Raw genomic sequence first — 55764 nt, forward strand, 5'->3', positions numbered from 1 at the left:
ATCGCACAATTCGAGCGCATCGAGCAGCTGAACAAGTCGCGGCCGCAAGCGCTGGCAGAACATCGCAGCGATATCATCCAGGCCGTGTCGGCCTGGGCGGAAAAGCAGTTCCTGCCGCAGTTCTATGATGTGCAGCAATCAGCCTACCGCAGCACGGAATACACCCTGAAGCCGGGCGCGGCGCCCGATGCGCAGGCGCGGCAAGCGATCGATCTGCTGCTGTATGGCGCCGTGATGATATTGCGCCACGAACCGAGCTACGCAAAATCCAGGGGCCTCGAATTCCTGGAAAGCGCGCGCGAACTGGGCAGCGAACGGGCCGTGCGCATGCTCAAGGAAGGCAGCGGCACCTTCCCCGACGGCGATATCCACGTAAAAAATGCGCTGCTGGAATGCCGCGCCAACGATGTGTTTGCCACGATCAACATCACCATCGCCCGGGAAGAGGAAAGCGCGTATGGGCAGGCGCTAGCCTTCATCACGCATTTGCTGCAAAACGGTTTTCCGAAAAGCTACCAGATCAAGCTCAAATCCAGGGCCAAGGCCTACCTGCCGGTCAAGGGACTGGCGAAATCCGATACGCACCGCTTCTTTGCCAACTCCCTCGCCTGGCCCGCCCTGCAGCCGCAGCTGGAAGCGTATGCGCGCGCAGCCATCGAACAATTCGAATTCTATGCCGACACGGAAGGCGAAAAGAATTGCATGCCCGGCAGCTATGCCGTTTTTGGGCTGGGCTTGCTCGACTCTCGCTATTTCCCGCTGGTACAGCACTACATGGCCAATGTCGATGAGGAACACCAGTCCGTGCAAGATCAGTTCACGGCAGCCTTCGCCGAACAACATGGCGTGACGCCCGCCTCCGTTCCCGTGCTGGCGGCGTGCCTGCGCGCGTGCACGGATAACGCAAAGGTAAAAATCCAGGCGAAACTGGAGGATGTGGAGAAACTGGAGCTGTTCTGCCAGCAACTGCAAGGGCTGGAAGGCTATCTGGTGGAGCACATGCTGTATCCCGTCTGGGGCAAGCTGGAAAAGCTGGCGGCCCAGGCGCGCAAGGCGCAAGGCCGGCGCAAGGAGCTGCTGCTTGCCTTGCTTGAAGCGGCCAGCAAGACGGCCGCCTGAGGTGGACAACGTTGCGTGCGCAACGTTATGACTTTCACCATATATAATGCGGGCGCCGAAATTGCCACAAGGCATCTTTTGGCACCTGACATTGAATCGTGGAGAAAATACATGCACCAAACACAACAAACATCGCGCATCGCCGTGCTCGCGACCGCCTTTGCCGCCACCATGGCGCTGGCCCAGCCCGCCATCGCCGCCGACGCCGCGGAACTGGCGCCAGTCGACGTGGCCGACCTGTACATCAAGACCATCATCAACCAGGATGAAGCCAGCGTCGCCAAGCTCAACGCCTACCTGCGCCCCACGCGCCTGGCCGGCCAACAGAGCGCCGAATACGCGTCGTACAGCGACTTGAAGGCAGCGGACGCCAAATTCCCAACGGAAACGGGCAAGCTGATCGCCGACCTGTTCCCCGCCGCCATGCGCGCGGCAGTGACGCCGGCAGCCGAACTGCTGGCCGCCAATGTCATCGCCGCCAAGAAGGGCGCCGCCTGCCAGGCCACCAAGGCGGACCCTGTGACGGTGGAAAACGGCATACAGACGGCCGCCGTCAGCTTCGAATGCCAGGTCGTCAAGGTACCGCTGGCATGGGCACCTGCCGCCCAGCAACTGGCGAAGAGCGGCTGCAAGGTCGAGCAATGCAAGGCTGGCCTGCAAAAGATCGCAGCAACCTACACCAGCTCGTCGAAACAGGCGTGGCGCGCCGTATTTGCCGTCAGCCGCGAAAAGAACTCGGAAGCCTGGCGCAACGATTTCGCGCGTGAAACCTTCGATGAAATCTGGGAATATCTGTAATCCTTCACGGATTGATAAACTGCCGATGGATAAGCCCAAACTGACTCCAGTCGCCCAGCCCGCAGGCCTGGCATTGCTGCACCTGCTCGCCCCGGAGCATGTGGAGGTCACGCTGGGCGCGCAAGTGCTGGCGCTGGATTTACCCGCCCTGCACGGCAAGCAATTGCTGGCGCTGCTGCGCCGGCTGCGTGCCGCGCAATCCAACCAGCAGGATTATGCTGGCGCCAGCGTCGAGCAAGCCGAACAGCTGTTTGGCGCCGCCATCGCCGCCGTCAAGACGGAGCTGGCCACGCGCCCGCACATCCCCAACAAGCTGGAAGCGAAGGCCTTGCGCCAGGCGGCGGCAAAAAAGCGTTAATCGAGGCGCAAGCCGGCCGCCAGCACTGCCATTCCGTGCGCGCTGACACGCCGCCCCCCTTCTATAATGGGAAGCTCTCTTGTTTCCGCTATTGAAAGACGCCCATGCCCACACGATTTTCCCGCCACGTATTGAACTGCGCTATTCTTGCTTTCTCAGGCTTGGCCGCCATGCAGGCGGCCCAGGCCCAACCTCAGCCGACAGGCCCCATCGACGCGCGCGCCGTGTGGCAGGAACGCTCGCTGTCGGCTTGCCGCAGCGAACAATCGACCACCGCGCCCGACGTGTGCCTGCTGCGCACCATGCAGCGCTCCGGTGCCCGCCCGCAAGCCATCGCCGCCGCCAGGATGCTGGTGAAAGCGAACAATGCCGGCTTCATTTCCGCCTGGCGTCCGCTGGGCAAGGCGGCCCTGGCCACCGTCACCTATCCGTTTCGCGCCAACACGAATGAAGGCACCTTGTTGATCGGTAGCGATGGCGCAGCCATCGATGTCGACGAGAACTCCGTGCGCGAGGAAGACCGCGCCACACCGGCCTGGCGTGCGTTTGCCGCCGCCCATCCAGACTCTGTGCCGTTTGCGCCCGCCGACTTCGTCGGCAGCACGGCCACCAGCGATGGCGGCCAGAGCGTGCTGTTTTCCACGCCCCTGATCACCTGCCACGCCTGCGCCGAGGATGGCGCCCTGCTGGTCGCCTACACGATCGACAAGGCGGGAATCGTGCGCGAGCGCAAGCTATTGACGATCAAGTAATGCTGCACCAAAGATAAGATAGAATTGCTTGATGGCATGTCTATACGAGTACATGCCATCGATCCAAACTTACTTATTACAGGAAAACATGCGCCGCTCTTGCCTTGCTCTGCACCTCACCGCCGCCCTGCTGCTGTCCAGCCCCTTCCACCTCGCCAATGCCGCGCCCGCCGCTACCGCTTCCTCCAGCGCGGCCACCCCGCTCGTCATCGGCGAAAGTTTCAGCATCGATTCAACGGCGCTGCAGGAAAAACGTCACATCAATGTCTACATGGCGCGCGCCTGGGATACGCCGCCCGACGCACCGCTGCCCGTGCTGTACATGCCGGACGGCGGCGTGGCGGAAGATTTCCTGCACGTGGCCGGCTTGCTGCAAGTGTCGGTAGCGAATGGCACCATGCGCCCCTTCATGCTGGTCGGCATGCAAAACACGCAACGCCGGCGCGATTTGACGGGCCCGACCGGGAATGCGGAAGACCGCAAGATCGCCCCCGTCGTGGGCGGCTCGCAAGCCTACCGGACCTTCATCCGCGATGAGCTGATGCCGGAAATCAAGCGCCGCTACCGCACGACGGGGGAAACGGCCATCGTCGGCGAATCGCTGGGGGGCCTGTTCGTGGTGGAAACGTATCTGCTGGAACCGCAGCTGTTCGACCACTACCTGGCCTTCGACCCCAGCCTGTGGTGGGATCGTGGCGCCCTGCCGCGCCAGGCGGCAGCCCTGCTGGCGAAAGGCACGCCAGGCAAGCACAGCCTCTACATGGCGTCCAGCAGCGAAGCGGGCATCGCCATCGAAGTGCAGCGCCTGGCCGACGTGCTGCAAAAACAGGCGCCGCCTGGCTTGCAATGGCACCTGGAAAAGATGCCGGAAGAAACACATGGCACGATCTATCACCCGGCAGCCCTGAAAGCGTTTCGCAGCGTCTTCAAGCCGGCCACGCCGCCGCAATAAGGGGGACGGCTACGGCGCCGGCAGCGCCTGCCCCATCTGCTCGCGTAGCCAGCGCAGCAAGGTGGTGCGGCGCGCATCGCCATCGAATGGCAGCGGCGACAGCAGGCAATAGGCGCTGCCGTCGCGCCGGAATCCGAAGGGCGCGACCAGGCGTCCGCTGTCGAGGTCTTCGCGCGCCATGAAGACAGAGCCGATGGCCACGCCGAGGCCGGCGCAAGCCGCTTGCAGGCTCAGATAGAAGTGCTCGTAAGTCTGGCTGTCGCCCTGGCCGCCGCCGTCAGCGTCGGCGTCCTTGACGGCGGCGCGCCAGTGGGCCCAGGCAGCCGGGCGCGACGCCGTGTGCAGCAGGCGCTGCGCGGACAGGTCCAGCTGGCCTTGCCCCAGCAGGGCCGGCGCGCACACGGGCGCAATCCATTCATCGCACACCTTTTCCGCATGCAAGCCCGCATCCCACAGAAAATCGTTGCGACGCAGCGCCACGTCCACCGCGTCGCGCTGGAACGCCACCGGCCCGCCCGAGGCGAACAGGTGCAGCGGCACCTCGGGATGCCGCTGGTAAAAGTCGCCGAGGCGCGGTATCAGCCACTTCATCGCGATCGTCGGCTCGCACGACACCACCAGCGGCCCCTGGCGCACCGGCTGGCGCACGGCTTCGAGGGCAGCGTCGAGCCGCTCGAATGCTTGCTGGACGGCATCGCGCAGCTGCGCGCCCGCAGGCAGGAGGAACACGCCGCGGTTGCGGCGTTCGAACAGGGGCGTGCCCAGCGACGTTTCCAGCAGGCGGATTTGCCGGCTGACGGCCCCGTGCGTGACGTGCAGCTCCGCGGCCGCCTGGACGAAACTGCCCAGCCTGGCCGCAGCCTCGAAGAACCGCAAGGTGCCGAGCGCCGCCTGCCTAGTCATGATCTGTCACTTTTTCTCACACATATCCGCAAGATATCATCGTTTTTCATGGAAGGCCATTATAGTGATAATTTGTCTTCCGGCAGCCCGCATGCACGCCGCGCCCTCGCCGCACAGGCGAGAAATAGTCACCGATGGCCGTGCGGGCGCCACCACTGTCCAAGGAAGACACATGATTGCATTGCTTGCCGTTGCCCTGATTACCCTGCTCGCATCCATCGTCCCCGGCCCCGATTTCGCGATGGTCACGCGCAACAGCTATCTGCATGGCCGCCGTGCCGGCCTGCTGGCCGCGCTTGGCATCGCGCTGGTCGTGCAAGTGCACGTGTTCTATACGATGTTTGGCGTAGCGCTGCTCATCGCCGGTTCGCCTGCGCTATTTACGGCGATCAAGCTGGCTGGCGCCCTCTACCTGGCCGTGATCGGCTGGAAAACCTGGGCCAACCGCGCCGGACTCGTCATCGACCTGCATGGCGGCGCCAGCGTGCCACGGCGTCAAATCTTGCTCAACGGCTTTCTGACCAATGCCCTGAACCCGAAAACGACCCTGTTTGTCATCAGCACCTATACCCAGGTGGTGCAGCCCGGCACGTCATTGACAGTCCAGTTCGGCTACGGGCTGTGCATGTCCGCCATCCACCTGGCCTGGTTCGCCCTGGTGGCCGTCTTTTTCTCGCAAGCGCGCTTTCGCATGCGCATGGTCAGCCACCAGCGGACCATCGACCGGCTGATCAGCGCGGTCCTGATGGCGCTGGGCGTCGCGCTCGCCTGCGCCAACATGGACAAACTGTAATCTGGCGCGGGACGTGCCCGCCACATCTGGCGGGTAAAATCGGCGGCCCTGCTTTTCCCGCCCGAGTCAGATACCCATGAGCTTTTTGCAATTATTGATCCTTTCCATCGTCCAGGGCTTCGCCGAGCTGCTGCCCGTCTCCAGCTCCGCCCACGTCATCATGGCGGAAAAATGGATGGGGCTGGACCCGACGTCGCCGGAGCTGACCATGCTGCTGGTGATGCTGCATACGGGCACCATGTTCGCCGTCATCGTGTATTTCTGGCAATCCTGGCGCGCCACCTACTTCAGTTCGGCCACTGCCTTCCGCAGCAACGTCCTGCTGCTGGCGGCCGCCACGGCCCTGACGGGCATCGTCGGCTTTGGCTTGCTGAAAGGCATTACGCACGTCATGAGCAAGGATGCGCCCGGCTTTGAAATCGAACACCTGTTCGGCAACGCGAAACTGATGGCCGCCGCGCTGGCCGCAGCCGGCGTGCTGATCATCGCCTCGTCGCGCCTGCAAGCGCGCCAGCATGGCACCTTGTCCATCGGCAAGGCGATGGCGATCGGCGCCGTGCAGGGCCTGTGCCTGCCTTTCCGCGGCTTTTCCCGCTCGGGCGCCACCATTTCCGCCGGCATCGCCATGGGCGTGCCGCAGCGCCGCGCCGAGGAATTCAGCTTTGCCCTGGCCGTCGTGCTGACGCCGGCCGTGCTGGCCAAGGAAGGCTGGCGCTTTTACCAGGCAGTGGCAAATGGCAGCCTGGACCATCTGCAACACGGCAACAGCCTGCTGCACCTGCTCGGCCCCAGCCTGCTGGGCATGCTGCTGTCCTTCCTGGCCGGCTTGCTGGCCTTGCGCTGGCTGTCGCGCTGGCTGGAACAGGGCCGCTGGCATTTCTTTGGCGCGTATTGCCTGCTGGCCTCCTTGGTGGTGCTGTACGTAGGGTAAAATCGCCGGGTTTCCAGCTATACACATCCCAGCCAGTTTTACTGAAAGCCAACGATGAATTTCGCCGCCACCGCCGCCCTCTCGCTTGCCATGTCCACCGATGCCTTCGCGGCGGCCGTGGGCAAAGGCGCCGCCCTGCACAAGCCGCAATGGCGCGAGGCGCTGCGCACGGGCCTGATCTTTGGCGTCATCGAAGCCATCACGCCCATCATCGGCTGGGCCCTGGGCAGCGTGGCCGCGCCGTACGTGGAAGCATGGGACCACTGGATCGCCTTCAGCCTGCTGGGTATCATCGGCTTGCTGATGATACGCAATGCCCTCAGCGATAGCGATGAGGAAGAAGCGCCAGCGCAGTCACACTCGTTCTGGGTGCTGGCCGTCACCGGCCTGGCCACCAGCATCGACGCCATGGTGGTGGGTGCGGGCTTGGCCTTGCTGGGCGCCAACATCGTCGTGACGGCCGCCGCCATCGGTTTTTCCACCTTCGTCATGGTGACGCTGGGCGTGATGCTGGGCCGCGTGCTGGGCACGGTGGCGGGCCGGCGCGCCGAACTGGTGGGCGGCCTGGTGCTGATCGTCATCGGCTGCGTGATCCTGTACGAGCATATCGGCCATCCGGCAGCCTGAACCCCGGCACGCCGGCCCCGCCTTCCTTCTCGATAGCCGCGGACGGCCTGCCTGGCGGGCGCGCCGCGCACTGTTGCTGGCGTATGATCACGGGAATCAACTTGGCTACTACAGCCTGAAAGCAGCGATGATGCAATCGACTAAGCAATTCAAGGAAGGCGATACCGTACGCGTCAAATGTGGCGGTCCGGCAATGACGGTACTGTGCGTCGATGGCGATTACTTCACGGGCGAAGAAAACCGTACGGCTGTCTTTTGCGTGTACGAAAAAGACCAGTTCCTGTTCGAGCAAGCCTATCCCGAGTGTGCGCTCGACATCCTCCGCGACGCCTGACGGCAAGCGGCGCAGCCGGCGCCCCGCTTTGTGCTACATTCAATGTTCTGCATTCCTGTCTAGCAAGGTGACCATCATGGAAACTCTTGAGCTACTTTTTGCCTCGCTGGTGCGCGAAACGGCCGAATCGATACGCGACCACCACGTCCCTTTTGCCATCAAACACGACGAGCGCGCCTATTTCGAGTGGATGGATGGGCATCCGATCAATGGCTATATCCAGGAAGCGTATCGGGAGATCGAGGAAACAGCCCAGCAGATCCGCGCCATTCGCGCTGGATGATGACGCTTGCGGCAAACGTCGATACGGTCGTTAAGCTATGCAGTGAACGTATTGACTTAGATCAAACACTCAGCTGTTCCAATCGAATTGATAGCCCAAAGCCGGGACAATCAGGTCTGGAGGCGGGAGACATGGATCAGGAACAAAAACACCAGATCAGGGGCTATGAATTTCATGTGGCGGGGGCGCTGGAGAAGGATGGGCGTTACCGGGGCATGATTTTGATTAGCAAGCGCGGCGATACGCAGCAGGTATACGCCAAGCCCGTGCTGATCGAGACGCCAAGCAGTTTCAAGTCCGTGCATGCGGCCTTGATCGAGGCATCGGCGTATGCCCAGGAACTCATCTATAACGGCGCCATCAAGGCACTGCTGCCGGCCGATGCGCCGCTCGCCGAAAAACAGGCGCCGCAGCCGCCGGATTTCGTCGGCAATTGACGCTGGCAAGCCGATCCGGGCACCTTGGGGACGCGTATAATGACGCGCTTTCCCGGATAAAAACTCAACACCATGGAATTTGTGAATTTACCGCTGGTCTTCCTGGTCGGCTGCGCGCTGATCGCTTTGCTGGCCAAGAAGAATGGCTACTCGTGGTACCTGTTTTTCTTCGCGATTGCCGTGCCCGCGCCCCTGTTGCTGCTGGCCTTGCCCCATGTGCTGGGCGTGGAAACCGCTTCGCTGACCGCCGTACGGCTGGGTACCGTCCTGTTCTTCCCCGTGGCCGGCTTGCTGCTGGCCCTGCGGAGGAAGAGCTGACTGGCAAGTTGCCTCAGCCTGCCTGCACGCCATCGGCCAGGCGCCAGCCGACGGACAGCGCCAGTTGCTGCGCCTCTTTTTCGTTGCTGCAATCGTCGTAATCGCAGGTGTCCGCATACGCGCCGCATGCCTGGTTCTGGCTGACATACGAGCCGACCCAGCGGCCATCGCGGCGTTGGCTGGCCGTGGCGCTGATAATAAAACCTTTGTGGGTAGTGGGATTTTCAAACGACATAGTTCCTCCGGTGCAAGAAGCGTCAGGAAGCTGACTGGTCTCCACTGTGCGCCACCTGCCGCCCGCAGTCTGTACGTTTGACCACACACAGAAAGCACGCGCGCGCCTGCCTCGCGGCGCCGGGCGATCGGGTATGATTTGAGCATGTGTGGACGACTCGATCAAAATGACACGGCGCCCGTGCTGGCGTCATCCTTCGGCTGGACGGACGCGGTGTTCGACAGCGAGGCCGAGCCGCACCTGAACGTGTCGCCCGGCACTTACCGGCCCGTGCTGCATATCCAGGATGGCGTCCACAGGGTCGATGACGTCTTCTGGGGCTACCGCCCCGCCTGGGCCGCGCAAGCCGTGCCCGCCCCCGGCAAAAAAAAAATCCCCATCGCCATCAATGCCCGCCTGGAAAAACTCGCTGGCGCCTACTGGAAGCCCTTGCTGCGCGCGGGACGCGGTATCGTCAGCGTTTCCGGCTGGTATGAATGGACGGGAGAGAAAGGCAGCAAGCAACCGTGGCACATCCACCGCAAGGACCGCGCTCCCCTGTTCCTGCTGGCGCTGGCCCAGTTCGGGCCGTACAAGCATAACCGCGAGGAAGCCGGCTTCGTGCTGGTGACGGCCGACAGCATGGGCGGCATGGTCGATATCCACGACCGCCGCCCCGTCGCCGTCAGCCTGGAAGACGCGCACCGCTGGCTCGACCCCGCCCTGACGCCGGAGCAGGCGCTGCACTTGGCGCGCACCTGCATGCTGGATGTAGAACTGTTCGAATGGCATGCCGTCGATAATCCGCTGGTGCCGTCTGCCAAACCCAAGCCGCCACCACCGGCTGCGGCGCAGAGCGCGTTTGACTGGGGAACGGATTAAGGCAATCGCGCCAGCCGTCGCCACAGCGCTTCCATCGGCCCCTGGCGAAAATGCCGCAGCCAGTAACGGCTCAGCAGCACCTGCCCCGCCATGATCAACACCGCCAGGCCCAGCATCTCGGCCGGGCGCAGTGTCGCACCCCAGCCCAGGCCCGGCCCTTGCAGCAGCCAGGTGCCGATCAAGGATTGCAACAGGTAATTGCTCAGCGCCATGCGGCCCACGGGCGCCAGCCATGCACCCAGCCAGCGCAGCATGAAAGGACCGGACAGCATCAGCGCGGCCACATAGCCGGCCGCCAGCACGGGGCCGCCGGCAAACAGGCCCACTTCGAACAGGGCCGTGTCAAACACGGTTTGATACGGGTCGGCCACTTGCCACGCGACGGCGCCCGCCGCCAGCAGGTTGAACGGCAAGCCCACGCCCAGCCCCACGGCGCGCACCCGGCGCCACAGGCGCTGGTGGCGCTGCGGCTGCGTCAGCCAGCCACAACGCACGGACAAGATGCCCAGCAGGAACAACACGATGATATGCGGCAGCATGACGGCGGCGTACAGCAAGGAGACGAGGAAATCGTTGGCGCGCAGCCTGGCGACGGCCCACGCACCGCCTTGCGTGTAGATGGCGTAACGCTCCGCAAAACTGTGCAGGTCGCGCGCGATGTCCGGTGCGCCGCCCTGCTGGCCCACGGGAATGAGCAGGCACATGAACAGTAAAAAGCCGGCCGCCACCAGCCAGGCGCGGTTGCGCACGCGGCTGAGCCTGGCTGATGCCAGGGGCAGGATCAGCATGCCGGCGACGGCATACGAGGTCAGCACGTCGCCACTCCAGATGAGGAAACCGTGCAGCAGGCCGAATGCCAGCAGCCAGCGCAGCCGGCGCCGATAAGCCGCTCGCGCCTGCTCCCAGCTACCCAGCTGGCGTTGCAGGGAACGTGTCTGCAAGGCAAAGCCAGCGCCAAACAAAAAGGCGAAGATGGGATAGAACTTGAATTGCGCCAGCGCCGCCACCAAAAAAATGACGAGCTGGTCCAGCACGGGCGGCTGCGCCGGCAAGGTGCCGTAGCGCAAGGAAATCGTGCCCCAGGCAAAGCCCCATATATTCACCAGCAAGATGCCGAACACGGCAAGGCCGCGCAGCACATCGAGCTGCAGCAACCTGCCGGGCTTGGCGGACATGGAGTTCAGGGGCGCGCCAGGGTGGGGTAATCGGTCACCCGCAGGCTGAAGCCGGACGCATCCGATTGCAGGCTCGCCTGGCCGCCGAACGGCAAGGTGACCCGGCGGCGGATGTGGCCAAACTCGAGCCCCGTCAGCACGGGTACGGGCAGGCGCTGGCGCACGTAAGCCAGCATGGCGTCGAAATCGTAGCCGTTATCCATGGGACTGAGTTTATACGCGGAAAAATCGCCGAGCACCACGGCTTGCTGGCGGCCAATCACGCCCGCGTGCAGCAGTTGCAGCAGCATGCGTTCGACCCGGTACGGGTGTTCGTTGACGTCTTCCAGGAACAGGATGCCGCCGTCGATTTCCGGGAAATATGGCGTACCGAGCAGATGCACGAGCATGGCCAGGTTGCCGCCCCACAGCTTGCCTTTCAGCTCGACCTGCGGATTGCCTATTGCCGTGCCCGTGACCGTATGCGTGGGGCCGGCCAGGCACGACCACAGCTGATCGAGCGTAAATTGCTCGGGCTCGTCGCGGATGAAATCGTCGCAGATCATGGGGCCGGCAAAGCTGGCGCGGCCCGTCTTCGCCATCAAGCCCATGTGGAAGGCCGTAAAATCGCTGTAGCCGACAAACAGCTTGCCGCTGTCCGCCATGAGGCCGAAATCGATGTCGGGCAGGATGCGGCTGATGCCGTAGCTGCCGCGCAAGGCGATCACCACCTGCACGGCAGGGTCGGCCGCGGCGGCATGGAGCTGCGCCAGGCGGCCCGCATCCGTGCCGCCGAAGCGCTGGAATCTATGTTCGTGATCGTAGTAATTGTGGACGGTGGCGCCTTGCGCCTGCAAGCGGGCGATACCGCGTGCCAAGGCCGCCTCGTCGGGCGCATAACCGCCCGGCGCGACGATGGCGATGCCAATCTCAGGTGTCTTCAAAATATGCCCGGCTAGTCAAGGGGTGGGCGCGCCTGGCTCAAGCTGGCTGGGAGCGCATCTGGGGCGCCATCTTACCTTGCAGATGCACATCGATCAAGGCGAGCAGGCGCTCGATCAGCTGGGGCGGCATGTCGTGCCCCATGCCTTCGATGACTTCCAGCCGGGCGCCCGGGATCAGCGCCGCCGTATCGATGCCGCAGGCGACGGGGATCAGGGGATCGGCCGCGCCATGGATCACCAGCGCCGGACAGCTGATGCTCGGCAACAAGGCCGTGCGCTCGCCCGAGGCGGCGATGGCCACCATTTGCCGCGCCACGCCTTCCGGGCAACTGCCCCGCTGCAGCGCCGCCTCGATGCGCTGGTACAGCAGTTTTTCCGAGACGGGATAGGCGGGACTGCCGATGACGCGCACGGTGGCGGCCATGTGCGCCATCAGTTCGGCGCGGCTGGCGTTGCGTTTCGGGCGTTGCAATAGAGCGTTGCGCGCGGCCCGCGTGGGGCCGGGCAAGCCGCGCCGGCCGCTGCTCGACATGATGGACGTCAAACTGAGCACCTGCTGCGGCGCGCGCGCCGCCATCACTTGCGCGATCATGCCGCCCATCGACACGCCGATCACATGCGCCTGGGCAATGCGCAGGGCCGCCAGCAAGCCCAGCGCATCTTCCGCCATGTCATTGAGGGTGTAGGAAGTTTTCAGGGGCCAGCCGACCAGGTTTTTCACGTAGGCCAGCGGCAGATAGGGTTTGCCCGCCAGCGCCATCTTGCTCGACAGGCCGCTGTCGCGGTTGTCGAAACGCAAGACGCGAAACCCTTGCTCGACGATGCCTTCGACGAAGTCCGCCGGCCAGGCAATCAATTGCATGCCCAGGCCCATGACCAGCAGCACGCACGGATCGTTGGGGTCGCCGTGGCTCTCATAAGCTATGTTGAGGCCGTTCGCCATGATGGTTGCCATGATTGCCTCTCTTCCAGGAACCAGCACGCAGGCACGATCGCTGCGGCCTTGCAATCAGCATACCACTATTGTGCTTCAGACATGAGACCGGCACGCGGCACTCAGCTGAAGTGTTGCCACGCCGGTACGGCGCGCGGCAACGGTGACGAATCAACGGTGCTGCTTACTTGGCTTTAGGCAAGGAATCGGCCAGGTCGACCCAGCTTTGCGGCTGCGGTTTGCCCCGTTCGCGCACGCCGAAGAAGGAGACCACTTGCGTGCCGTCCTTGTCGAAGAACTCGACGGAGGTGACGCCGCCGCGCTTGACGACCCAGCCGCTGCGCAGGGCCGTGTCGCGGATGTGCAGGTTGAAGTCCGGGTCCAGCACGTTGAAGAAGCCGCCGGCGGCCATGGTTTTCTCGATCTTGCCGCTGTAGATCTGCGTCAAGCCTTCGTTGCCCAGGAACACCATGATGGCGACCTTGTCCTTTGCCGCGTTTTCCAGCAGGGTACGCAGTGCTTCGGGCGTCACGCGCTCGACCACGCCGGCCGGCGCCAGGCGCAGGGCCTGTTCGCGCGACAGGTGGAATTCACGCATGATTTGCGCAAACTGGTGCACGTCCGTCATGTCTTTCCAGGCCAGCTGGAATTCCTTGACATCGATCTCGGCATCCGGCTTTTCCGCCGCTTTCGGCGCCACGGCCAGCACGTTCAGCTCCGCGCTTTGCTGCGGCAGGCGGAACGTCGCCACCAATTTATCGTAGACGGCCACGCCCGGCTCGTTGCGCAGGTAGATCTTGTGCACGGCCGTGCCGTTGGCGTCAAAAAACTGCAGGCTGCGCGTCGGCTTGCCATCGCGGCCCGCCTGTTCCACGGCAAATGCGTATTTCCAGTTTTCAAAGTGGAAACGCAGGTCGATCTGGCCGCCCAGGTAGCCGCCGGCGATATTGCGCTGGCGCGCTTCCGTTTCCGGATCCTGCTTGGCGTCGGCCTGTTCCGACTTGTCGCCCGCCTGCTTGAATTTGCTGGCAACGCCCGTCGTTTCGATGACGCCATTTTCATTGCGCGTGATCGCTTGCACGATGCCCAGGTCCAGCGCGGCGCGCATGATTTCACGCGGCTGGTTGCCGTCGGCCTGCAGGCGCGTGACGCCCTTGCCGATGTTGGTTGCCAGCAATTGCGCTTCGGATATACCCAGCGCGCGCGCCGCGTCGCGGATCTGCAGCTTCGGCTGCTCCGTGCGCAAGGTGGACCAGCGTTCCGCCAAAGTGGCTGGGGCCGCGTATGCGTTTGCGATCAGCAGGCTGCCTAGCAGGGATAGAACGAGTTTGGATAACTTCATAGAGAGACCATTCAATCAAACATGGAAAAAAAGAGGGGCAAGCACCCCTCCCCGGTAAAAATCAATAGTTGATGCTGAGGCTGGCGGCGACGTTGCGGCCCGGCTTGGCGTAGCGCTCGATCTCCGCGCGGCTGGCCACCGTGGTGCCGGCGGACAGGCTGCGCGCAGCGGCGTAATCCCAGTACTTGCGGTCCGTCAAGTTGTACACACCGAAGATGATCTTGGCGTTCTTGTGCACGTTCCAGTACGTCGACAGGTCGAAGATGGTGTACGACGGCACCTTGAAACGCGGCGCCGTCGTGCCCATCAACAGGTCGTTCGGCGCCTGTTTCTCGCCGGCATGCAAGGCCGTCAGTTCCAGGCCGAACAGCTGGTTCGCATGGTCGTAGCCGAAGGTCAGCGCCGTCTTGGGCGGCGCCACCGAAGCCAGGCCGCCGCTCTGGCCCGTCTGGGTATTGAAGGAGCGGCCCTTGGCCACGCCCGTGGCCAGGTCGACGCGGTAGCCCTGCATGGCAGGCGACCAGGCACCCAGCTCCGCGCGCAAGCTCAGCTCGCCACCCCAGGTGCGGGCATCGCCGATGTTTTCCGGACGGAACAGACCCTGCACGATGGTGGGGAAATTGACCGGATCGTCTTCCTGCGCCACATACTCGATCATGTTCTTGTATTCCGTCTGGTAGACGGAGGCGTGCATGCTCAAGCCCTTGACGATGTCGCCCTTCAAGCCCAGCTCGTATGCCTGACTGGTTTCCTTGCGCAGATTCGCATTGCCCAGCACGGCATAACCGGTGCCCGTGCCCGTGTAGCTGAAGGAATCATAGGTGCCCGTGCGCTCGGCCGCCGTCGGCAGGCGTGTGCCGCGCGTCACGGTGGCATAGGCATTCATCTGCGGCAGCACTTCCACGGACAGGCTCAGGCTCGGCGTGAAATAGGTATCGCTTTCCTTGCGCACTTCCTTGGCGGCATTGGGCACGGCGATCACATAGTTTTGCAGGTTTTTCGGTTCCAGCTTGCGGTAGTCGGCGCGCAGGCCCGGCGTCAGCACGGCTTTCTTGCCGCCCAGGTTAAAACTGAGGTCGTCGCGCACGTACAGGGCCAGCTTGGTGGCATCCATGTCGGCCATGCGGTTCTTGCGCGTGATCTGGTGCACGCCCGTGGCGATGATGGTGCGGTCTTCCACCCATGGACGGCGCGATTTGCTCTGCTCCAGCTGCACGCCGTACAGCAGCGCATTGTCGGCATTGACTTGCTTGAACGCTTCCGACGTCAGGCCGATGCTGTCATTCTTGAAGCTGGTATCGATGGTCCGCTGCGACGGGCTGCCGAAGGTGTAGCGGCCTTGCGTCTGGTCATCGATTTTCGCATTCTGCAGATACACCTTCGACGTCAGGCGGTCGAACAGGGCGTAGTCCTTCAGCGCCACGTCGTGGCCCAGGCTGACGCGCGTGCGCTTGGTGGTGGAGTCCTGCTGCACGCCCGTCGGATAATACGTGCTGACCTTGTTGCGCAGATCGCGCTTGTTCTTGCGCTCGAACATGTCGACCGTCAAGTCCAGCTTTTGTTCGCCCGGCAAGGCCCACACCAGCTTGGACAGCAAGGCGTTCGAATGCCAGTCGTCCGGATTGACGGGGGCGCTGCCGCGGCTGTCCGTCTGCTCGCCATCGCGGTGCACATACACGGCCAGGCCTTGCAGATTGGCGCCGATCTTGGCGGCACCCGTCAAGGTGTGCGCATTGCTGCGGTCCGCCGTGGCGCGGCCGTATTTATACGCCACATAATGGTCCACGCCTGCGCCCAGGTAATCCTCGGGCGACTTGGTGATGAACGCCACGCTGCCACCCAGGCCAGGATTGGCGCCGCTGGCGGCCGTCGTGCCCGAATCGATGCGCACCTCGCGGAAAGTTTCAGGATCGAAATAGTCACGCCCCGTGCCGAAGGCGTTCAAGGTGGTGCCGTCCGGCTTCGGTGCCGCATCCGGCAGGGAAATGCCATCCACGTCCAGGCTGACCCGGTTGCCTTCCATGCCGCGGATGTTGTAGCCCGTGTTGCCCGAACCATCCCACACGCTGCCGGCGCCCGATGCCGCCATTGGCGTGCTGATCAGCGGCTGGTAGCGCACGATGCCGGCCATGTCCGTCACGTTGCGGCGCTCCAGGTCGTCGCTGCGGATCACCGTCTTGGTGCCGGCGCGGCGCTCATAGTCTTGCTTGGCATTGACGACGATTTCCGGGAAGACAGGCAGCTTGGCCGGTTCCTGCGCGGCCGTGCCCGCGTTGATGGCGGCCGTTTGGGCCACGGCAGGCAGCAGCGGCGCTGCAAACAGGCCCAGCAAGGCGGCGTGCAGCACCAGGTTGTGGCGGCGGGCAGGCAGGTGGACTGGGGATACAACGGGCGCAGCGAAGCGCTGCAGAGGCACAGTAGTCATGATGATCCGGTCTAAGAGTAAAGGCTGGCTCTTGAACCCGGATCGATAACGATGCGCAAGGGAAGTTTGCTGGCGAAAACAATACTGTAACACGAATCATTCTCATTTGAGAATGGTGAAGTGGTCTAGACAGATGTTATTTCGCAACAGTTATAAAAATGCCAGCCTCGGTGGCTGGCAAGGAGGGCTGGCTGGGCAAGGCCGTGGCGGCCCTGCCCTGTCAGGGCTGGCGTCAGGCCTGCGGATTGGCCAGCTTGCGCGCTTCCGCCTGCGCGCGGCGGCGCTCGGCAAAGAAGCGCTTGAGGAAAGCGCCGCACTCGTCGGCCAGCACGCCGCCTTCGATGGCCGTCTGGTGGTTCAACGCAGGCTGCTCGAACAGGTTCAGCACGGAACCGCAGGCGCCCGTCTTCGGATCGCCCGCGCCATACACCACGCGCGCCAGGCGCGCATGCAGCATGGCACCCGAGCACATCACGCACGGCTCCAGGGTCACGTACAGTTGGCAGCCGGGCAAGCGGTAGTTGCCCAGCTTGTCGGCGGCCGCGCGCAAGGCCATCACTTCCGCGTGCGCCGTGGGGTCGTGGCGGCCGATAGGCTGGTTGTAGCCCACGGCGATGACTTCCCCATCCTTGACGACGACGGCGCCGACGGGCACTTCGCCCAGGTCCCACGCGTTCTGGGCCTGCTCGAGGGCCAGCCGCATATAGCGCGCATCCTGCGCGCTAGCGTGCGTTTCAGTCATCGGTCACTTCTGCCCAGCAATTCGGCGTTTCATGCAGCACCAGTTTATGCAGGTGCAAGCCCGTGCCGAAATGGTCGGTAAACGCCGCCTTCAGTATCTCGAAAGCGATGCGCGCCAGGTTTTCCACGGTCGGGATGCGGTCGATGACGACGGTTTTATGGTCGGGCAGGCTGGCCAGGAAGTCGCGTACGGCCGTGTCTTTTTCATAGACGAGGAAGGCATGGTCCCAGACATCGACCAGGTGCTGCTTGGCCAGGGTTTTCACGTCGGAAAAGTCCATGATCATGCCATTGTCGGAATTGCCTTCCGCTTCGATGACCTGGCCGACCAGGGTGATTTCCACCGTGTAGCGGTGGCCATGCAGGTTGCGGCACTGGCTTTTGTGGTCGGGAATGCGGTGGCCCGCGTCGAATTCGAGCTTGCGTGTGATAGTCAGCATATTATTTGATTAAGGTATTTGCAGGAGTTTATGGGTTTGCAGGCTCAGCTTCCACTTCGGGTTGCTTTTGCACGTCTCGATGGCCAGCTTCATGTTGTGCGCGGCCAGGGGGCCGTCCATCGCTTGCACGAAGAAGTTCTCGAAGTCCAGTTGTTCGTAGGCGGCCAGGTCTTGCTGGAACTGGGGAATGACCACCTTGATTTCATTACCCTTGTGCACCACCAGGGTGGAGCCCATCTTCGGGCTGACGCAGATCCAGTCCACGCCGGCCGGCACGGGCAAGGTGCCGTTGGTTTCGATGGCGATGGTAAAGCCCACCGCATGCATGGCGTCGATCAGCGCCGTGTCCAGTTGCAGCAGCGGTTCGCCGCCCGTAAACACCACGTATTTGCTCGGCGCGTAGCTGGCCGGCCACAGGCTGTCGATCAGCGCGGCCAGTTCCTGCGGCGTCTTGAACTTGCCGCCCAGCTCGCCATCGGTGCCGACGAAATCCGTGTCGCAGAACTGGCACACGGCCGTGGCGCGGTCGCTTTCGCGGCCCGTCCACAGGTTGCAGCCGGAAAAGCGGCAAAACACGGCTGGACGGCCCGCATGCGCGCCTTCGCCCTGCAGGGTGTAAAAAATCTCTTTGATGCTATAAGTCACTGTATTTCCTAAGAGCTGGCTGGCGTCATCGCGCAGGGCGAACGCATCGAGGCCGGCGCACTGCGCCGTCACTGCAAAAGCCGATTGACAACCCTCTATTATATGCCGCCACGACACTTCCCGTGCAAATGCCGTGCCTGCCACCTGCCGCCGCGGCATCCAGGGGGCAAGAAAGCCACACAGGCAGGCATAACGACGTAGCTTTTGCGTTTAGACAATATAAATAGCCCCAAGTTAATATATTTTCTGTAAGAGCATTGCCTGATGGAAAACATTTTTGGGGAGCATGGACATGCTGCAACGCTGGATACGTCCGCCGTACCGCCTGAGCATTCTGGCCTGCCTGGCGGCCGCTGCACTCGCTTCCCTGCACGCCGGCCATGCCGCCGAGCCGATGCTGCAGACTGGCGCAGCGTCCCCTTCGATGCTGGCCTGCGCCGTCCTGCTCGGTGCGCTGGCGCTGCTGCTGTGGCGCCTGCGCCGCCTGGCGCTGCGCCTGCAGGCGCTGGAACAGCTGCGCGCAGAAGCCGAGCAGGCGCGCCTGGCGGGCGAGCAGAACAAGGCGCGCGAACAGGAGCGCCTGCGCATCGGGCGCGACATCCACGACGACCTGGGCCAGCATCTGCTGACCCTGAAAATTGACCTGGCCATGCTGCAGACCAGCATGCATGACGCGGCGCCCTTGCTGGCGCGCCAACTGGCCATGATGGCGCGCAATGTCGACCTGAGCATCGCGGCGCTGCGCTGCGTCATCCACGACCTGCGCCCGCCCGCCCTCGACGCGGGCCTGCAAGCGGCGTGCGACGGCTTGCTGGCGGACTTCAAGCGCACCACGGGCATCGATTGTAGCTGCGATTACCGGCTCGACGCCGCCGCCGGCAGCGCGCATGGCGCCCTGCTCTACCACGCGCTGCAGGAAGCGCTGGCGAACATCGCCCGCCATGCGCGCGCCACGCATGTCCAGCTATGCCTGCAGCAAACGGGCGCCACCCTGGCATGCCGCATCAGCGATGACGGCGTCGGGCTGTCGGGCTCGCCACCGCGCCTCGGTTGCGGCCTGTCCGGCATGCATGAGCGCGTGGCCGCCGCCGGCGGCAGCCTGCACATCGAAAGCCACAGCGGCGCCGGCACCACCTTGCGCGTGTCGCTGCCCCTGCCAGGCGGCCACGATGAGGCGACGCTCCATCGCTGAAAATATTGCTCAATATCAATACTATCGACTCTCCACACTGCATCATGGCCAGCGAGCCAGCCCCATTCACCCCGAGAAGGATGCTTACATGCCGGATAGCCATGCACATGCCAGCGCATCGCCCTGCGATGCAGCCCAGGGTTTCGCCGTCAAGATGATGGAATTGCTGGTGGTGCCCACCTTTGTCCTCGACGCGCATGGCCAGGTGATGATCTGGAACCGCGCCTGCGAGCAGTTGACGGGCGTGCCGGCGGCCGAAGTGCTGCGCACGCGCGAACCGGGCCGCTGCTTCTACAACGACGAGCGCCCCACCCTGGCCGACCTGCTGCTGGCCGGGCGCGGCGGCGACATGCGCGCCCTGCACGCGCAACAGCAATACCGCAGCAGCACGGGCAGCAATCTGTGCGCGGAAAACTGGTGCGACATGCCCCGCACGGGACGGCGCCGCTACCTGGCCGTCGATGCCAGCCCCATCTATGGCAATCACGGCGAACTGATCGCCGTCGTCGAAACCCTGCGCGACATGACGGATGAAAAACGCGCGCATGTGGAGCTGGAACGCCTGGCCACGCGCGACGGCCTGACGGGCCTGGCCAACCGGCGCTGCTTCGACGACACCATCCTTGCCGAATGGCAGCGCGCCCAGCGGCAAGGCCAGCCCCTGTCACTGCTGATGGTCGATGTCGACAATTTCAAGGAATACAACGACAGCCACGGCCACCAGGGCGGCGACCTGTGCCTGCGCAAGGTGGCCGGCGCCGTGGCCAGCGAAATGCGCACGAACGACCTGGTGGCCCGCTATGGCGGCGAAGAATTTGCCGTCATCCTGCCGAACCAGTCGCTCAAGGGCGCGGCCATCGTGGCCGAACGCATCCGCCAGCGCGTGGAACGGCTGCAACTGCCGCGCAAGCGTCCCGACGGCGCCTGCGTCACCGTCAGCATCGGCGCCGCCACGGCCCTGCCCGGCCCCGGCACGGAACTGGGGCAGCTGATCCACACGGCCGACTGCGCCCTGTACCGCGCCAAGCACCTGGGCCGCAACCGCATCAGCCTGCCGGAAACGACGCTCGCCTAGGCAACACAGAAGCACGACCAAATTTGGTGTATATTTGGTCCTATCGTATTTTTTTCGCATTCGGAGCCGCCATGGACTTCAAGGAACGCATCAAGCCGATTTCCTATCTCAAGGCCAATACCACCGAGATCGTCAACAGCTTTGACGCGGGCCAGGACGAGCCCATCATCATCACGCAAAATGGCGAAGCGAAGATGGTCGTGCTGTCCATGCACGCGTATCAGGAAGGCAAGCGGCAAGCGCGGCAGATGCAGGAGCAGCATGCATTCATGAAACTGATCGCCATGGGCAACCAGGACATCGCGCGTGGCGACGTGGTGTCCGAAGAAGACTTCCTGGCCAGCCTCGATCAGGACTGACATGGCGCGCATCGTCGTGCTGAAAAGCGCGCAAGCCGATTTCAATGAACTGCGCAGCGACTTCAAGGCACGCCACACGGCGGCCGCCCATGCCCAGTTCATCGCGGCGTTCCGGCAATTATTTCCCGATCTCAAGACCTTTCCCGACAGCGGCACGCCCGTCGAAGCCGCCCGCGAAGTTGGCATGGATGTGCGACAACACCTGTGCGAAGAAATCCGCGTCGTGTATCACCATGAGCGCGCGCACGACATCGTGTGCATCCGCATGTTCCTGCCCACCAAACGCGACTTCCTCGCCCACTTGACGGCGCGCATCCTGCGGCCCGACTGTTAGCCCCTATGCAGGGCGGCACGAATATTCTATGCTGCGGCGTTGCACTTTCCAAATTCCAAGAAAAGAAGGAGCCCCCGTGTCAAGAATCATGCCCGTTTTATTACCCGCTTTCGCCCTGGCCCTGTCGGCCATGGCTTCGTCGAACCTGGGTGCCGCGCCCGTCAAACCTGCCGCCGCCCACGGCGTTGCCGCCAGCAAGGCCGATTTGCTGCCGTTCAAGGCGACGGAAAAGACCCTGGCCAACGGTTTGAAGATCATCATCGTGCCGACCGGCTTCCCCAACCTGGTCTCGCTGCAGATTCCCGTGCAGACGGGTTCGCGCAATGAAGTCGAGCCGGGCAAGTCCGGCTTTGCCCACTTTTTCGAACACATGATGTTCCGCGGCACCAAGGCTTATCCGCCCGAAAAATACCAGGAAGTCATCACCCGCGCCGGCGCGCGCCAGAATGCGTATACGAGCGACGACGTGACGAATTACCACACGACGTTTGCCAAGCAGGACCTGGAAACCGTGCTGAAGGTGGAGGCGGACCGCTTCCAGCATCTCGACTATGCGGAAGACGCGTTCAAGACGGAATCGCGGGCCGTGCTGGGCGAATACAACAAGAACAGCGCCAATCCAGTCTCGAAACTGTTCGAAGTGATGCGCGACAGCGCCTACACGACGCATACCTACAAGCACACGACGATGGGTTTCATCCAGGACATCGAAGACATGCCGAACCAGTACGCGTACTCGAAGGTCTTCTTCGACCGCTGGTACCGTCCCGAGCGCACCACCATCATCATCGCCGGCGACGTGGAACCGCAGCAAGCCATCGCGCTGGTGGAAAAGTACTGGAGCGCCTGGCAGCGCGGCAAGCAGCAAGCGGCCGTGCCCATGGAACCAAAGCCGCGCGGCCCCGTCTACAAGCATGTGGCCTGGCCCACGCCGACCCTGCCGTGGGTCGCCGTCGGCTTCCACGCGCCCGCGTTTTCCGTAAAGGACAAAGACCAGGCCGCATTGGCGACGCTGCTGTCGCTGTCGTTCGGCCGCACCTCGCCGCTGTACAAGCGCCTGGTGCAGAACGAGCAAAAGGTCGACCAATTGTTCGACATGACACCGGAGCGGGTCGACCCGACCCTGGCCGTGCTCGGCGCGCGCGTGAAAAACATCGACGATGCCGTCTACGTGCGCGACGCCATCCTGGCTACCGTGGCGCAGCTGCGCGATACGCCAGTGAGCGAAAAAGACCTGGCGGATGCCAAGTCGGCGGAAAAATACGGCTTGATCCGCTCGCTGGACAACACGGAGCAGATCGCCGGCACCCTGGCTTCCTTCGTGCATTTCGACCGCTCGTACGCCACCATCAACCAGTACTACCGGCTGATCGATACGCTGACGCCGGCCGACCTGCAGGCGGCCGCGCGCAAATACCTGACGGACGACGGGCTGGTAGTGACGACCCTGTCGCACCAGCCGATGGCGGCCGCCATCGCCACCACGCCGACACTGGCCAGCCTGCTGCCAGCCGCCTCGAACGCGAAGTTCGACGTGCTGGTGCAAAAGTCCGCGCTGCCGCAAATCCGCTACAAGCTGCTGTTTACGGCCGGTTCCGCGCAAGATCCGCAAGGCAAGGAAGGCCTGGCTGCGCTGACGGCCGCCATGGTGGCGTCCGCTGGTTCGTCCGAGCGCAAGATCGACGAAGTCAACCAGGCCCTGTTCCCCCTGGCCGGCAGTTTCAGCCAGCAGACGGACAAGGAAATGACGACGTTTACGGGCTCCATCCACAAGGATAACTGGACGCAGTTCAACGCCATCGCCCTGCCCCTGCTGCTCTCGCCCGGTTTCCGCGAAGACGACTTCCGCCGCCTGAAGGATGCGCAAAAGAATGCGCTGCTGCTGGACCTGAAGGACAATAACGAAGAGGAATTCGCCAAGGAACGCCTGCAAACCAATGTCTACGCGGGCACGCCGTACGGCCACCCCGTGCTGGGCACGGTCGCCGGCATCGACGCCATCACCCTCGACGATGTGAAACAGTTCTGGAAGAGCGCGTATGCGCAAGGCGCCGTCAAGGTGGGCATTTCCGGCGATGTGTCCGACGCCATGACGGCCTCGCTGACGCAGGCGCTGGCAAGCTTGCCGGCCGGCCCCGGCTTGCCAGCCACGGTAAAACCCGTCGGCCGCAAGGCGCAGGGCCTGGAAGTGGAAATCATCGAGAAGAACACGCGCGCCACGGCCATTTCCTTCGGCTTGCCTTTGGAGGTGACGCGCACGCACCCGGACTTCCCCTCCCTGTGGCTGGCAAAGACGTGGCTGGGCGAGCACCGCGCCTCGAATTCCTACCTGTATCAGCGCATCCGTGAAATCCGCGGCATGAACTATGGCGACTACGCGTACATTGAAGCCTTCCCGCGCGGCATGTACCAGTTCTTCCCGAACCCGAACCTGGGCCGCAAGGCGCAGCTGTTCGAAATCTGGATCCGCCCCGTGGCGCCGGACAACGCCCACTTCGCCCTGCGCGTGGCACTGACGGAATTGGGCAAGCTGGTCGACAACGGCCTGACGCAGGACGATTTCGCCACCACCCGCGATTACCTGATGAAGAACGTCTTCGTCATGACGTCGACACAGGACCAGCAGCTGGGCTATGCGCTCGATTCGCAATGGTATGGCACGCCCGAGTTCACCAAGCTGATGCGTGATGGCTTGTCGAAACTGACGGTGGCGGACGTCAACCGCGCCATCAAGCAGCACCTGTCGGCGCAGAACCTGTCCGTGGTGATCGTCGCCAAGGATGCGGCCGGCTTGAAGGAAAAGCTCGTCAGCGACGCGTTTTCGCCCATCAAGTACGACGGCAACAAGCCGCAGGCGCTGCTCGATGAAGACAAGGTCATCGGCGCGATGAAGCTGAACATCAAGCCGGCCGCCGTCACCGTCACGCCAGCGGCGCAGGCGTTCGCGAAGTAAGCGTTTTGCCAGATCAAGCTCGTCCGGCAAGCTGCATTGGACGAGGTTGATCTGGCATTCGGCGCGGCCAAACCCGCCTTCAGGCCGCAAATCCCGGCCTTGGTCGCAAAGTATCATCTTGGCAATCGGCTTATCCGCATACTGTTTTTCGACTCTTCCCGAGTGAAAACCATGACAAGGATAGCCATGCACCTGCTCCATCCCCACCTTTACGCCACGTGCATCCTCGCCGCTGCCGCCCTGCCGGGCGCGCTGTACGCGCAGGCGCCGGCCCTCGCCGGACAGTGGCAATTCCAGACGGCGACAGGCACGACCACGACAAATGGCGTCGAGATCGACCTGATCGACACGGGCATCCTCGACATTACCGAAGAGCAAGCCGACTGGCGCGCGACGATCGCGTGGCTCGACGAACGGGGCCAGCTCACGCCGCCGCGCACGGTCAAGGGCACGCCAGGCCCCGCCGGCACCATTTTCAGGCACGGCGGCAAGCGCGTCAGCACGGGGCGCAACGGCCAGGACATCAGCACCGAGGTGACGATCCGCTGGACCTTGCAAGCCAAAGGCGACGTGCTGAGCGGCGAACGCCTGGTCGAAACCGATGAGAATGAACCCAAGCCTGTGAGCGGCACGCGGCTGAAGGAACGCTATGTGCCGCCCGCGCTGCCGGCCGCGACGCCAGTGGCAAGCGGCGCCGCGCGCGGCCCTTCCACGCCGGCCGAACGCGCGCGCGTGGTGCAGATGGCGCAAGAGGCGCAGCGCGATCCCCTGGCCGTGCAACAGCGCGACGGCGCCTGGCTGGGCGCATGGATAGAAGCGATTCCCGACTTCACCTTACCGGCCAGTGCGCTGGAAAGCTGGCTGGCCATCGCCAGCCAGGCCGCCATCCGCGAGGCGACCGTCTTTCAATACCTGGCCAGCGCGATGGCTTTCCAGATCGAACACCCGGACCAGGCCGGGCGGCAAAGCGCCAGCGACCTGGCGGGGATGCAGGGCGTGCTGCGCGCCTACGAAACCCTGCTGCGACAGGATAAGCTGCACCGTTCCGCCAAGCTGGACGCGGCGCTGGCGGCGCGCCGGCAAGACAGGCTGCCCGCCTTCCTCGCCACGCTGTCCGGCAGGGATGCTGGTATTGAGGCGACGACATCGCCATCCGGCGACGCCACGGCGCGCCGGATTGTTGTGCTGGGCACCAGCGAACCGCGCGCAATGGACTGGCTCGACATCCTGAGCAACCGCTTCGGCGGCCGCATGGCCGGCAGCGATGCCTACACGCATGCGGCGCAATGGGCGCGCATGCAACTGCAGCAATGGGGTGTGCAAGCCGAGCTGGAAGAAGCGGGCCAGATGCCCGTCGGCTTCAACCGCGGTCCCTGGTCGGGCAAGATGCTGGCGCCCCGGGAGCAGCCCCTGCGCCTGGCGACGCCCGCCTATACGGCCGGCACCCGTGGCGTGCAGCAAGGCCAGGCAATCGTGGGGCCGGCCACCCTGGAAGAGGCGCTGGAGCACGCCGCGCAATTCAAGGGAAAATGGGTGCTGACCGGCGGCGAAAACAGCGGTGGCGGGCGCGATGGCAAGACCGTCCACCAGCCCAGGGCCATCACCCGGGTGCTGATGCAGGCCGGCGCCCTCGGCACCATCCAGTCTGGCGAAGAACCGCTGTATGCCGCCAGCGCCGCGCCCGCCACCTGGGCGGCCCTGCCGACCTTGCCTGACATCAAACTGGCCGCGCCACAATATGCCGACATCCGCCAGCGCCTGGCGCGCGGTGAAGCCGTGACCCTGGAGTTTGACATCCGCAACTGGTTCTATCCGGGGCCGGTGGCGTATCACAACGTCGTCGCCCGCATTCCGGGCACGGAAAAGCCGGAGGAAATCGTGCTGATCGGCGCCCACCTCGACAGCTACGATGGCGGCACGGGCGCGGCCGACAATGGCGGCGGCGTGGCCACCATGCTGGAGGCGATGCGCCTGCTAGCCAAGTCCGATGCCAGGCCCCGCCGCACCATCATGCTGGCGGCCTTCGGCGCGGAGGAAATCGGCCGCAAGGGTTCGTTCGCATTCGCCGAGCGGCATGCGGGGGAATTGCACAATATCGTCATGATGCTGAACCGCGATGGCCGGCCTGGCGCCATCGACGGCATTGCGATTCCTTCGGCCTGGAAACCCGTGTTTGGCCGGGTTGAACAGGCCCTGCAAGACATCCACCCCGTGTTCGGCTTCGCCACGACCATCAACGACGTGCCGCGCGATGCCGGCAAGGCGATGAATGCGCGCGCCGGCAGCGATGACGCTGTCTTCAGCCTGCATGGCGTGCCGACGCCGAAGTTTACCGTGCTCGGCGATTTCGACTATGCGCGCGTGCATCACACGGTGCTCGATACCTACGACAACGTGCAGCCCTTCAGTTCGGCGCAGCAATACTCGGCCATCGCCATCGCCTTGAGCGCGTATGAAGTGGCGAATGCGCCGGAGGAGCTCAGCCGGAAGGGCTACTATCGCGCCGCCAAGGCGGCGCGGTAGACGTCCCCGCCAGCATCACTCGAAGGGATTGGCCACCGACGTCACCTCGGGCGGCGGCAGCTGGTCGGGCAGCTCCTGCTTTTCCAGCTGCGCCACCACGTCGCCCAGCAATTTTTGCAATTGCTTCGCCAAGGCCAGGCCCGGCTTATCCAGGGTCAGGTCGATGTCGCCGCTGATGCTGATGCGGTCGATGCGGTTTTCGATAGTCAGGCTGCCAATGTCCAGCACATCGCTTTCATTGGCATACGGGACGAATTTCTTTGCGCACATGGGATTTCCTTTTTGACGGTCTTATTTCTTGGACTTGCTCTTTACCTTGGGCAAACTCAGCATGCGCAACTTTTGCTGGCGCGTCAGCGACGGTAACAGATCGATGCCTATCCTGTCTTCCAGTTGCGCAATGCTCAACACTTCATACGTCTTGGTATCGACGTTTTCAATGAAGTAGGCGGCGCCGGCGCGCTGGCGCGGGCTGTAGACGGCCTTGTACAGATGGCTGGGCACAATGACTCTTCCCACCTTGCGCAGGTTGCCACCAATAAAAGCCGGGCCCGTGATCACGTACAGGTCGCCTTCCTTCTTCGCCATCTTGCGCACGGCGCCCTCGATGCCGGCCCACACATAGCGGTTGTTGCGCGCATCCTGCGGCACCATGTTGGCGAGGGTGAAGCTGTCGCGCTGGCTCTGGCGGTCCGGCATGTCGCCGTTGGGCGCCATGTGGCCACGGTCGAAGCCGCTGCGCGCATAATCGGCCAGTTCCGCGCGCTGAGCGGCGGGCAGCTTGCGTTCGGCATGAAAAGAGTTTTCGCGCGACAAATCCTGTGCCGCTTCCAGGTTATTCGCCGTCAAGTGTTCAGCCGACCACAGCGGCGTGCGCGTGATACCCGAGTGCATCACGCCAAACACGTTGTAGCACAGCTCCTTGGTGCCCACGTCCAGCTTGGGGTTGGTGATTTCCGGCTTGCGGCCATCGACGTAATGGGCAGGACAGGCATCGGCATGCGCCAGGTTCGCGGCAAAGGCGGAAGCCAGCAAGCCGCACGCCAGGGTCAGCCTGGCGATCGATCGTTGAATCATATTTCCCTCTGAAATCTTGCAGGCCAGCATTCTAGCGGACGCCGGCCCTCAGCACCAAGCTGCACAAACCTGGCGTGCGCGGCGAAAAACAGGCGTACAGGCGGTCCTGCGCAGAGCTGGCGCAAATAAAGGCCAACAGGCCGCGCACAGCCATTCATATCTGCTAAGATTGCCTTGATTTGTTCGCATCGACCATTCAAGATTTGGAGAGCATATGATCAAAAAAACCCTGCTGCTGATCGTTGTCGTCGTCGCCGCCATCCTCGGCTATGCCACCACCAAGCCCGACACCTTCAGTGTCCAGCGCGAAATCACCATCAAGGCCCCGCCCGAGAAAATCGCCGCCCTGATCACGGACTTCCACTACTGGGCCGCCTGGTCGCCGTGGGAAAAGCTCGATCCGGCCATGCGCCGCACGTTTACGGGTCCGGCCAATGGCCTGGGCGCGCAATATGCGTGGACGGGAAATGACAAGGTGGGTGCCGGCCGCATGGAAATCACGGAAGCGGCCCAGCCCGAACGCACCGTCATCAAGCTGGACTTCCTCAAGCCGTTTGAAAGCCATAACACCACCACCTTTACCATGGCGCCCGAAGGCGATGGCACCAAGGTGAACTGGACCATGACGGGCCCCAGCCCTTACGTCAGCAAGGTCATGACGGTGTTCGTCAGCATGGATACCATGATAGGCAAGGATTTTGAAAAAGGCTTGAACAACCTGAAGGCGGCGGCGGAACGCTAAGCCCGCTCACCGCCACCAGACACAGGGCCCGCGCGGCCCTGTTTTAGTTGGCGCCGCCCCTTGCGGGGGGCATGCTTAGAACTGCTCGATCCAGGCCGCCAGGTGGTCTGGCGTGAGCGCCGGTTCAGCCTGCACCACCTTGCCTTGCAAGCCTTGCTCCGTCTTGCTGAGCTGCAAGGACCAGCCGCGCCGCGCCAGCCACAGCAAGCTGGCCAGCCAGAACGAGTGGATGGGCGAGACGGGCATGGTGGTCGGCGTTTCCAGGAATTCCGTCAGCAGCCGGCCATCGAGAAACAGCGCCGTGCCGCCCTGGTTTTGCAGCGCCGCGCCGAATACGGGCAGCAGCATGTCGATCGTCTGTTCCACGCCGCGCCCCGGATAGTCGCGTTCGAGCGTGTCGAGCTGCTGGCGCACGGCGGCGGCAAAGGCCGTGCCGCGGAATGCTTCCGAGCTGACCAGGTCGGCATAATCCATCAGCAGCCAGTCCGGCTCGGGCGGCGTGACGCCGGCCGTCAGGGCCGCCGACAAATACGCTTCCACGGGCAACTGCTGCTCCGGACCAGCCAGGCTGGCGCACAGGGCGTAGAGGGTGCCGATGCGGTTGGCGACGGCTTGCCGCTGGCGCACCATCAGCTTTTCGCGCAGCAACTGGGCGTGCTCGTTGCGCAAGCGCGCCAGTTCCAGCGCCTGCTTGAGTTCCATGCGCAGGGCCGCGATATCCCACGGCTTCTGGATGTAGCGGTGGATCTGGCCCTGGTTGACGGCTTCCACCGTGTGCTCCAGCTCGGAATATGCGGTGGTCAAAATGCGCACGATGTGCGGATGGCGGTCCCAGGCATACGACAACAGCTCGTTGCCATAAGCGCCGGGCATGCGCTGATCCGACACCAGCACGGCGATGCGGTCGGCCTGCTCGTCGAGGATGCGCTTGCCCTCCTCGACCGAGGTGGCCGTCAGCACGACGGCCAGCGGCGCGATAGCGCGCTGGAAATATTTGAGGGCGTTGGCCTCGTCATCGACATAGAGTATCGTCGGCAAGCCTTGCGCCGGCTCACGCTGAGCCGGTAAACGCAGATTGGCGTCAATCATGCTCGTTCCTTATATGTACTGGAAAATTCAGGGTTACCGTGGTGGAAGTGCCAAACTCGGTGGCGATATCGAGGTTGCCGCCGAACGACTGCATCATGCGGTGACAAAACACCATGCCCCAGCCCTTGCCTTCGCCGCCGCCGGTACTGACGGGGTCGATCAACAGCTGTTCGACGATCTCGGGGGCGATGCCGGCGCCATTGTCGCGCACCATGATGCGGCCGGCGTCGATGCGGATGCCGATCGCCGGATGGGCTTGCTCGCCGGCCGAGCGCAAGGCATTCGCCAGCACGGACGATAAAATCAGCGCAACGCAATTGGGCGACTCGGCAATGGAGAAATCGTCGCCCACTTCGACCGTGATGGCGGCGCGCTGGGCCGTGCTCAAGGGATAGCTGTCGAGCAAGGCGGCCAGCAGCTGGCGCGCGCTGCCGGCGCGGCGTCCGCCCTGCATGCCCGGCCCGGCACTGGCCAGGCGCACCGTGTCGATAAAGCTGGCCAGGACGGACAGGCAATAGCGCGCATTGTCGTGCATCAAGGCGGCTGCTTCGCCGATCTCGGCCTGCGGTGCCGCGTCCGTCTGCGCACGCCGCGCGATGCCGCGCGCAAAATTGGCGATGGCCGCCAGCGGGGTGTTCAATTCATGCGCGAGGAAAGCCAGCGATTCCTCCATCGCCACCAGGCCCTGGCGGCGCGCGGCGCGCTCGCGTCCCGTCTGCACGGCCAGTTGCAGCGCCGTTTGCATGGCGGGCAAGTCGAGCGGCTTTTCCAGCAGGCGGAACACCGCGCCGCCGTTGATCAGTTCGAGCAGCACGTCCTTGTCCGCATACGCGGTCACCAGCATGCAGACGATGTGCGGATAGCGCTGCGCCACTTCCTGCAGCAATTCGCTGCCCAGGCGGTCCGGCATGCGGTAATCGGTGACGAGCACGTCGATCTGGCCGGCGTCGTCTTGCAGCAGAGCGAGCGCCGCATCGACGCTCTGCGCCGTCAGCACGCGGTAGCGTGGCCCGACGGCGCGCTCGAAATACTTGCAGGCGAGCGCTTCATCGTCCACGTACAGCACGCTGGCGCGGCTATCGTTATCCATGCTAGCGGCCCTCCCAATCGGAGCGCTGCAAGTCGAAATTCATGCTGGCCCACACGCCCAGCTCGCTTTCGGCGCTGAGGGTGCCGCCGTGGCGCTCGATCACGCCATAGCTGATGCTCAGGCCCAGGCCCAGGCCCTGCCCCACTTCGCGCGTGGTAAAGAACGGTTCGAACACGCGCGCCAGGTTTTCCGGCGCGATGCCGGGGCCGTTGTCGCGCACGCTGATGCGCAGGCGGTTCTCGTCCCAGTGGGCCGTGATGCGGATCTCGAACGGCGGCGCATTGCCCTTGCGCATGGACAGCACGGCATTGCCCAGCAAGTTGATCAGCACGCCCACGATGGCCGCCTCGTCGCCGCGCACCAAGGTGTCGACGGGCAAGTCGTGGCTGATGCTGACATTTTTCGTTTCATGCCCCACCAGGCGGATGGCCGCGTCGAGCGCGCTGCGGAACTGGAAATGCCCCGTTTCCAGCTGGTTGCCGCTCTTGCGGTAGGCAAAGGTCTTCAAGTCGGACACGATGTGCTGCACGCGCAGCATGCCCTGCTTGGCGTCGGCCAGGCATTCGCTGACCAGTGCGCTTTGCTGGGCGGCCGGGTCTTCGATGGCCACCTCGATGGCCATCATGCAGAAATTCACGGGGTTATTGACTTCATGCAGCATGCCGGCGGCCAGGGTGCCGATGGCGGCCATTTTCTCCTGCTGCAGCATCTGCCCCTTGATATCGGCCAGGCTCTTGTTGGTTTCTTCCAGCTGCGTGTTCTTTTGCGCCACTTCCGCCTTCAGCTGGAACAGCATGAAGCGGGCGCGCTCATTAAAATAGGTAAATACGGCGCTGATGCTGGCCGACATGATGAGGAACAGGCAGTTGACGACAAACGTGCCCGGCAAGTCGAAGCCGCCCGCATGCCAGGCGCAGGCGGCCACGTACAGCAGGCAGGAGATGGCGCCGAAGACCATGTTTTGCCACAGGCCGAACGCCAGCACGATGCCCGACGAATAGATGGCCAGGGTCATGCCCACATAATAGATTGAGGTGGCGCCTTCCGTGACGGCGATCATCCAGGCGATCATGATTTGCGGCAGGATCAGCCAGACAAACGTCAGGCCCTGAATACGGTCTTGCGCCCAGCGCGTGCGCATGGCCAGCACGACGCAAAAGATCAGCACGGACACGACGATGCGCGCGCTGGTAAACGCCGATTGCTTGTCCGGGTACAGGGCCGAATCGAGGCCCATGCCCAGCAGGATCAGCACGATGCCCGTGTACGCCCCGCCGCGGCTGAATTCCAGGCGGAAGTCGCGCAAAACGGCCGTGTAGCCGGCGTGCAGGCCTGGAGTATCCATCAAGGAATGCTCACTTCCGCGAACACATTCACGCCCGTCGCGTCGACATAGATCAGCGGATCCGTTGCGTGCTCTGGCAGCAAGGCCGACAGGCCCTCTTCATTGCGATAGATCAAATGCCACTCCAGCAAATGCTCCATGCCGAACTTGCCCGGATTGTTCGCGTGCACATTGGTGACGAGCAAACGTCCGCCCGGCCCCACGCGCGAGGCGAAGTGCATCAGCAGGCGCGCGCACACCTTGTCGGACAGGTAGTCGAACAGGCCGGCGCAATACACGGCGTCGAAACTGCCGGGCAAGCCCGTGGCGCCCGAGCCATGGCGGCGCTTGAGCAGGTTATGCACGGAATCGTGCACATAGTCGATCTCGACCACGCGCCCCGTGCGCTGCATGATGGTGGTCAGGCGCGCGCGCGTCCAGTCCAGGGTCTCGCTGCTGAAGTCGACCAGCTCGAAGGCCAGCCATTGCGCATCGGGACAGGTTTCCAGGAAACGCTGCACTTCGATGGCCGGGCCGCAGCCCACGTTGAGCACCTTGTAGACGCGCCCGGCAGTGCGCGCCGCGGCCGCCTTCTGCGACAGGAATTCCGTCAGGATATCGATGCGGTTGCGGTGCGCCGTGGCGACAGCCGCCTGCAGGAAGGCCGCATTGACGATCTGAAAATAGGTGCTCGGGCCCTGGCGCGGATCGTCCAGCAGCTGGTTGACCATCTGATAATCGCCCGCATAGCCGAGCGGTTTGGTAAACGTGCGGAAGACGAACGGCGCGCGCAGGATCAATGGATGCAGCGCCGCCTGGGCGAAGGCGCGGTGGGCCGGCGCCCGCTCTTCCTCGACGAGCGAGGCTTCCACCTCGAGCTGGCGCAGGTACAGCTGGGTTTGCTCCATCAGCGGCAAGGCCAGTTCATCGAAGATATCGGGGCGCAGCCGGCCGTTTTCCTTGGGCAGCGAGTCGGACAGGTCGACCTGCTCGACCCAGCGCGCCACTTCCGACAGGAAGGCGCGCATTTCGTTGACGACGATCTGGTAATCGCGGCGGATGCGGAAGCGCTCGCCCCAACCGGCAACAAAGGCGCTGGACTCTTTCAGCACGGCGCCCTTGACGACGACCACGTCGCTCAGCTCGCGCCACTCGTCGATCAGGGTCACGGAAACGATGGCGGTCAGGCCCGTGTTGACGCTGCTGATGACGACGGCCTTGCCCACGTAGGCGTTTTTCGCCCCCATGCGCACCGTCACGTCATTGAGCACCTCGCTGACCTGCACAATCGAGTATGGATTATAGATTTCCATGACCAGCGAATTGCGCTGCAAGTTGAAAATCGTGCCACGCACCGCCTCACCCTGGGTGTTGCGGAAACTGACGACTGGATCGATCTGCGATTGTGAATACACGATTGAGCATTATCAAGTTGCCCGGTTTCCGGCACACCACACGGGTGACGCCAGTTTCCAGGCTGGGTTAAGGCACGGCACACCGGTCGTCTGCCGCCGGCCCCGCCATCAAGATGACGGTATTGCGGCGTCGTTTGACGCCGTGCCGGAGCGCCTCAAAGCGCGTCTGTTCGCTCTCTGATCGAGTGTACTATGGATGTAGCAGAACGGGCAATTGTTCCCTCAGGAACGACTGTCCGTGGCGCTGGCGCGCAACGCCGGCGATCAACCAGCCACGAACAGTGCCAGCGCGTGACGCAATAGTTGCGGCGTTTGCCCCGTCCAGCGCTTGAACGAGCGGCGGAAGTTGGTGGCATCATGAAAGCCAAGGTAGGCGGCCACGGCATCGTTATCGTAGCCATGGGCCTGGAACAGGTAGATGGCCTTGTGTGCGCGCACCTGGTCCAGCTCGGCCTGGAAATGCGTGCCATGGCGCGCCAGGTGGCGTTTCAGGGTGGCGGGACTGACGCCGAATTCCTGCGCCGTGCGCTCCAGGGTCGGCACGCAGCGGATATTGGCCAGCAGGTAGTCGTACAGCGCGCCGAGCAGGCTCGCTGCCGGCACGGGCGCCAGGGCGGCCGCCCGCAAGGCCAGTGCGGCCGCCGTGGCATTGCCGCGCGGCCAGGGCTTGTCGAGCCAGCTGGAATGGATGAGCATGGCGTCGACCTGGCAATCGAAACGCAGCGCCTGGCCCAGGTGCACCTCATGCTGTTCGACGTGGCGGGGCCGCGCGCGGTTGAAGCAGAAGCGCCACGGCAGGGACTGCCCGGCCAGCCAGCGGCACATGGCAGCCAGTGCCGTCATATGCATTTCCACCAAAAAAGGCAGCTGGCTCGGCGCGCCGAATGCATCGACCCAATACAGCACATGCATGTCGCCCGCTTCGCGCAAGCGCGGCTGCAGCAGCGGACACAGCAAGGTATGAAAGCCGCACAGAATGCCCAGGGCCTGGCGCAGATTCTGCGCCTGCAGCAAGGCATGGCTGGCGGCGCCGTAATGGCCGGGCAGCATTTGCTGGCCCAGCATGAAGCTGGTGTCGGCACTGTCCAGGCCGCGCGCCACGTTGGCCAGCAATTGCAGGTATTGCGCCGCGCTGACCTGGCTTTCCTCGGACGGCAGCGCCCCGCCATCGAGACCCGTGCCCTTGAGCAGCGGGGCCACGGCCAGTTCCCGGCTGCGCGCGTAATCGAGCACCAGCGCCGGCTGGTGATGGGCCGCGATGCTGGGGTCGCCTTGCTGGTTCAGCGGCATCAGGCAGGCGCGGCGGAACTGATTCCGGCACCGGAGCGCGGCGTTTCCACGGCCCGGCTCAGCTCGGCCAAGACCACTTCCGGCACGCCATCGGTCAGCGAGCAGGCATGCCGCAGGCTCAGGCGGATTTCGCGGTTATCGTTGGCGTGGTGGCGCATCTGCCCCACCATGGCGCACAGGTGGCGCGCCTTCACGGCCGCATCTTCGCGCGACACGCCCGGCATCAGCACGGCAAAGCGGTCGCCCGCATAGCGGCACAGCAAATCGTCATTGCGCAAGTTCAGCAGCAGCATGTGGCCCACGGCTTGCAGCACGCGGTCGCCTTCGCGGTGGCCGTATTCGCGGTTAATCAGGTGAAAGCTGTCGATATCGAGCAAGACCAGCGCGCAATCGAGGCCGGGACGGCGCTCCTGCTCCAGGCGCATCTGCGTGCGCAGGTAGCTGGCGTCGGCCAGTTGCGTGATGCGGTCGAAGGCGCGGTGGTCGCGGAACAGGCGTTCGCGCTTTTGCAGGTGTTCATTTAACCGGAACTGTTCCTGGCGCCAGTAATACATACCGATCGTCAGCACCAGCATGCCAAACGGAATCAAGGCTTCCAGCCAGTTATCCCACACGGCGCTCTTATCGACGGCAAAGAATTCATCGAGGCAATCGGCCCACGACCCCAGCATGATGGCGCACAGGCCGCCGGCGATCAAACTCGTCACCAGCCCGCGGGGACGGCTGCTGAGGGTAAACAAGAACCAGATGCCCGCCATGACGGCCGTGCCGCCTTCGCAGACGATATCCATCCACTTCCAGATGGCAAACGGTTTAAGGTGCCCCAGTGTGGCATACAGGAACAAGAACAGGGGCAACGCGAGCGCGGCGGCAATCAGGCTGTTACGGTGCAACGGCAGCATGTGGGAAACCTTTAAAAGTGGTGCTGTCGCCACGATAGCGCCCGCCCATGACGGCACGATGACATGCCCCGCGCCCGTGCGGCAGGTGCAAACGGCTCATCATTAGCAGTGCCGCTGGTGCGGATTTGGCAAGCCGCAACCCATGCGCCCCGCGCTGGCAGGTCATTTCAGCTCATGGCAGCGCCATTCCAGCCGGAAAGCGTTCGCATGCCGTTGTTTTCAGGGTGGCAAGCCCTTGCCTGTCACGCAACCGTCATATTTGCTGCCTAGAATCCGCCCGGTTCCTTCCCCCTAACCGAGCTCTTCATGAAAACCATGCACACATCGACTCCCTCCCCGCTGCGCCTCACAGCCCTGGCCCTCGGCATCATGGCCGTCTTCAGCGGCCAAAGCCATGCGCAAGCGCAAGATGCGGACGGCCAGCCGGCCGCCACCGTGGTCGTCAGCGGCCAGCGCGCCAGCCTGCGCAACGCCATCGCCGCGCAAGAGAAAGCCGACAACATCATCAGCGTCATCAGCAGCGACGATATCGGCGGCTTGCCCGATAAGAACGCGGCCGAGGCGCTGGCCCGCTTGCCGGGCGTGTCCGTGCAGCGCGACCAGGGCGAAGGCCGCTACATCACGGTGCGCGGCCTGGGTCCTGACTTGAACGCCGTCACCATCAACGGCGCGCTGGTGCCGTCGCCGGAAGCGGGCCGCCGCGCCGTGGCGCTGGACATCCTGCCAGCCGGCCTGATCCGCACCTTGGAAGTATCGAAGACCTTGCTGCCGGAAATGGACGCCAACTCGCTGGGCGCCACCGTCGAGGTGAAATCGCTGTCCGCCTTCGACTTGCCGGGCAAGCTGCTGTCGGCCAACGTGGGCGCCAGCTACGATGAAAAGACGGGCAAGACCAGCCCCAGCGGCGGCGCCCTGTGGGCCCAGCGCTTCCTCGACGGCAAGCTGGGCGTAGCCGCCGGCCTGAGCGCGGAAAAGCGCTCGTTCGGCTCGGACGACGTGGAAACGGGCGGCGCCTGGAGCAAGGGTAAATTGTCGGGCCTGGAATTGCGCGACTACCTGCCCGTGCGCAAGCGCGGCGCGCTGGCCGTCAACCTCGATTACCGTCCCGAAGCGGGCAACAGCTGGTTCCTGCGCTCCTTCGTCAGCGAATTTTCCGACGATGAAGTGCGCGACCGCCTGACCATCAGCAATATCGCGGGCGGCAGCCTGGCCGAAGGCCAGACGGCCAGCGCGCGCGCCGAGCGCCGCATCCGCCAGCGCAAGTACACGCAGCAAGTGCGCTCCTTAGTCCTGGGCACGCAACAAAAATCGGGCGATTGGACGCTGGACGTGAAAGGCGGCATGAGCCGCGCCACGGAAGACACGCCGGAGTCGCTGAACGATGGCCGTTTCCGCGGCACCAGCAATTTCGCCGGCATCAGCTTCACGGACACGCAGGAACCGAAATTGAGCGGCCCCGCCTCGCTGTACGACCCGGCCAGCTACGCGCTTAACGCCATCACCCTGCAAAAGCGCTACTCGAAGGACAATGAGCACCACGCGCGCATCGACCTGGCGCGCAAGTTCGACATCGCCACCCTGAAATTCGGCGCAAAAGTCAGCCGCCGCGAAAAAACCAATGACACGGATCAATGGGCGTACAACAGCAGCAAGGCTTCCAGCGGCAATTACTGGGGCGCCGGCTCGACCTCGATGAGCAACTTCGTGCAAGGCCACAATCTCGACTACGACCTGGGCAACATCGGCGTGGCGCTGGACCCGGCCCTGATACGCGCCCGGGTCGCGGGACTGGACCGCGCCAAGGCGCGCCTGGCCACGGAATCCATCATCAACGACTACCGCATGCATGAAGACATCAACGCCATGTATGTGCAGAACAGCTATGACTTCGACGCCTGGCACATCCTGGGCGGCGTGCGCGCCGAGCGCACCAGCTTTGAGGCGGCCGGCTCGCAAGTGGACAGCGCCGGCGTCGCCACGGCCTTGACGCGCGAACGCTCGTACACCAACTGGCTGCCAAACCTGCAAACCCGTTATGACCTGGATCAAAAGACCAGCGTGCGGGCCGCCTGGACGCAAGCTGTGGTACGCGCCAACTTCAGCCAGCTGGCGCCCGGCATCAGCCTGGCCAGCAACACGGAAGCCGTGATCGGCAACCCGGACTTGAAGCCGCTGAAGGCGAACAACCTGGACCTGGGCATCGAAAGAGTCCTGGGCAACGACGGCGTGATGTCGGCCTACGGCTTCTACAAGGACATCAAGAATTTTACCTACACGACGAACCTGGCCGGCACGGGCCAGTGGGCAGGCTACACGACGGCAACTTCGTATGCGAATGGCGACGCGGCCAAAGTAAAGGGCATCGAACTGGCCTACATGCAGCCGCTGCGCATGCTGCCGGCGCCATTCAATAAATTCCTCGTCGGCGTCAACGGCACCCTGAGCACCTCGAGCGCGCAAATCGGCCGCTTCGACAAGGCCAGCAACAAGCAGCTGAACCGCGACATCCGCCTGCCGGGCCAGTCGAACCAGGTGATGAACTTGATGCTGGGCTATGAAACGGGCCCGGTCAGCGCCCGCCTGGCCCTCAACTACAAGTCGCCGTATCTGCTGGAAATGGGCGGCGACATCCTGGACCAAAGCCAGGACCATATCGTCGCCAGCCAGAAGCAGCTCGATTTCTCGCTGTCGTACCAGATCAATAAACAGTTCCAGCTGATGTTCGAGGCGGCTAACCTGAACAACGAGAAATACTATGTCTACCAGGGCACGAAGCAATACAACGTGCAGAACGAACAATATGGCCGCACCTTTAAGGTGAGCCTGAAAGCCAGCGCCTTCTGATGATGATCTCCAATAACATGAAAAAAACCGTACTCTGCAGCGCTTTGCTGGCTGCCTTTTGCATCATGGGCACGGCACAGGCCGCACCTGCCCAAGCTGTCCCCTCCTTCACGCAGGAAGCGGAAGAACTGGCGCGCCTGCCCGGCGGCGGCTGGCTGACCCTGGACAAGCACGGCTTGCGCCTGTTCGATCCTGCGGGCAAGGAACAGGACCGCATCGCCGTGCGCGCCAAGCAGCTCGACACGCGCATCGACGGCAACAAGGTGCTGGCCGTGTTCCTGGAAGCGGACACGCAGCGCCCCCTGCCCGTATCCGTCGATGTGCAAGCCGGCAAGCTGGTCAAGCTGGCGCCGTTCCCCATCCCGACCTTTTCCGTGGAAGCGTCGTGCCTGTACCGCGACGCGCAGCAGCTAACCCATCTGTTCTTGATCGGCAAGGATGGGCAAGCGGAACAGTGGGTGATGCAGGGAGAACAGCGCAGCCTGGTGCGTAAACTGGCTTTGCCGCCGCACGCGAAACATTGCCGGGTCGACGATGGCGCCCAGCGCCTGCTGGTAAGCGAGGCCAACATGGGCGTGTGGGCGTATGACGCCGAGTCGGAAGGCATGGGCAAGCGCGAAGTGGTCGCCCTGCGCAAGCCGTACGGCCAGCTGGACGGCGGCGCCGGTGCGCTGGCAGTGCTGCCAGGCGGGGTGGCAGTACTCGACGGCAAGGCGGAAAAGCTGCACCTGTTTGCCCATCAGGGGAGTCAATGGACGGCCATGCCGCCGCAAGCCGTCGCCTTGAACGTGCGCAAAGGCGACAGCCAGCTGGCCCTCAATGGAAATTCGTTGATGTTACGCGGCAAGAATGGTTGGCAGGCGCGGCCCTTGAAATGGGCTGGCCAGGCGGAAACGCAGCCTGCGGTGGCCATCATCGCCCCGCAAGCGCAGACGGAACCGATGGCGCGCCAGGGCGACGCGGCCGACGATCCTGCCATCTGGCTGTCCAGCAACCCCGCCAACGCACGCATCCTCGGCACCAACAAGAAACAGGGTTTATTGGTCTACGACCTGCAAGGCAAGCAGACACAGCTGCTGGAAGTGGGCCGCCTGAACAACGTCGACGTGCGGCAGAACATCAGTCTTGGCGGCAGCAAGGTCGACCTGGCCGTGGCTACCCAGCGCGACGACAACAGCATGATGCTGTTCACCATCAATGCCGAAGGTGTCGTGGCGGAAGCGGGCCGTTTTCCTACCGGCCTGAAAAGCATCTATGGCATGTGTTTGTACCAGCCGGCCGGCGGCGGCGTGGAAGCGTTCATCAACGACAAGGACGGCACCTTCCAGCAGTACAGCATCGGCCTGGAAGGCAACAAATTCAGCGCCACCCTCTTACGCAGCTTCAAGGTGGCCACCCAACCGGAAGGCTGCGTGGCAGACGATGCCAACGCCCGCCTGTTCCTGGGCGAGGAAACGCGCGGCATCTGGACCACCTCGGCCGACGCCGCCAAGCCGGGCGCCCTCACCATGGTCTTGCCCGTGGGCGCGAACCTGACGGCCGACGTGGAAGGCATGGCCATCTACCGCCAGCCTGGCGCCAAAGCCAACACGGGCTACCTGATCGTCTCCAGCCAGGGCGACAGCAGCTACGTGGTGCTCGACGCGCAAGCGCCCTACAAGGTGCGCGGGCGCTTCAAGGTGGGTTTCAACTTGCCCGCCGGCATAGACGGCACCTCGGAAACGGACGGCCTCGACGTCACCTCCGCCAACCTGGGCGGCGCGTATGCGCAAGGCATGCTGGTGATCCAGGACGGCTACAAGCGCTTGCCGGACGGACCGCAGAACTTCAAGTATGTGGCGTGGGGGGATGTGGCGAAGGCATTGAAGCTGGAATAATCAGGCGGAGCCGACCCGGCCGGGGGAATGCGCCCTAATGGGGCGCATTCCGTTCCCGAGAAGCCCGGCCCCGATACTATCTGCGCGGCATATCGATATGAAATGGCAGGCGCTTGCCGCACAAGTCCACCATGCCCGACACGGCTAGTCGATCCGCCGACAATTCAATGATGTTGACAGCCGACACGTCACCATATTCCATCATATAGATACCCGATTCCTCCGCCTCGGGATGCATATCCAGCATCCCGATCGAAAACGCTCCGCCCTGCCCTTCCGGTATGCGCAAGCCATGCAGGAAAAAGGCCGGCGGATACAGTGCCCACGACCATTCCGCATCCTCCGGCTCGGTCAAGCGCATAAACACCTCATCGTCGCCATGGATATCGATATTCAGCTCCAGCATACCGCTGCCATGAGCTTCCAGACTAATGTTTGATTTCGCTACATTCACTTCAAAATTGGTGTTGCCGATACTAAAAACAGTCATTCAATACTTCTCCTGAGTTACAAGCAAATAGACGGTGCGATAAACAGCAAGAAATGCAGGATTGCCGTGTCTTCACCATATTAATTTAACTATTATCAATGCGCACAGCAATGACATTAAAATTTATCGCCTTTAATAATATCAATGAATACAAGAAATGGCCGTTTACTCTGCAAAACAGGTAAAACTTGTAATGTCCGCTTGCGCCCCAACGCGGACACTTAAACACACTTGAAACTCAAACATTTTGGGTTGATTTGAATCTTGCTATAGTCTACAAGAGAGTTGCCAGGCTGTTTAAGGGCGGATAGACGGCTCTGTTTTTCTGGAAAATGAACGCGTATTACGCAATATTCTGCGTAAATTTGCCTATTGCGTGGCAATAGGCAGTGTGACCACGTGGCAGCGAGCTACGAGCTAGATAGTAACCAGCTCCGCGATTTTCCCCGCAACCACCGCCATTGAATCTTCTGCAGTATCGAGGCCGCTGCGAGAGGCAAGTAAGGGGCTGATATCGCGAAGAGCTAAATAGGTCGTATTATGTACAATGGGTACAAGCTGGTTGCCCGCCAAGAGCGCTGAAAGCTCTTTATCGGCGACGCCTTCTTTTGGAAGACGAGCCAGCAGCGCAGGAGTCACCAGCACAAGCCCGATTCGAGAATTAGCTAAGCCCTTGTCGATGGCGCGCATCATCGGCACTCCAAGTCCCAGATCCTTCTCGCTGAACCAAACTTTGACACCAGCAGCCACGAGCAAATCGTGCAACTCTTTTGCAGGCCCCTGTCGATCATCCCACGCATGACAAAGGAAGACATCACGAAGGTCAGGTTGCGCTTCTGCCCGCGTCTCAACTGTCTCGCGGATTGGTGTGAGCGACTGTACTTGAGCAGGCGTGTAGAACATAGATGAGCCCGCTTTCGACCACCTCGGCCTTGAACCGCTGCTGGACCTACTGCTGCTACCACCGCTGGTGCTATAGCCAGCCCCGCTGCTGCCCGATGGAGAGTAGGACGAACTGCTGCCACTGTAGCCGTATCCGGTACGGTAACGGCATGCAGGGCATTCAGCGGCGGCCGCCGCTGAGCTATGTCCGCGTACTGGAGCTGTGCATCTAGCCATTTTGTAATCCTTCTATTTGTAATCGCTTATTTAACTGAATGGTTAGGAGCCCATTCGCCCTAAAATACGACCGAGAAATATTGTTAATGTATTATTTTTAAATGTGACTAGGCGCAATTAATCGGTCGCAGCCTATAGTATCAAATTTCTAACTTGGAAAACTCACACATTCTCCCGGCGACACGAATGTCTGTTACTGGCCGATTGCCGACTCTTTTAGTCGAAATGCCGATTAACATTAATCAGTCTTTAATGTGCTAATGGTAAAGACTGTTCGATTAGGAGCGGCTGCTCCCGATCATTAGTAAACAATTTTACAACTGTAGCGTATTTTGCAACATGATATAGAAAAAGAAGCCGCGATGCACCAGTCATGTCAGCAACTACCTCGTTAAATTTCCTCGGCTTACCAATCTGCCAGCGACTGCCAGCCTCAGGCATATTAGAATACCGTCCCATGACCTCCCCCGCCTCGACCTCCGCCCTCCCCGACAGCATCCTGCTCCCTTCCCTGGCCGTCTTGGGAGGGCAGATTTCCGTCAATCTGGGGGCGGCGATTGCGAAGAATCTGTTTCCTGTCATTGGCGTGGAAGGGATTACGGCGTACCGGGTGGGGTTTTCTGCGCTGATCCTGCTGGCGATCTTCCGGCCGTGGCGCTATCGGCTGACGCGCAAGGATGTGCTGAACTTGCTGGTCTATGGTTCCGTTCTGGGGTTGATGAACTTGCTGATTTACCGGGCGTTTGCGCTGATACCGATCGGTATCGCCGTCGCCATCGAGGTAACAGGGCCGCTGGCGGTGGCCATGCTGTCGTCGCGCCGTCCGCGCGATTTGCTGGCGGTGGCGTGCGCCGTGTTCGGCTTGTATTTACTGTTACCGCTGCAAGGCAGTCCGGGCAGCCTGGACCCCGTCGGCGTGGCGTATGCGCTGGGAGCGGCGCTGTGCTGGGCGCTGTATATCATCTTCGGCAAGCGCGCCTCTACCTTGCAAGGCGGACAAGCCGTAGCCTGGGGCATGACGGTGGCGGCCATGGTGACGGTGCCCATCGGCGTCGCGTATTCGGGCTCGGCCCTGCTGGCGCCATCGATTGCCTTGATGGGCCTGGCCATTGCCATGCTGTCCAGCGCCCTGCCGTATTCACTGGAAATCTTTGCCTTGCGCCGCTTGCCGCAAGGCGTGTTCGGCATGTTCAGCAGCGCGGCGCCCGCCGTCAGCGCGCTGGCCGCCATGGCCGTACTGGGAGAGTTGCTGAGCCTGACCCAGTGGCTGGCCATCGCCTGCATCGTGTTTGCATCGGCCATGGCGGCGCTCGGCGCACAGGGTGGCAAGCGCTAGCGGCATTCAGGCCATCCCGTATCGATTCCTGCGCGCTTCCTGCAGCTATTCCTGCGCTGCTGCCTGGCATCGCTTCGCCGCTGACGGACAGGTTTTGATGCCCGCCTGTAAAATACATCATTGCTTGCCATATCGTGCACTTCCGCCTCACCGATGACCTATCCATTTCTTTTTCGCTGGTTCTCCCCTCTCGCCGCCGCAGCCATGCTGCTGGCGCCAGTCGTCACCGCACAGGCGGCCGCTCCTGCCGCACTCACGGGCAACGCCGAAGCGGGCAAGGCGGCCTTTCGCAAGTGTGCCTCTTGCCACCAGGTGGGGCCATCGGCGCGCGGCGGCTTCGGCCCCAAGCTGACGGGCGTGATCGGCCGCAAGGCCGGCTCCACCACCGACTATAAATACTCGGCGGCCATGAAAAACACGAATATCGTCTGGACCGAGCAAAACCTGGCCGGCTTCCTGAAAGCACCGAGCGACTTCATTCCCGGCAACAACATGCGCTTCTGGGGCATCGGCAACGCCCAGCAAGTGGCCGATCTGCTCGCCTATCTGCGCACGCAGTAAGCGCATGCAATAAGCACATGCAATAACGTCAGCGTCCAAGCTGGCCGAGCGCCAGTCTGGACGCAGACTGGCACATGCACGCGCACAAGGCGGCATCAAGCCCGTGACGCCAGATCAAATTCCCAGCGCTTGCGGCACGCCCTTGCGCTTCTTCTGCGCCGCCTCCTAGTCGCGCAGACGACTCTAGGGCTTGGCTGGCAGCTTGCGCACGCACAGATAGATGGAATACAGCGCCGCCAGTCCCACCAGCACGTACACGCCGCGCGACGCCGTCGACATGGCACCGAGGATGCGGGCCACGATATCGATATCGAACAAGCCCACCAGCGCCCAGTTCAAGCCGCCCACGATCAAGAGGATCATCGAGATCCAGTCCACCACGTTCAGGCGCTTGGCCGTCATTTCCTCCTTTGCCGCACCGTCCGATCCTGCCTGGATATTCGCCATGTCAGCCTCCTGTGAATATAAGAAGAGAAAGACCCGCCGCCGGGTCCGTGCAAGGAACAGTGTAGGCGCGGCACCGCCATGCGCCAGTCGGACAATGCCGGGTATGGAGGTAGGATGCGTCTGCAATACGGCGGGTGATTTTATCTGGCAACATGCCATGCCGCTGTTGCTAAACAGGCAGTGACTAATTCCAATATGGAAATATTTGTAGATTACCTAGTACCGCGCTGCTACACTCATTTCACCCCGGCAACTTCAGGGGAGAAGCGCCGCGTCATGCCGCAGGCATGGGAACCGGCCACCATGGGACAACAGCTGAGGGGACATGAATATTTCAAACATACGTATCGGTGTGCGCCTGACCACAGGCTTTTTGCTCACTTCGCTGTTACTGGCCGTGGTGGTGGTCATCAGCACGTGGCAGCTGTCGGCGGTAAGCGGCGAAATCGATAGCAGCGTGAACCAGCGCTATGCGCGCATCGCGCAATTGCAGGCCACGCGCAACAGCATGCAGGAACAGCCGGCCCTGCGCGAACTCGACCAGCAGATCGCCACGCAGTCGACGCAGATGCGCACGGCGGCCGACGCGGCCATGGCCCGCGCGCACGATACCAGCGTGCTGATCATTGCGCTGGGCCTGGTCGGCGGCGTGTTGAGCCTGGTGACGGCCTGGTTCATCAGCAGCGGCATCGTGCGTCCCTTGCGGCATGCCGTCAAAGTGGCGCGCAAGGTGGCTGGCGGCGACTTGAGCGAACATATCCGCGTCGATTCCCGCGATGAAGTGGGGCAACTGCTGCAAGCCCTGAAAGACATGAATGCCAGCTTGATCACGATCGTGGGCGAGGTGCGTGGCGGCACGCACGAGATCGCGGGCGCCTCGGGAGAAATTGCCGCCGGCAACCTGGACTTGTCGCAGCGCACGCAGGCGCAAGCCAGCTCGCTGGAGCGCACGGCCGCCTCGATGGACGAGCTGACTGGCACCGTCAAGCAAAATGCCGATAACGCACGGCAAGCCAATCAGCTGGCACAATCGGCCGCCGCCGTGGCAGGCAAAGGGGGGACGGTGGTGGCGCAAGTGGTCGATACCATGAGCTCGATCAACGCCTCCTCGAAAAAGATCGTTGACATCATCGGGGTCATCGACGCCATCGCCTTCCAGACGAATATCCTGGCCCTGAATGCCGCCGTGGAAGCGGCGCGGGCCGGAGAACAGGGGCGCGGTTTTGCCGTCGTGGCCGCTGAAGTGCGCACCCTGGCCCAGCGTTCTGCCGGCGCGGCAAAAGAAATCAAGCAACTGATCGGCGACTCCGTCGAGCGGGTCGACGCAGGCGCCCGCCTGGTCGACACGGCCGGCGCCACCATGCGCGAGATCGTGGCCAGCGTGCACCGCGTTACGGACATCATGGGCGAGATCAGCATGGCCAGCGGCGAGCAATTGTCCGGCATCGAACAAGTCAATGCCGCCATCGTGCAGATGGAACAGGTGACGCAGCAAAATGCGGCCCTGGTGGAGCAGGCATCGACGGCGGCTGCCAGCATGCAGCAGCGCGCCACGCTACTGTCAGGCACGGTGGGCATCTTCAAGCTGAGCCGTGACCAGTTACCTGTCCAGGCCGCGCACGGCATCAGCTTGGTGGACGGACAGGCTGCGCACGCCATTTCCGCGCCGGCAAACCTGTCTGCCACAAGCGTTAGAGTGCGGCTGAAAGCCTGAGTTCCCCCGTCATCGCAGCGCCGCCATAGAATCGCTACAGCTGCTTGTACATGATGGTGGTGGCGTCCAGCCGGTCGCCGGCCGGCGCCAGCGCATAGCCGGGGATGCTGCCGGCCACCACATAGCCGAGCGACAAGTACAGCGGTTCCGCGTGGTCGCTGCTGCGCGTGTCCAGGCTCAGCAGGCTGCGCGGCAAGAGGCGCGCCTGTTCTTCCAGCGCCTGCATCAGCTGGCGCGCAAGGCCGCGCCGGCGGAAAGCGGGCGCGACCAGCAGCTTGCGCACTTCGGCCCGGTGTGCCTGGTTGGGATTGGTATCCCAGTCCAGCTGCACGGCGCCCGCCACCTGCCCGTCCACCTCGGCCACCAGCAACAGGCGCACGCCGCGCGTGACGGCCGGCAAGACGTTATCCGTCCAGAACGCCTGGCTGGCCGCCGTGTCGAAGGGCAAGATAAAACCGATGCTGGCGCCGTCGTGCACGCAGTCCTGCAGCAAGGCCCCCAGTTCCGGCAAGCGGTCACGTACATCGGTGGATGAAAAATGGCGTAGCGATACGGGCATGGCGACCTCAGACAAGAAAGAGAAAATAGCGGGCGCCGCTGTCCGGCGGCGTCGTAAACGCGCTGGGGCCATGCAGCTGGTAGCGCAGGCAGTCGCCGGCCAGCAAGTCGTGGGAGCGGCCGTCGACGGTCACGTTCAGCTTGCCTTGCTGCAGCAACAGATGATGTTCCATGCCGGGCCGGGGCGAGGCCGCGTAGGCGATCGTCACGCCAGCGCCCAGCTCGCATTCGAGCGCTTCGCCAGCCAGCGCCCGCGACGGGGGCGAAACGGAGCGGCGGATAAAGCCCGTGTCCGGGTCGCTCCACACGCTTTGCTCGGCCCGCCGCAGCATGGGGGGAAAGTCGTCTTCCACCATGCGCAGCAGGCGCGACATGGCCAAGCCATACGCGGCGCACAGCTTGCCCAGCACGCTTGTAGTCGGACTGACTTCGCCATTTTCCAGGCGTGACAGGGTGGCGCGGCTGACCTGGCTGGCACTGGCCAGCTGGTCCAGCGACCAACCCCGCTCCACACGCAACTGCTTTAAACGTGCCGCCAGCCGCTGTTCCGTATCGCTTTCTACAAATGTTGAATTTTCCATATCTGAGAATTTATTCCCAATATGGAAAACAGTCAAGCTGTTTGCCTGCTCCCGCTAGCCCGCCATGCGTGTGGCGTGGCGGCACAGCTCCAGGAAGCCGGCCAGGCGCGGGGAAAGGATTTTCCTGGACTGGCGGATCAGATAGAAATTACGCTCCAGCGGCGGCAGCATGGTTTCCAGTTCTACCAGTTGCCCGCTGGCCAGCAAATCGGCCACGACGACGCGCGACAGGCAGGCGATGCCCAGCCCCGCCGCCGCGCCATATTTGATAGCTTCCGAATTGCTGAACTCGCCCGCGGCGCGCAGATAGTGCAGATACGGCACCAGCGCCTGCTCGACGGCTTCGCGCGTCCCCGAACCCGCTTCGCGCAACAGCCAGCCCGCCTGGTTCAGCTCCGTAAAGCTGAGCAGATGGCGCAATTGCGCCAGCGGATGCGTGGGCGCGGCCACGATCAGCATCTGGTCCGTCAGCCACGGTTCCACCAGCAAGCCCGCTTCGTGGCACGGCCCTTCGATCAGGCCGATATCGACACGGAACTCCGCCACGGCGGCGGCGATGTCGGCCGTATTGGCAATCGTCACTTGCGGAATGCTGCGCCCGTATTGCTGCGCCGCCAGCGCCAGTATCTGCGGCAGCAAATAGATGCCGATGGTGGTGCTGGCGCCGATCTGCAGGCTGACGGGCACGGACGGGTCGGCGCCCGCGAACTGGCGCTCGATGCTGGCAGCTCCGTCGCGCATCTGCCGCGCCTGCGGCAACAGCAGGCGGCCATTGTCGTTGAGCAGCAGACGCTTGCCCACACGGTCAAACAGTTGCGCCCCCAACAAGGCTTCCAGTTCATTCAGGGCCGCGCTGGTGGCCGATTGCGACAGCGCAATCAACTCACCGGCCGCACTGGTGCTGCCCGTATCCGCCACGGCGAGGAAAATCTGCAGTTGCCGCAAGGTCAACGCCATTTTATCTACCTATCCAATCGGTTAAAGATACAAAAACAATCCGTTTTACCATTTAATCGACGAACTGTACAGTCATGCCATACGAACCAGGAACCACGGAGTACGGTATGTCATCCCTCTCAACAAGCAACACAACAAGTTTCAGCAACCGCTATGGCCGCCTTCTCCCCGGCCTGCTGCTCAGCGGCGTGATCGCCTGGGGCGCCATTCAACTGGGCAAGCTGGAATGGATGCAAAGCCACGGCATGAGCGCCCTGACCCTGGCCATCATGCTGGGCATTGTGCTCGGCAATAGCGTGTATGGCCGCCTGGCGCCCACCTGCGGCGCGGGCGTGACCTTTTCCAAACAGACATTATTACGGCTCGGCATCATCCTGTATGGCTTTCGTTTGACCTTCCAGGATATCGGTCAGGTGGGCCTGGCCGGCATCGCCATCGACGCGCTGGTGCTGGCGTCCACGTTTGGCCTGGCCATGTTCCTCGGCACCAAGGTATTCAAGCTGGAACGCAACAGCGCCATCCTGATCGGCGCGGGCAGCTCGATCTGCGGCGCGGCGGCCGTGATGGCGACCGAGCCCGTCGTCAAGGGTCGCAGCGAAGATGTCACCGTGGCCGTCTCGACCGTCGTGGTCTTCGGCACCATCGCCATCTTTTTGTATCCCTTGCTGTACCAGCTGAATCAAGGCTGGCATGTGCTGGCGGCAACACCATCCGCCTTTGGCGTGTACATCGGCTCGACCGTGCATGAAGTGGCGCAGGTGGTGGCGGCCGGAAAGTCGATCGGGCAGGAAGCGGCGAATGCGGCCGTGATCGCCAAGATGGTGCGCGTGATGATGCTGGCCCCCTTCCTCGTCATCCTGTCGGCGGTGCTGGCGCGCGGCAAGGCCAAAGGTGGCAACAGCGGCCACGACAAGGCGGCCAAGCTGGCCATCCCCTGGTTCGCTTTCATCTTTATCGGCGTGGTGGCATTCAATTCGCTGGGCCTGCTGCCAGCGGGAACAGTCGCCACCATCACCGAGCTCGACACAGTCTTGCTGGCCATGGCCATGGCTGCCCTCGGCTTGACGACGCACATGTCGGCCATCCGCCGCGCCGGCATCAAGCCCCTGCTGCTGGCCGGCCTGCTGTTCTGCTGGCTCATCGCCGGTGGCGCCGCCATCAACCATGTGGTCGCCAGCCTGTTTGCTTAAGGCGCAGCTTGATACAAGCGGGGGCCGCTGACGCGGGAGTCTAAAACTTCGTACAATATACGTGTTTTGACTCTCAATCCGGCTTCGGCCCCACCCAGGAACACCCATGCATCTCTCGAACTGGCTGCTTTTCTGCAGCGTCGCCCTGCTCGTCACGTTTTCTCCCGGTCCGGCCGTCTTGCTGGCCATCTCGAACGCCATCGCCGTCGGCCCGCGCCGCGCAATGATCAGCAGCATGGGCAATGGTTTTGGCTTGTTTATCATTTCCGGCGTGGCCATGGCCGGCATGGGCGTCGTGCTGGCCACCTCGGCCACGGCCTTCATGCTGCTGAAACTGGCTGGCGCCCTGTATCTGGTGTACTTGGGCATCAAGCAATGGCGCAGCAAGACCAGCGTCGTGGCCGATGCGCCCGTGGTGACCGGCACGGCGAATCCTAACTCGTTCTGGAAACTCTTCCGCCAGGGCTTGACTGTCGCGCTGACCAATCCGAAAGCGATCCTGTTCTTCTCGGCACTGTTCCCGCAATTCATCACCCCGGGCGAACCGGTGGCCATCCAGTTCACCGTGCTGACGACCTCGTTTGTCGCCTGCGCCATGCTGGCCCACCTGTTCTACGCCAACCTGGCGCGCCTGCTGAAAACCCAGCTGGCCACACCGGGCCGCGCCAAGCTGTTCAACCGTATCACGGGCGGCGCCTTCGTCTTGCTGGGCCTGAGCCTGCTGCGCCTGCGCGCCAAGGCGGCGTAACTAGTTTTTTTCCGTCAAAAACGCCTCGATGCTGGCCGCCAGGGCCAGCGGTGTTTCATTCATCGGATAGTGTCCCGTATTGCCCAGCACCTCCAGCCGGGCTTGCGGGTACCACCACAGATACGTGCGACGCATCAGGGCCGCGTCGAAACGGGGGTCATGTTCCCCCACCAGCGCCAGCAACGGCAATTCCACGCGCGCCGCCTTGATTTCTTCACTGAAATCCGTCTCGCTCCACGCGAGGAAATACGCGGCAAACGCGGCTGGATCCGAACTTTCCCACGAATACTGTGCCTTCCAGTCCAGCCAGGTGGCTGGCAAGCGCCCGCCCGTGCTGCGGTCGATGATGGCGCGCCGCGCCGCCACGCTATCGGCGGCCGCGAGAAACGTCGCGCGGGCGGCCGCATCGAAGGCCACGCCGCAGCAGGGCACGGGCGCCACGGCCACCAGTTTGCGCAGGCGCAAGGGGGCCAGCAAGGCCAGCCGTTCCAGCGCCATGCCCCCCATGGAGTGGCCTACCACGCTGAAAGTGGCAAAGCCGAGCGCATCGGCCAGCGCCAGCGCGTCGCGGGCGACCTCGTCCATCGAATACTCACCCTCTGCGCCACGCATGCCGCCATAGCCGCGATTGTCCATGAAGACATAGCTGAAAGCGCCGCCGTCGAGACCCGCTTCCATCGGGGAAAAAGCGTTGGCGTCGCCAAACCAGCCGTGCAGGACGATGACGGCGTGGGGACCATGGCCCACGCGATGACAGGTATTGTGCATGTTCACTCCGGAAAAAGAGTGTGATGGTAAGCGGACAGCAAGCGACCCGCTTTCGATGCCAGGTCAACTACTGTAGAGTATGGGCCATGGATGATTTTTATACGGAAGTACCGCGCCCATTGATCGCCACGGCACGCGACTATGCTTCTGGCGCAATGTTCCCCAGCCACAGCCATGCGCGTGGGCAATTTGCGTATGCGGCACGCGGTGTCATCAGCGTGCACACGCAGCAAGGCAACTGGCTGGTGCCGCCGCAACGCGCTTGCTGGGTACCTGCCCAGCTATCCCACGGCATGCGCATGCATGGCGCCGTGACCATGCACAACGTGTTTATCGACGCACCGGCCATTGCAGGGATGGGCTTGCCGTCACACTGCCAGGTACTGGACGCTTCGCCGCTGCTGCGCCAGCTGCTGGCCGAGGCCGTGACGGTCGATGGCTTGTATGCGGAACAATCGCGGGCCGGACGACTGATGGCCTTGCTGCTCGATGAAATTGCCGCTGCCAGACCATTGCCCCTGAGCGCGCCCCTGCCGCAGGAGCCCCGGCTGGCGCGGCTGTGCATGGACTTGCTGCGGCAACCGAGCCTGGACAGCAGCCTGGATGCGATGGCGGCGCAGGCCGGCATGAGCCGGCGCACCTTTACGCGGCAATTCCGCGCCCAGACGGGGCTGGCCTTTGCCCAGTGGCGCCAGCAAGCGTGCCTGCTGGCCGCCATCACGCGGCTGGCGGACGGGCAAACCGTCACCCGCGTGGCGCTCGACCTCGGCTATGCCAGCCCCAGCGCCTTCACGGCCGCGTTCCGCCGCGTGCTGGGCCAGGCACCCAGCGATTATTTAGCCTAGGAAATGATGGCGGCGATGCGCTGCGACAATGCCTGCGCCAGTTTCTGCACATGGTAGCCATCGACAAAACCGTGGTGGGCTTGTGCGGAAAACGGTATGCGCATGCGGCCATCCGCCTGCGCGGGGCCGAACTTGCCCCAGGTAAAGGTCGGGATGTCGGCATCGCGGTGACGGTGGATCGGGTGTTCGATGGCCGCCAGTTCCAGCCACGGCAGGCAAGTGATGAAGATATTGTTGCGCTGCTCGCGCTCGCTTTCGCCCTCGCCCGTATTGATCAGCGCGGAACTGGCTTCGGCAATGCGCTTGGCTTCCAGGCTGCGCGCGATGAACAGGTCGAGCTGGTCCGTCATCGCGAAACGCGTGTAATTGAGGTTTTCATCGCCGTTGATGACGGTATAGGAAGCGGGAAAATCGTCGATCCTGATCACTTCACTCTGATAGATGCGGTACATGAAGTTGTCGATGTCCCTGACCGTATTGAGCAGGCAAAACAGGAAAAAGTGAAACACGGGAATTTTCCGTTCCCTGCACCAGGGCCGGAAATCCGGCACGTCCAGCTGGAAATTGATGTTGACGAGGGGATTGTCAAACGCCCGGAACAAGTCATAGCGGTCGCGCCGCTTTTCAAAATTTTTCATGCGGCGAGTGTAGACGATGGGGGGGCTGGCGGGCAAGTCATGCCTTAGGCGCATGGAATGTTTTTTTAATATTCGTTATTCGACAGTAAATACGTTTTCATTCTTTATCTGAATTTGGCCGCCGACCGGGATAAGCCGGTCGCAAGCCTCCCCGTATCGGGAGGCTTATTTCCGCCGGAATTACTGCGCTTGATTAATCTCGTCGTCTATCATATTGGCGAACAGGTCGAAACTCAGGATACCCGTGCCGATGCATGAAAACACTGTCGTACCCGCCGCATCCTTGATCGTCAATCTCTCGGTCCAGTCATTCTGATTCATGCACTTGAGGCTGGCGCCAGGCCAGGTGACGCCCTCCACATGCAAGCCCTGCGCCGACAAGGCCAGTTCCTGTGTCTTGACATTCAGGAAATTACCGAACAAGCGTTTCTTGTATACCTCGCCGCTGCTGATATAGCGGAAAGTCACGCGCTCGCCGTCCGCCAGCTTCTGCTGCAAGACGGGCATGCGGTATTCCAGGTAACGGGAGCGAAATTCGTCCATGAACTCGTCAAAGCGCTTGAGTTCTCCGGTAGCCCATATCCAGGGCTGGTCGGCGCCCGTGCGGTAGGCAAGGTTATTGATCATGCCGGTCATGGCGGTGGAACCGCCAGCAAACAGATACAGGTCTTCGATATCGGCAAAGGCGGCGTAACTGCGAATGCCGTTCAATTCATGCACCACACCTTCTTCATGCAATTCAAAACGGCTTTTCCGCCGCTTGAGCATTACCGCGCGCATGACCAGTACCAGCACGGCGAGCAGCAATAGAAAAGCCGCCGTACCATACAAAATAGTCAAATTGCTGTGCGTACCCAGCTTGGCGCCGTTACGCAAGGTCATGGCCTGCGTATCGGTCAGTGTTTTCTGAGGTATGGTCGTGCTCAGGTACAAGACAAAACCTGCCACTGCCGCCAGGATCGCCGCAAATACCGCAAACAGCATAGGCACCGTCTTGCCATGAAAATACACGGCGAGTGCTTTATTGGTTTGCGGGATACTAAAATTGCCCATGTAATCTTCCTGTTAAATGATAGGGAGGGTTTTACAACCCGGAGGTCGAAATTTATTCGGCCCGGATTGTCTCCTATCTATTACAGGAATGGCCACACGCACGCACACTCAATACTGATTTCTTACAATAATGACCCTGATTACTGGCCGACCACAGTTATTATCTGGCATTGCAGAATTTCCCGGGCCACCTCGGCCACGCCTTCTTCCAGTTCTCCCATTGTCGGTGTATGGGCGAAGCGTTGCAATTCCCCGTCCAATTCGAATGCCAGCTCCCTTGAATGGCGCACGATGCCCTGCAAAACAAAGTACTTCCATTGTTCGTCGTTGCTGGCCAGCACCGTTTTCACATAGGGGGCAAGACGTGGGCCAATGCCGCCCAGATACGGCAGGAGGATGCTGGCCACGGGCCAGTTCACATCTTGCACCCATTCCAGTATCTGCGGCATGGCCGGACGCAGCTCCTCCCAGCTCAGGGCGATGAGGGCTTGCGCATTCTCCGTATCATGTTTATCGCGCGGCAATGGCAGGTGCATGCAAGGCGTTCCTGTATGGTTGATCCGTGTCATGCGGGGCCACCGTGCGCCAGGCCCCGCTGGACTTTCCACGCCAGCGGCAAGGTCAGCAGCAATACGGCTGCCAGCGCCAGCAAGGCCGTGTGCACGCTGGTATGGTCGCCCAGCGCGCCGAACAGCACGGGGGACAGTGCCCCGCCGCCGATGCTGCCCGTGTAGAACAGGGCGAACGCATGCTCTCGCTTGCCGGGCTCTGCCAGTTCCGGCACCACGCCGTACAGCACGGACGAGGTGCCATTGAGCGCCAGCCCCAGCAAAGGCAGCATGGCCATGATGCCGGCCAGCGGCAGCCACAGGCCCGCCACGATCAGCAGCGAGGTCATCGATTCCGTCAGCCATACGGTTTTCATCATGCCGATGCGCGCGCCCAGGTAGCCGCACAGCAGCTTGCCGAAGGCGCCGCCCACGAACAGCAGCGATAAGGCCACGCCGATGCCGGCCGTGCCCGCGCCCTTGCTTTTCAGCAGGAATGGCAAAAAGGTCAGAAAACCCATGCGCACGGCGCTGTCCAGGGTGCCCGTGGCCAGTAAGGCGCGAAAACTTCCCTTGGAGCCGCTGCCGGCGATGCTCTTGCCCGCCTTCTTCGCACCGGCCTGCAGCTCGCCCGGTTTCGGCAGCAGCCACCACAGCAAGCCGGCCGCCGCCAGGCCCAGCAAACCCAGCAAGGAGACGCTGGTTTGCCAGCTGCACACCAATAACAACAAGCCCACCAGCGCGGGAATCAGAGTCTTGCCGATATCGCCGGCAAAGTTATAGTGCGACAGCGCTTCCTTCACGCCGCCGCCCGCCTCGTGCGTGTCGGTGACGATGGACGAGGCCAGCGGATGCTGCGTGCTGGCGCCCAGGCCGCCCAGCAGCAAGGCGCACAGCAGCACGGCCAGGCCGCCCGCCTGCCCCGCGATCAGGTAGGCGACGCCGGCCAGCGCCGTGCCGCCCACCAGCATGCGTTCGCGCCCCCAGCGCCTGGCCAGGCGGCTGGCCAGCAACTGGAAACCGGCCATCATGCCCGAGTAGGAACCGCGCAACAGGCCCACCATGGCGTAGCTGATGGCAAACTGCGCCTGCCAGATGGGCAGGAGCACATAGATCACGTCCGTCAAGCCATCATGCACGGCATGCGCGCTGCAGGCGGCGAACAGCGAGCGGCGGCGGATCGATTTGTCGGAGGGAGGTGTTTCGGGGGAAAGCGCGGCAAGCGATGGTTCGGTCATGATTCTGCAAGCGGGGGAAAACGCGAGGCAGCCAGCTTACACCAATTGGCTGCTTCGCATCTTGAAGCGCGGCAAGAATAATAGTATTGCAAGATTGATCTGGCGCAAACGCAGGGAAAGCACAAGCCAGGCCCGGCGCCGTCGCGTTGACGGCGCCGGATTGCTGTCTTATTTGGCCATCGCATCCTTGGCCATACCATCCTTTTTCATCTCATCCTTCTTCATGCCGTCTTTTGCCATGGCATCTTTCGCCATGCCATCCTTGGCCATGTGGTCCTTCCTCATGTGTTTCTTGGCCATCGGCTTTTTCATGCCGTCCTTGCCCATGGCATCCTTGTGCATGGCATCGGCCGAGGCGTCCTTGGCCATGGCGTCTTTCTTCATGGCATCCTGGGCAAACGCGGCGCCCGACATGAGGATGGCGGAAGCGAGGATGGCGGTGAAGGTGGTGATCGTGGTTTTCATGATATGTCCTTGTCTCTGGGTTAGTTGGGCAAGTGCCCTGTGGTAAAACTGTTGCTTTGCTACGGGTGCTGCTAAAAATGTTCAAGAGCCGCCGAA

59 protein-coding genes (2 of these 59 running past the window's edge) are annotated in these 55764 nt (G+C 62.7%); 28 read left to right on the top strand and 31 right to left on the bottom strand.

The window, feature by feature from the left end; all coding sequences use genetic code 11:
* The 5 genes from BLT98_RS02060 to BLT98_RS02080 form a co-directional block, all read left to right on the top strand.
* On the top strand, window positions 1-1119 hold the 3' portion of the coding sequence (locus tag BLT98_RS02060) for a DUF6138 family protein (protein ID WP_092605005.1). 555 nt of this gene lie to the left of the window's left edge; the window shows 1119 of its 1674 coding nt (coding positions 556-1674); the start codon falls outside the window, past its left edge; the stop codon is at window positions 1117-1119.
* 111 nt (window positions 1120-1230) lie between these two features.
* A complete protein-coding gene (locus tag BLT98_RS02065; RefSeq protein WP_092605006.1) occupies window positions 1231-1917 on the top strand; it encodes a hypothetical protein in 687 nt (228 codons plus the stop codon).
* Window positions 1918-1942: 25 nt separating this feature from the next.
* On the top strand, window positions 1943-2275 hold the full coding sequence (locus BLT98_RS02070; RefSeq protein WP_034785897.1) for a hypothetical protein: 333 nt from the start codon (window positions 1943-1945) through the stop codon (window positions 2273-2275).
* A 170-nt stretch (window positions 2276-2445) separates the two neighbouring features.
* Entirely contained in the window at window positions 2446-3027 is a 582-nt protein-coding gene (locus BLT98_RS02075; RefSeq protein WP_139178974.1) for a hypothetical protein, read from the top strand.
* 88 nt (window positions 3028-3115) lie between these two features.
* Window positions 3116-3979, top strand: coding sequence for an alpha/beta hydrolase (locus BLT98_RS02080; RefSeq protein ID WP_092605008.1), 864 nt, complete (start codon window positions 3116-3118; stop codon window positions 3977-3979).
* 9 nt (window positions 3980-3988) lie between these two features.
* Here the strand turns inward: BLT98_RS02080 and BLT98_RS02085 are convergent, their stop codons facing one another.
* Window positions 3989-4882: a LysR substrate-binding domain-containing protein gene (locus BLT98_RS02085; protein WP_092605009.1), complete on the bottom strand. Its 894-nt coding sequence runs from the start codon at window positions 4880-4882 to the stop codon at window positions 3989-3991.
* Between the two features lie 172 nt (window positions 4883-5054).
* Between BLT98_RS02085 and BLT98_RS02090 the strand changes: the two genes are divergently transcribed.
* From BLT98_RS02090 to BLT98_RS02115, 7 genes are all read left to right on the top strand, one after another.
* Window positions 5055-5675, top strand: a complete 621-nt coding sequence (locus BLT98_RS02090) for a LysE family translocator (protein WP_092605010.1) — start codon at window positions 5055-5057, stop codon at window positions 5673-5675.
* A 76-nt stretch (window positions 5676-5751) separates the two neighbouring features.
* Window positions 5752-6606, top strand: a complete 855-nt coding sequence (locus BLT98_RS02095; protein WP_092605011.1) for an undecaprenyl-diphosphate phosphatase — start codon at window positions 5752-5754, stop codon at window positions 6604-6606.
* Window positions 6607-6660: 54 nt separating this feature from the next.
* Window positions 6661-7233, top strand: coding sequence for a manganese efflux pump MntP (gene mntP, locus BLT98_RS02100; protein WP_034785905.1), 573 nt, complete (start codon window positions 6661-6663; stop codon window positions 7231-7233).
* Window positions 7234-7360: 127 nt separating this feature from the next.
* Window positions 7361-7567 (top strand): DUF2158 domain-containing protein, encoded by a 207-nt coding sequence (locus BLT98_RS02105; protein WP_092605012.1) that lies wholly within the window; start codon window positions 7361-7363, stop codon window positions 7565-7567.
* A 76-nt stretch (window positions 7568-7643) separates the two neighbouring features.
* Window positions 7644-7850, top strand: coding sequence for a hypothetical protein (locus BLT98_RS28575; RefSeq protein ID WP_070259409.1), 207 nt, complete (start codon window positions 7644-7646; stop codon window positions 7848-7850).
* Window positions 7847-8287 carry a hypothetical protein gene (locus BLT98_RS02110; protein ID WP_139178977.1) on the top strand — a complete coding sequence of 147 codons (441 nt, stop codon included), beginning with the start codon at window positions 7847-7849 and terminating at the stop codon, window positions 8285-8287. Before BLT98_RS28575 ends, BLT98_RS02110 begins: the two co-directional genes overlap by 4 nt.
* A gap of 81 nt (window positions 8288-8368) precedes the next feature.
* Entirely contained in the window at window positions 8369-8605 is a 237-nt protein-coding gene (locus BLT98_RS02115) for a hypothetical protein (RefSeq protein WP_211614796.1), read from the top strand.
* A 13-nt stretch (window positions 8606-8618) separates the two neighbouring features.
* Here BLT98_RS02115 and BLT98_RS02120 read toward each other — a convergent pair whose 3' ends face one another.
* Complete coding sequence (locus BLT98_RS02120) at window positions 8619-8840, bottom strand: hypothetical protein (RefSeq protein ID WP_070279728.1); 222 nt, start codon at window positions 8838-8840, stop codon at window positions 8619-8621.
* A 144-nt stretch (window positions 8841-8984) separates the two neighbouring features.
* Here BLT98_RS02120 and BLT98_RS02125 point away from each other — a divergent pair, with 144 nt between their 5' ends.
* Window positions 8985-9701 (top strand): SOS response-associated peptidase, encoded by a 717-nt coding sequence (locus tag BLT98_RS02125; protein WP_092605013.1) that lies wholly within the window; start codon window positions 8985-8987, stop codon window positions 9699-9701.
* Here the strand turns inward: BLT98_RS02125 and BLT98_RS02130 are convergent.
* The 8 genes from BLT98_RS02130 to queE all read right to left on the bottom strand — a co-directional run bounded on the left by BLT98_RS02130 (window position 9698) and on the right by queE (window position 18326).
* A complete protein-coding gene (locus BLT98_RS02130) occupies window positions 9698-10876 on the bottom strand; it encodes a DUF418 domain-containing protein (RefSeq protein ID WP_092605014.1) in 1179 nt (392 codons plus the stop codon). The genes BLT98_RS02125 and BLT98_RS02130 overlap by 4 nt on opposite strands.
* 5 nt (window positions 10877-10881) lie before the next feature.
* Window positions 10882-11799 carry a muramoyltetrapeptide carboxypeptidase gene (gene ldcA, locus BLT98_RS02135; RefSeq protein WP_092605015.1) on the bottom strand — a complete coding sequence of 306 codons (918 nt, stop codon included), beginning with the start codon at window positions 11797-11799 and terminating at the stop codon, window positions 10882-10884.
* Window positions 11800-11836: 37 nt separating this feature from the next.
* Window positions 11837-12754: an alpha/beta fold hydrolase gene (locus tag BLT98_RS02140; RefSeq protein WP_070259397.1), complete on the bottom strand. Its 918-nt coding sequence runs from the start codon at window positions 12752-12754 to the stop codon at window positions 11837-11839.
* Between the two features lie 163 nt (window positions 12755-12917).
* Window positions 12918-14075 (bottom strand): hemin-degrading factor, encoded by a 1158-nt coding sequence (locus BLT98_RS02145; protein WP_092605016.1) that lies wholly within the window; start codon window positions 14073-14075, stop codon window positions 12918-12920.
* 61 nt (window positions 14076-14136) lie between these two features.
* Window positions 14137-16500: a TonB-dependent hemoglobin/transferrin/lactoferrin family receptor gene (locus tag BLT98_RS02150; protein ID WP_092605017.1), complete on the bottom strand. Its 2364-nt coding sequence runs from the start codon at window positions 16498-16500 to the stop codon at window positions 14137-14139.
* A 232-nt stretch (window positions 16501-16732) separates the two neighbouring features.
* On the bottom strand, window positions 16733-17242 hold the full coding sequence (tadA, locus tag BLT98_RS02155; protein WP_092605018.1) for a tRNA adenosine(34) deaminase TadA: 510 nt from the start codon (window positions 17240-17242) through the stop codon (window positions 16733-16735).
* The gene (queD, locus tag BLT98_RS02160) at window positions 17235-17681 is read right to left on the bottom strand and encodes a 6-carboxytetrahydropterin synthase QueD (protein WP_034785919.1); all 447 of its coding nucleotides are present in this window, start codon (window positions 17679-17681) and stop codon (window positions 17235-17237) included. Before queD ends, tadA begins: the two co-directional genes overlap by 8 nt.
* Before the next feature lie 9 nt (window positions 17682-17690).
* Window positions 17691-18326 carry a 7-carboxy-7-deazaguanine synthase gene (gene queE, locus BLT98_RS02165; RefSeq protein WP_034785949.1) on the bottom strand — a complete coding sequence of 212 codons (636 nt, stop codon included), beginning with the start codon at window positions 18324-18326 and terminating at the stop codon, window positions 17691-17693.
* A 286-nt stretch (window positions 18327-18612) separates the two neighbouring features.
* Between queE and BLT98_RS02170 the strand changes: the two genes are divergently transcribed.
* The 6 genes from BLT98_RS02170 to BLT98_RS02195 all read left to right on the top strand — a co-directional run bounded on the left by BLT98_RS02170 (window position 18613) and on the right by BLT98_RS02195 (window position 26762).
* Entirely contained in the window at window positions 18613-19518 is a 906-nt protein-coding gene (locus BLT98_RS02170) for a sensor histidine kinase (protein ID WP_092605019.1), read from the top strand.
* 88 nt (window positions 19519-19606) lie between these two features.
* Window positions 19607-20593: a sensor domain-containing diguanylate cyclase gene (locus BLT98_RS02175; RefSeq protein WP_244517351.1), complete on the top strand. Its 987-nt coding sequence runs from the start codon at window positions 19607-19609 to the stop codon at window positions 20591-20593.
* A gap of 71 nt (window positions 20594-20664) precedes the next feature.
* Complete coding sequence (locus BLT98_RS02180; protein WP_092606774.1) at window positions 20665-20952, top strand: type II toxin-antitoxin system Phd/YefM family antitoxin; 288 nt, start codon at window positions 20665-20667, stop codon at window positions 20950-20952.
* Between the two features lies 1 nt (window position 20953).
* The gene (locus BLT98_RS02185) at window positions 20954-21286 is read left to right on the top strand and encodes a type II toxin-antitoxin system RelE/ParE family toxin (RefSeq protein ID WP_092605020.1); all 333 of its coding nucleotides are present in this window, start codon (window positions 20954-20956) and stop codon (window positions 21284-21286) included.
* A gap of 76 nt (window positions 21287-21362) precedes the next feature.
* Window positions 21363-24239, top strand: a complete 2877-nt coding sequence (locus tag BLT98_RS02190) for a M16 family metallopeptidase (RefSeq protein WP_092605021.1) — start codon at window positions 21363-21365, stop codon at window positions 24237-24239.
* Window positions 24240-24425: 186 nt separating this feature from the next.
* On the top strand, window positions 24426-26762 hold the full coding sequence (locus tag BLT98_RS02195) for a M28 family metallopeptidase (RefSeq protein ID WP_170846260.1): 2337 nt from the start codon (window positions 24426-24428) through the stop codon (window positions 26760-26762).
* A gap of 15 nt (window positions 26763-26777) precedes the next feature.
* Here the strand turns inward: BLT98_RS02195 and BLT98_RS02200 are convergent, their stop codons facing one another.
* The gene (locus BLT98_RS02200; RefSeq protein WP_034785932.1) at window positions 26778-27032 is read right to left on the bottom strand and encodes a nucleotidyltransferase family protein; all 255 of its coding nucleotides are present in this window, start codon (window positions 27030-27032) and stop codon (window positions 26778-26780) included.
* A gap of 21 nt (window positions 27033-27053) precedes the next feature.
* Window positions 27054-27839: a DNA/RNA non-specific endonuclease gene (locus tag BLT98_RS02205; protein ID WP_092606777.1), complete on the bottom strand. Its 786-nt coding sequence runs from the start codon at window positions 27837-27839 to the stop codon at window positions 27054-27056.
* A gap of 214 nt (window positions 27840-28053) precedes the next feature.
* On the opposite strand from BLT98_RS02205, the gene BLT98_RS02210 reads away from it, so the two are divergent.
* On the top strand, window positions 28054-28581 hold the full coding sequence (locus tag BLT98_RS02210; protein WP_034785934.1) for an SRPBCC family protein: 528 nt from the start codon (window positions 28054-28056) through the stop codon (window positions 28579-28581).
* Window positions 28582-28656: 75 nt separating this feature from the next.
* Here BLT98_RS02210 and BLT98_RS02215 read toward each other — a convergent pair whose 3' ends face one another.
* From BLT98_RS02215 to BLT98_RS02240, 6 genes are all read right to left on the bottom strand, one after another.
* On the bottom strand, window positions 28657-29670 hold the full coding sequence (locus tag BLT98_RS02215) for a response regulator (RefSeq protein ID WP_092605023.1): 1014 nt from the start codon (window positions 29668-29670) through the stop codon (window positions 28657-28659).
* The gene (locus BLT98_RS02220) at window positions 29663-30760 is read right to left on the bottom strand and encodes a hybrid sensor histidine kinase/response regulator (protein ID WP_092605024.1); all 1098 of its coding nucleotides are present in this window, start codon (window positions 30758-30760) and stop codon (window positions 29663-29665) included. The genes BLT98_RS02215 and BLT98_RS02220 overlap by 8 nt, the downstream gene beginning before the upstream one ends.
* A gap of 1 nt (window position 30761) precedes the next feature.
* The gene (locus BLT98_RS02225; protein WP_034785939.1) at window positions 30762-32105 is read right to left on the bottom strand and encodes a sensor histidine kinase; all 1344 of its coding nucleotides are present in this window, start codon (window positions 32103-32105) and stop codon (window positions 30762-30764) included.
* A complete protein-coding gene (locus BLT98_RS02230) occupies window positions 32105-33499 on the bottom strand; it encodes a class I SAM-dependent methyltransferase (RefSeq protein ID WP_070279756.1) in 1395 nt (464 codons plus the stop codon). Before BLT98_RS02230 ends, BLT98_RS02225 begins: the two co-directional genes overlap by 1 nt.
* Window positions 33500-33763: 264 nt before the next feature.
* On the bottom strand, window positions 33764-34789 hold the full coding sequence (locus tag BLT98_RS02235) for an AraC family transcriptional regulator (RefSeq protein ID WP_092605025.1): 1026 nt from the start codon (window positions 34787-34789) through the stop codon (window positions 33764-33766).
* Entirely contained in the window at window positions 34789-35691 is a 903-nt protein-coding gene (locus BLT98_RS02240; protein WP_070259375.1) for a GGDEF domain-containing protein, read from the bottom strand. Before BLT98_RS02240 ends, BLT98_RS02235 begins: the two co-directional genes overlap by 1 nt.
* A 306-nt stretch (window positions 35692-35997) precedes the next feature.
* Between BLT98_RS02240 and BLT98_RS02245 the strand changes: the two genes are divergently transcribed.
* Together BLT98_RS02245 and BLT98_RS02250 are read left to right on the top strand one after the other, a co-directional pair.
* On the top strand, window positions 35998-38535 hold the full coding sequence (locus BLT98_RS02245; protein WP_092605026.1) for a TonB-dependent receptor: 2538 nt from the start codon (window positions 35998-36000) through the stop codon (window positions 38533-38535).
* On the top strand, window positions 38535-40412 hold the full coding sequence (locus BLT98_RS02250; protein WP_244517352.1) for a phytase: 1878 nt from the start codon (window positions 38535-38537) through the stop codon (window positions 40410-40412). The genes BLT98_RS02245 and BLT98_RS02250 overlap by 1 nt, the downstream gene beginning before the upstream one ends.
* Before the next feature lie 76 nt (window positions 40413-40488).
* Here the strand turns inward: BLT98_RS02250 and BLT98_RS02255 are convergent, their stop codons facing one another.
* Window positions 40489-40902 (bottom strand): hypothetical protein, encoded by a 414-nt coding sequence (locus tag BLT98_RS02255; protein WP_139178980.1) that lies wholly within the window; start codon window positions 40900-40902, stop codon window positions 40489-40491.
* 417 nt (window positions 40903-41319) lie between these two features.
* Window positions 41320-41805, bottom strand: a complete 486-nt coding sequence (locus BLT98_RS02260) for a toll/interleukin-1 receptor domain-containing protein (protein WP_244517353.1) — start codon at window positions 41803-41805, stop codon at window positions 41320-41322.
* Window positions 41806-42478: 673 nt separating this feature from the next.
* Here BLT98_RS02260 and BLT98_RS02265 point away from each other — a divergent pair.
* The gene (locus tag BLT98_RS02265) at window positions 42479-43357 is read left to right on the top strand and encodes an EamA family transporter (RefSeq protein ID WP_170846261.1); all 879 of its coding nucleotides are present in this window, start codon (window positions 42479-42481) and stop codon (window positions 43355-43357) included.
* A 153-nt stretch (window positions 43358-43510) separates the two neighbouring features.
* A complete protein-coding gene (locus BLT98_RS02270) occupies window positions 43511-43918 on the top strand; it encodes a c-type cytochrome (RefSeq protein WP_170846262.1) in 408 nt (135 codons plus the stop codon).
* A gap of 183 nt (window positions 43919-44101) precedes the next feature.
* Here BLT98_RS02270 and BLT98_RS02275 read toward each other — a convergent pair whose 3' ends face one another.
* The gene (locus BLT98_RS02275; protein WP_080753630.1) at window positions 44102-44365 is read right to left on the bottom strand and encodes a DUF378 domain-containing protein; all 264 of its coding nucleotides are present in this window, start codon (window positions 44363-44365) and stop codon (window positions 44102-44104) included.
* Between the two features lie 325 nt (window positions 44366-44690).
* Here BLT98_RS02275 and BLT98_RS02280 point away from each other — a divergent pair, with 325 nt between their 5' ends.
* Window positions 44691-46079: a methyl-accepting chemotaxis protein gene (locus BLT98_RS02280; RefSeq protein WP_092605030.1), complete on the top strand. Its 1389-nt coding sequence runs from the start codon at window positions 44691-44693 to the stop codon at window positions 46077-46079.
* Window positions 46080-46113: 34 nt separating this feature from the next.
* On the opposite strand, the gene BLT98_RS02285 is transcribed toward BLT98_RS02280, so the two are convergent.
* From BLT98_RS02285 to BLT98_RS02295, 3 genes are read right to left on the bottom strand one after another with little or no spacing between them, the layout of a single operon-like run.
* Complete coding sequence (locus BLT98_RS02285) at window positions 46114-46638, bottom strand: GNAT family N-acetyltransferase (protein ID WP_092605031.1); 525 nt, start codon at window positions 46636-46638, stop codon at window positions 46114-46116.
* Between the two features lie 7 nt (window positions 46639-46645).
* The gene (locus tag BLT98_RS02290) at window positions 46646-47218 is read right to left on the bottom strand and encodes a helix-turn-helix domain-containing protein (protein WP_092605032.1); all 573 of its coding nucleotides are present in this window, start codon (window positions 47216-47218) and stop codon (window positions 46646-46648) included.
* 54 nt (window positions 47219-47272) lie between these two features.
* Window positions 47273-48175, bottom strand: a complete 903-nt coding sequence (locus tag BLT98_RS02295; protein ID WP_034786119.1) for a LysR family transcriptional regulator — start codon at window positions 48173-48175, stop codon at window positions 47273-47275.
* 107 nt (window positions 48176-48282) lie between these two features.
* On the opposite strand from BLT98_RS02295, the gene BLT98_RS02300 reads away from it, so the two are divergent.
* Together BLT98_RS02300 and BLT98_RS02305 are read left to right on the top strand one after the other, a co-directional pair.
* On the top strand, window positions 48283-49365 hold the full coding sequence (locus BLT98_RS02300; protein ID WP_092605033.1) for a YeiH family protein: 1083 nt from the start codon (window positions 48283-48285) through the stop codon (window positions 49363-49365).
* A gap of 106 nt (window positions 49366-49471) precedes the next feature.
* Entirely contained in the window at window positions 49472-50113 is a 642-nt protein-coding gene (locus BLT98_RS02305; RefSeq protein ID WP_034786115.1) for a LysE family translocator, read from the top strand.
* Here the strand turns inward: BLT98_RS02305 and BLT98_RS02310 are convergent, their stop codons facing one another.
* Window positions 50114-50881 (bottom strand): alpha/beta fold hydrolase, encoded by a 768-nt coding sequence (locus BLT98_RS02310; protein WP_092605034.1) that lies wholly within the window; start codon window positions 50879-50881, stop codon window positions 50114-50116.
* An 86-nt stretch (window positions 50882-50967) separates the two neighbouring features.
* On the opposite strand from BLT98_RS02310, the gene BLT98_RS02315 reads away from it, so the two are divergent.
* The gene (locus BLT98_RS02315; protein ID WP_092605035.1) at window positions 50968-51726 is read left to right on the top strand and encodes an AraC family transcriptional regulator; all 759 of its coding nucleotides are present in this window, start codon (window positions 50968-50970) and stop codon (window positions 51724-51726) included.
* On the opposite strand, the gene BLT98_RS02320 is transcribed toward BLT98_RS02315, so the two are convergent.
* From BLT98_RS02320 to BLT98_RS02345, 6 genes are all read right to left on the bottom strand, one after another.
* Complete coding sequence (locus BLT98_RS02320; protein ID WP_244517354.1) at window positions 51723-52400, bottom strand: CatA-like O-acetyltransferase; 678 nt, start codon at window positions 52398-52400, stop codon at window positions 51723-51725. The genes BLT98_RS02315 and BLT98_RS02320 overlap by 4 nt on opposite strands.
* Before the next feature lie 144 nt (window positions 52401-52544).
* Window positions 52545-53417 carry a hypothetical protein gene (locus BLT98_RS02325; RefSeq protein ID WP_244517355.1) on the bottom strand — a complete coding sequence of 291 codons (873 nt, stop codon included), beginning with the start codon at window positions 53415-53417 and terminating at the stop codon, window positions 52545-52547.
* Window positions 53418-53557: 140 nt separating this feature from the next.
* Window positions 53558-53953 carry a DUF5071 domain-containing protein gene (locus BLT98_RS02330; RefSeq protein WP_170846263.1) on the bottom strand — a complete coding sequence of 132 codons (396 nt, stop codon included), beginning with the start codon at window positions 53951-53953 and terminating at the stop codon, window positions 53558-53560.
* Window positions 53954-53982: 29 nt separating this feature from the next.
* Complete coding sequence (locus tag BLT98_RS02335; protein WP_092605038.1) at window positions 53983-55203, bottom strand: MFS transporter; 1221 nt, start codon at window positions 55201-55203, stop codon at window positions 53983-53985.
* Between the two features lie 168 nt (window positions 55204-55371).
* Window positions 55372-55668 carry a pentapeptide MXKDX repeat protein gene (locus BLT98_RS02340; RefSeq protein WP_092605039.1) on the bottom strand — a complete coding sequence of 99 codons (297 nt, stop codon included), beginning with the start codon at window positions 55666-55668 and terminating at the stop codon, window positions 55372-55374.
* An 81-nt stretch (window positions 55669-55749) separates the two neighbouring features.
* A protein-coding gene (locus tag BLT98_RS02345) for a molybdopterin-dependent oxidoreductase (RefSeq protein WP_092605040.1) crosses the window boundary here: on the bottom strand, window positions 55750-55764 show its final stretch. It continues 756 nt past the right edge of the window; the window shows 15 of its 771 coding nt (coding positions 757-771); the start codon falls outside the window, past its right edge; it ends in the stop codon at window positions 55750-55752.

Source organism: Janthinobacterium sp. YR213 (assembly GCF_900099875.1).
GTDB lineage: Bacteria > Pseudomonadota > Gammaproteobacteria > Burkholderiales > Burkholderiaceae_D > Janthinobacterium > Janthinobacterium lividum.

Coding starts and splice junctions, on each gene's coding strand:
- BLT98_RS02145 (WP_092605016.1), bottom strand. CDS start 14,075: ATGAAGTTATCCAAACTCGTTCTATCCCTGCTAGGCAGCCTGCTGATC.
- BLT98_RS02265 (WP_170846261.1), top strand. CDS start 42,479: ATGACCTCCCCCGCCTCGACCTCCGCCCTCCCCGACAGCATCCTGCTC.
- BLT98_RS02085 (WP_092605009.1), bottom strand. CDS start 4,882: ATGACTAGGCAGGCGGCGCTCGGCACCTTGCGGTTCTTCGAGGCTGCG.
- BLT98_RS02150 (WP_092605017.1), bottom strand. CDS start 16,500: ATGACTACTGTGCCTCTGCAGCGCTTCGCTGCGCCCGTTGTATCCCCA.
- BLT98_RS02295 (WP_034786119.1), bottom strand. CDS start 48,175: ATGGCGTTGACCTTGCGGCAACTGCAGATTTTCCTCGCCGTGGCGGAT.
- BLT98_RS02240 (WP_070259375.1), bottom strand. CDS start 35,691: ATGCTGCCGTTGCACCGTAACAGCCTGATTGCCGCCGCGCTCGCGTTG.
- BLT98_RS02285 (WP_092605031.1), bottom strand. CDS start 46,638: ATGCCCGTATCGCTACGCCATTTTTCATCCACCGATGTACGTGACCGC.
- BLT98_RS02105 (WP_092605012.1), top strand. CDS start 7,361: ATGATGCAATCGACTAAGCAATTCAAGGAAGGCGATACCGTACGCGTC.
- BLT98_RS02110 (WP_139178977.1), top strand. CDS start 7,847: ATGATGACGCTTGCGGCAAACGTCGATACGGTCGTTAAGCTATGCAGT.
- BLT98_RS02180 (WP_092606774.1), top strand. CDS start 20,665: ATGGACTTCAAGGAACGCATCAAGCCGATTTCCTATCTCAAGGCCAAT.
- BLT98_RS02125 (WP_092605013.1), top strand. CDS start 8,985: ATGTGTGGACGACTCGATCAAAATGACACGGCGCCCGTGCTGGCGTCA.
- BLT98_RS02095 (WP_092605011.1), top strand. CDS start 5,752: ATGAGCTTTTTGCAATTATTGATCCTTTCCATCGTCCAGGGCTTCGCC.
- BLT98_RS02175 (WP_244517351.1), top strand. CDS start 19,607: ATGCCGGATAGCCATGCACATGCCAGCGCATCGCCCTGCGATGCAGCC.
- BLT98_RS02065 (WP_092605006.1), top strand. CDS start 1,231: ATGCACCAAACACAACAAACATCGCGCATCGCCGTGCTCGCGACCGCC.
- mntP (WP_034785905.1), top strand. CDS start 6,661: ATGAATTTCGCCGCCACCGCCGCCCTCTCGCTTGCCATGTCCACCGAT.
- BLT98_RS02170 (WP_092605019.1), top strand. CDS start 18,613: ATGGACATGCTGCAACGCTGGATACGTCCGCCGTACCGCCTGAGCATT.
- queD (WP_034785919.1), bottom strand. CDS start 17,681: ATGCTGACTATCACACGCAAGCTCGAATTCGACGCGGGCCACCGCATT.
- BLT98_RS02290 (WP_092605032.1), bottom strand. CDS start 47,218: ATGGAAAATTCAACATTTGTAGAAAGCGATACGGAACAGCGGCTGGCG.
- BLT98_RS02260 (WP_244517353.1), bottom strand. CDS start 41,805: ATGTTCTACACGCCTGCTCAAGTACAGTCGCTCACACCAATCCGCGAG.
- BLT98_RS02305 (WP_034786115.1), top strand. CDS start 49,472: ATGCATCTCTCGAACTGGCTGCTTTTCTGCAGCGTCGCCCTGCTCGTC.
- BLT98_RS02340 (WP_092605039.1), bottom strand. CDS start 55,668: ATGAAAACCACGATCACCACCTTCACCGCCATCCTCGCTTCCGCCATC.
- BLT98_RS02330 (WP_170846263.1), bottom strand. CDS start 53,953: ATGCACCTGCCATTGCCGCGCGATAAACATGATACGGAGAATGCGCAA.
- BLT98_RS02205 (WP_092606777.1), bottom strand. CDS start 27,839: ATGATTCAACGATCGATCGCCAGGCTGACCCTGGCGTGCGGCTTGCTG.
- BLT98_RS02275 (WP_080753630.1), bottom strand. CDS start 44,365: ATGGCGAATATCCAGGCAGGATCGGACGGTGCGGCAAAGGAGGAAATG.
- BLT98_RS28575 (WP_070259409.1), top strand. CDS start 7,644: ATGGAAACTCTTGAGCTACTTTTTGCCTCGCTGGTGCGCGAAACGGCC.
- BLT98_RS02250 (WP_244517352.1), top strand. CDS start 38,535: ATGATGATCTCCAATAACATGAAAAAAACCGTACTCTGCAGCGCTTTG.
- BLT98_RS02090 (WP_092605010.1), top strand. CDS start 5,055: ATGATTGCATTGCTTGCCGTTGCCCTGATTACCCTGCTCGCATCCATC.
- BLT98_RS02075 (WP_139178974.1), top strand. CDS start 2,446: ATGCAGGCGGCCCAGGCCCAACCTCAGCCGACAGGCCCCATCGACGCG.
- BLT98_RS02080 (WP_092605008.1), top strand. CDS start 3,116: ATGCGCCGCTCTTGCCTTGCTCTGCACCTCACCGCCGCCCTGCTGCTG.
- BLT98_RS02280 (WP_092605030.1), top strand. CDS start 44,691: ATGAATATTTCAAACATACGTATCGGTGTGCGCCTGACCACAGGCTTT.
- tadA (WP_092605018.1), bottom strand. CDS start 17,242: ATGACTGAAACGCACGCTAGCGCGCAGGATGCGCGCTATATGCGGCTG.
- BLT98_RS02315 (WP_092605035.1), top strand. CDS start 50,968: ATGGATGATTTTTATACGGAAGTACCGCGCCCATTGATCGCCACGGCA.
- BLT98_RS02220 (WP_092605024.1), bottom strand. CDS start 30,760: ATGGATAACGATAGCCGCGCCAGCGTGCTGTACGTGGACGATGAAGCG.
- BLT98_RS02255 (WP_139178980.1), bottom strand. CDS start 40,902: ATGACTGTTTTTAGTATCGGCAACACCAATTTTGAAGTGAATGTAGCG.
- BLT98_RS02130 (WP_092605014.1), bottom strand. CDS start 10,876: ATGTCCGCCAAGCCCGGCAGGTTGCTGCAGCTCGATGTGCTGCGCGGC.
- BLT98_RS02325 (WP_244517355.1), bottom strand. CDS start 53,417: ATGGGCAATTTTAGTATCCCGCAAACCAATAAAGCACTCGCCGTGTAT.
- BLT98_RS02185 (WP_092605020.1), top strand. CDS start 20,954: ATGGCGCGCATCGTCGTGCTGAAAAGCGCGCAAGCCGATTTCAATGAA.
- BLT98_RS02215 (WP_092605023.1), bottom strand. CDS start 29,670: ATGATTGACGCCAATCTGCGTTTACCGGCTCAGCGTGAGCCGGCGCAA.
- BLT98_RS02200 (WP_034785932.1), bottom strand. CDS start 27,032: ATGTGCGCAAAGAAATTCGTCCCGTATGCCAATGAAAGCGATGTGCTG.
- BLT98_RS02245 (WP_092605026.1), top strand. CDS start 35,998: ATGAAAACCATGCACACATCGACTCCCTCCCCGCTGCGCCTCACAGCC.
- BLT98_RS02120 (WP_070279728.1), bottom strand. CDS start 8,840: ATGTCGTTTGAAAATCCCACTACCCACAAAGGTTTTATTATCAGCGCC.
- BLT98_RS02300 (WP_092605033.1), top strand. CDS start 48,283: ATGTCATCCCTCTCAACAAGCAACACAACAAGTTTCAGCAACCGCTAT.
- BLT98_RS02270 (WP_170846262.1), top strand. CDS start 43,511: ATGACCTATCCATTTCTTTTTCGCTGGTTCTCCCCTCTCGCCGCCGCA.
- BLT98_RS02310 (WP_092605034.1), bottom strand. CDS start 50,881: ATGCACAATACCTGTCATCGCGTGGGCCATGGTCCCCACGCCGTCATC.
- BLT98_RS02070 (WP_034785897.1), top strand. CDS start 1,943: ATGGATAAGCCCAAACTGACTCCAGTCGCCCAGCCCGCAGGCCTGGCA.
- BLT98_RS02140 (WP_070259397.1), bottom strand. CDS start 12,754: ATGGCAACCATCATGGCGAACGGCCTCAACATAGCTTATGAGAGCCAC.
- BLT98_RS02195 (WP_170846260.1), top strand. CDS start 24,426: ATGCACCTGCTCCATCCCCACCTTTACGCCACGTGCATCCTCGCCGCT.
- BLT98_RS02235 (WP_092605025.1), bottom strand. CDS start 34,789: ATGCCGCTGAACCAGCAAGGCGACCCCAGCATCGCGGCCCATCACCAG.
- BLT98_RS02225 (WP_034785939.1), bottom strand. CDS start 32,105: ATGGATACTCCAGGCCTGCACGCCGGCTACACGGCCGTTTTGCGCGAC.
- BLT98_RS02335 (WP_092605038.1), bottom strand. CDS start 55,203: ATGACCGAACCATCGCTTGCCGCGCTTTCCCCCGAAACACCTCCCTCC.
- BLT98_RS02210 (WP_034785934.1), top strand. CDS start 28,054: ATGATCAAAAAAACCCTGCTGCTGATCGTTGTCGTCGTCGCCGCCATC.